The sequence below is a fragment of the Hahella sp. NBU794 genome (genome assembly GCF_050749805.1).
Taxonomy (GTDB): Bacteria; Pseudomonadota; Gammaproteobacteria; order Pseudomonadales; family Oleiphilaceae; genus Hahella.
On record NZ_CP192738.1, the window covers coordinates 5,634,746 to 5,692,416 of the forward strand.

General features: G+C 54.4%; 52 protein-coding genes (2 of these 52 running past the window's edge). 25 read left to right on the forward strand and 27 right to left on the reverse strand.

Annotated features, from left to right (window positions below; translation table 11 throughout):
- The 3 genes from ACQYWX_RS24615 to trxA all read left to right on the forward strand — a co-directional run.
- A protein-coding gene (locus ACQYWX_RS24615; protein ID WP_431686695.1) for an EamA family transporter crosses the window boundary here: on the forward strand, nt 1-607 show its 3' portion. The gene continues 284 nt to the left of window position 1, outside the view; the window shows 607 of its 891 coding nt (coding positions 285-891); its start codon lies off the left edge, out of view; its stop codon occupies nt 605-607.
- An 85-nt stretch (nt 608-692) separates the two neighbouring features.
- Nucleotides 693-2,336 carry a methyl-accepting chemotaxis protein gene (locus ACQYWX_RS24620; RefSeq protein ID WP_431686696.1) on the forward strand — a complete coding sequence of 548 codons (1,644 nt, stop codon included), beginning with the start codon at nt 693-695 and terminating at the stop codon, nt 2,334-2,336.
- Between the two features lie 132 nt (nt 2,337-2,468).
- Complete coding sequence (trxA, locus tag ACQYWX_RS24625; protein ID WP_216736977.1) at nt 2,469-2,795, forward strand: thioredoxin; 327 nt, start codon at nt 2,469-2,471, stop codon at nt 2,793-2,795.
- A 193-nt stretch (nt 2,796-2,988) separates the two neighbouring features.
- Here the strand turns inward: trxA and ACQYWX_RS24630 are convergent, their stop codons facing one another.
- The gene (locus tag ACQYWX_RS24630) at nt 2,989-3,276 is read right to left on the reverse strand and encodes a DUF2218 domain-containing protein (RefSeq protein ID WP_216736976.1); all 288 of its coding nucleotides are present in this window, start codon (nt 3,274-3,276) and stop codon (nt 2,989-2,991) included.
- 124 nt (nt 3,277-3,400) lie between these two features.
- Nucleotides 3,401-5,440, reverse strand: a complete 2,040-nt coding sequence (locus ACQYWX_RS24635; RefSeq protein ID WP_431686697.1) for a TonB-dependent receptor domain-containing protein — start codon at nt 5,438-5,440, stop codon at nt 3,401-3,403.
- A 196-nt stretch (nt 5,441-5,636) separates the two neighbouring features.
- On the opposite strand from ACQYWX_RS24635, the gene ACQYWX_RS24640 reads away from it, so the two are divergent.
- Together ACQYWX_RS24640 and ACQYWX_RS24645 are read left to right on the forward strand one after the other, a co-directional pair.
- Nucleotides 5,637-6,623, forward strand: coding sequence for a helix-turn-helix transcriptional regulator (locus ACQYWX_RS24640; protein WP_431686698.1), 987 nt, complete (start codon nt 5,637-5,639; stop codon nt 6,621-6,623).
- 110 nt (nt 6,624-6,733) lie between these two features.
- Nucleotides 6,734-7,744 (forward strand): CobW family GTP-binding protein, encoded by a 1,011-nt coding sequence (locus ACQYWX_RS24645; RefSeq protein WP_431686699.1) that lies wholly within the window; start codon nt 6,734-6,736, stop codon nt 7,742-7,744.
- On the opposite strand, the gene ACQYWX_RS24650 is transcribed toward ACQYWX_RS24645, so the two are convergent.
- On the reverse strand, nt 7,745-8,692 hold the full coding sequence (locus ACQYWX_RS24650; RefSeq protein WP_431686700.1) for a sialidase family protein: 948 nt from the start codon (nt 8,690-8,692) through the stop codon (nt 7,745-7,747). It lies immediately after the preceding gene.
- A gap of 26 nt (nt 8,693-8,718) precedes the next feature.
- A complete protein-coding gene (locus tag ACQYWX_RS24655; RefSeq protein WP_216736971.1) occupies nt 8,719-9,012 on the reverse strand; it encodes a hypothetical protein in 294 nt (97 codons plus the stop codon).
- 186 nt (nt 9,013-9,198) lie between these two features.
- On the opposite strand from ACQYWX_RS24655, the gene ACQYWX_RS24660 reads away from it, so the two are divergent.
- Entirely contained in the window at nt 9,199-9,669 is a 471-nt protein-coding gene (locus ACQYWX_RS24660; RefSeq protein WP_431686701.1) for a hypothetical protein, read from the forward strand.
- Here the strand turns inward: ACQYWX_RS24660 and ACQYWX_RS24665 are convergent.
- Nucleotides 9,634-9,837, reverse strand: a complete 204-nt coding sequence (locus tag ACQYWX_RS24665; RefSeq protein ID WP_279505850.1) for an RSP_7527 family protein — start codon at nt 9,835-9,837, stop codon at nt 9,634-9,636. The genes ACQYWX_RS24660 and ACQYWX_RS24665 overlap by 36 nt on opposite strands.
- 106 nt (nt 9,838-9,943) lie before the next feature.
- On the opposite strand from ACQYWX_RS24665, the gene ACQYWX_RS24670 reads away from it, so the two are divergent.
- Nucleotides 9,944-10,801: a LysR substrate-binding domain-containing protein gene (locus ACQYWX_RS24670; RefSeq protein WP_279505848.1), complete on the forward strand. Its 858-nt coding sequence runs from the start codon at nt 9,944-9,946 to the stop codon at nt 10,799-10,801.
- On the opposite strand, the gene ACQYWX_RS24675 is transcribed toward ACQYWX_RS24670, so the two are convergent.
- Complete coding sequence (locus ACQYWX_RS24675) at nt 10,761-11,750, reverse strand: LysR family transcriptional regulator (protein WP_279505847.1); 990 nt, start codon at nt 11,748-11,750, stop codon at nt 10,761-10,763. The two genes, ACQYWX_RS24670 and ACQYWX_RS24675, sit on opposite strands and share 41 nt — an antisense overlap.
- Before the next feature lie 138 nt (nt 11,751-11,888).
- Here ACQYWX_RS24675 and ACQYWX_RS24680 point away from each other — a divergent pair, with 138 nt between their 5' ends.
- Complete coding sequence (locus tag ACQYWX_RS24680) at nt 11,889-12,503, forward strand: FMN-dependent NADH-azoreductase (RefSeq protein WP_431686702.1); 615 nt, start codon at nt 11,889-11,891, stop codon at nt 12,501-12,503.
- Nucleotides 12,504-12,510: 7 nt separating this feature from the next.
- Here ACQYWX_RS24680 and ACQYWX_RS24685 read toward each other — a convergent pair whose 3' ends face one another.
- Nucleotides 12,511-13,647: a glycerate kinase gene (locus tag ACQYWX_RS24685; RefSeq protein ID WP_431686703.1), complete on the reverse strand. Its 1,137-nt coding sequence runs from the start codon at nt 13,645-13,647 to the stop codon at nt 12,511-12,513.
- A gap of 66 nt (nt 13,648-13,713) precedes the next feature.
- Complete coding sequence (locus ACQYWX_RS24690; RefSeq protein ID WP_431686704.1) at nt 13,714-14,271, reverse strand: MarR family winged helix-turn-helix transcriptional regulator; 558 nt, start codon at nt 14,269-14,271, stop codon at nt 13,714-13,716.
- Nucleotides 14,272-14,468: 197 nt separating this feature from the next.
- Here ACQYWX_RS24690 and ACQYWX_RS24695 point away from each other — a divergent pair, with 197 nt between their 5' ends.
- Together ACQYWX_RS24695 and ACQYWX_RS24700 are read left to right on the forward strand one after the other, a co-directional pair.
- Complete coding sequence (locus tag ACQYWX_RS24695; RefSeq protein WP_431686705.1) at nt 14,469-15,212, forward strand: hypothetical protein; 744 nt, start codon at nt 14,469-14,471, stop codon at nt 15,210-15,212.
- 378 nt (nt 15,213-15,590) lie between these two features.
- Nucleotides 15,591-15,770 carry a hypothetical protein gene (locus tag ACQYWX_RS24700; RefSeq protein ID WP_431686706.1) on the forward strand — a complete coding sequence of 60 codons (180 nt, stop codon included), beginning with the start codon at nt 15,591-15,593 and terminating at the stop codon, nt 15,768-15,770.
- A 15-nt stretch (nt 15,771-15,785) separates the two neighbouring features.
- Here the strand turns inward: ACQYWX_RS24700 and ACQYWX_RS24705 are convergent, their stop codons facing one another.
- The 6 genes from ACQYWX_RS24705 to ACQYWX_RS24730 form a co-directional block, all read right to left on the reverse strand.
- On the reverse strand, nt 15,786-16,664 hold the full coding sequence (locus ACQYWX_RS24705; protein ID WP_431686707.1) for a helix-turn-helix domain-containing protein: 879 nt from the start codon (nt 16,662-16,664) through the stop codon (nt 15,786-15,788).
- Nucleotides 16,665-16,680: 16 nt separating this feature from the next.
- Nucleotides 16,681-18,942: an L-iditol 2-dehydrogenase gene (locus ACQYWX_RS24710; RefSeq protein WP_431686708.1), complete on the reverse strand. Its 2,262-nt coding sequence runs from the start codon at nt 18,940-18,942 to the stop codon at nt 16,681-16,683.
- On the reverse strand, nt 18,935-20,041 hold the full coding sequence (locus ACQYWX_RS24715; protein ID WP_431686709.1) for an ABC transporter ATP-binding protein: 1,107 nt from the start codon (nt 20,039-20,041) through the stop codon (nt 18,935-18,937). Before ACQYWX_RS24715 ends, ACQYWX_RS24710 begins: the two co-directional genes overlap by 8 nt.
- A gap of 18 nt (nt 20,042-20,059) precedes the next feature.
- Nucleotides 20,060-20,890 carry a carbohydrate ABC transporter permease gene (locus ACQYWX_RS24720; protein WP_431686710.1) on the reverse strand — a complete coding sequence of 277 codons (831 nt, stop codon included), beginning with the start codon at nt 20,888-20,890 and terminating at the stop codon, nt 20,060-20,062.
- Between the two features lie 7 nt (nt 20,891-20,897).
- The gene (locus ACQYWX_RS24725; RefSeq protein ID WP_216736960.1) at nt 20,898-21,758 is read right to left on the reverse strand and encodes a carbohydrate ABC transporter permease; all 861 of its coding nucleotides are present in this window, start codon (nt 21,756-21,758) and stop codon (nt 20,898-20,900) included.
- A gap of 133 nt (nt 21,759-21,891) precedes the next feature.
- Nucleotides 21,892-23,208, reverse strand: a complete 1,317-nt coding sequence (locus ACQYWX_RS24730; RefSeq protein ID WP_431686711.1) for an ABC transporter substrate-binding protein — start codon at nt 23,206-23,208, stop codon at nt 21,892-21,894.
- Between the two features lie 362 nt (nt 23,209-23,570).
- On the opposite strand from ACQYWX_RS24730, the gene ACQYWX_RS24735 reads away from it, so the two are divergent.
- From ACQYWX_RS24735 to pbpG, 4 genes are all read left to right on the forward strand, one after another.
- Entirely contained in the window at nt 23,571-24,101 is a 531-nt protein-coding gene (locus ACQYWX_RS24735; protein WP_431686712.1) for a hypothetical protein, read from the forward strand.
- Nucleotides 24,094-27,492 carry a hypothetical protein gene (locus ACQYWX_RS24740; RefSeq protein ID WP_431686713.1) on the forward strand — a complete coding sequence of 1,133 codons (3,399 nt, stop codon included), beginning with the start codon at nt 24,094-24,096 and terminating at the stop codon, nt 27,490-27,492. Before ACQYWX_RS24735 ends, ACQYWX_RS24740 begins: the two co-directional genes overlap by 8 nt.
- A gap of 99 nt (nt 27,493-27,591) precedes the next feature.
- On the forward strand, nt 27,592-30,894 hold the full coding sequence (locus tag ACQYWX_RS24745) for a hypothetical protein (protein WP_431686714.1): 3,303 nt from the start codon (nt 27,592-27,594) through the stop codon (nt 30,892-30,894).
- A 513-nt stretch (nt 30,895-31,407) separates the two neighbouring features.
- Nucleotides 31,408-32,349 (forward strand): D-alanyl-D-alanine endopeptidase, encoded by a 942-nt coding sequence (gene pbpG, locus ACQYWX_RS24750; protein WP_431686715.1) that lies wholly within the window; start codon nt 31,408-31,410, stop codon nt 32,347-32,349.
- A 43-nt stretch (nt 32,350-32,392) separates the two neighbouring features.
- Here the strand turns inward: pbpG and ACQYWX_RS24755 are convergent, their stop codons facing one another.
- Nucleotides 32,393-32,896, reverse strand: coding sequence for a hypothetical protein (locus tag ACQYWX_RS24755; protein WP_127973222.1), 504 nt, complete (start codon nt 32,894-32,896; stop codon nt 32,393-32,395).
- Nucleotides 32,897-33,000: 104 nt separating this feature from the next.
- Entirely contained in the window at nt 33,001-33,786 is a 786-nt protein-coding gene (locus tag ACQYWX_RS24760; protein WP_216736953.1) for a PhzF family phenazine biosynthesis protein, read from the reverse strand.
- Nucleotides 33,787-33,969: 183 nt separating this feature from the next.
- On the opposite strand from ACQYWX_RS24760, the gene ACQYWX_RS24765 reads away from it, so the two are divergent.
- Nucleotides 33,970-34,437: a GNAT family N-acetyltransferase gene (locus ACQYWX_RS24765; RefSeq protein ID WP_431686716.1), complete on the forward strand. Its 468-nt coding sequence runs from the start codon at nt 33,970-33,972 to the stop codon at nt 34,435-34,437.
- Here ACQYWX_RS24765 and ACQYWX_RS24770 read toward each other — a convergent pair.
- Nucleotides 34,394-35,200, reverse strand: a complete 807-nt coding sequence (locus ACQYWX_RS24770; RefSeq protein ID WP_431686717.1) for a hypothetical protein — start codon at nt 35,198-35,200, stop codon at nt 34,394-34,396. The genes ACQYWX_RS24765 and ACQYWX_RS24770 overlap by 44 nt on opposite strands.
- 64 nt (nt 35,201-35,264) lie before the next feature.
- Nucleotides 35,265-35,804, reverse strand: a complete 540-nt coding sequence (locus ACQYWX_RS24775) for a hypothetical protein (protein WP_431686718.1) — start codon at nt 35,802-35,804, stop codon at nt 35,265-35,267.
- Between the two features lie 603 nt (nt 35,805-36,407).
- Between ACQYWX_RS24775 and ACQYWX_RS24780 the strand changes: the two genes are divergently transcribed.
- Nucleotides 36,408-37,337 (forward strand): DUF4124 domain-containing protein, encoded by a 930-nt coding sequence (locus tag ACQYWX_RS24780; protein WP_431686719.1) that lies wholly within the window; start codon nt 36,408-36,410, stop codon nt 37,335-37,337.
- Here the strand turns inward: ACQYWX_RS24780 and ACQYWX_RS24785 are convergent.
- On the reverse strand, nt 37,334-38,251 hold the full coding sequence (locus ACQYWX_RS24785; protein ID WP_279505814.1) for a LysR family transcriptional regulator: 918 nt from the start codon (nt 38,249-38,251) through the stop codon (nt 37,334-37,336). The two genes, ACQYWX_RS24780 and ACQYWX_RS24785, sit on opposite strands and share 4 nt — an antisense overlap.
- A gap of 166 nt (nt 38,252-38,417) precedes the next feature.
- Here ACQYWX_RS24785 and ACQYWX_RS24790 point away from each other — a divergent pair, with 166 nt between their 5' ends.
- On the forward strand, nt 38,418-39,302 hold the full coding sequence (locus tag ACQYWX_RS24790) for an SDR family oxidoreductase (protein WP_431686720.1): 885 nt from the start codon (nt 38,418-38,420) through the stop codon (nt 39,300-39,302).
- Between the two features lie 8 nt (nt 39,303-39,310).
- Here ACQYWX_RS24790 and ACQYWX_RS24795 read toward each other — a convergent pair whose 3' ends face one another.
- Nucleotides 39,311-40,189 carry a helix-turn-helix domain-containing protein gene (locus tag ACQYWX_RS24795; protein WP_431686721.1) on the reverse strand — a complete coding sequence of 293 codons (879 nt, stop codon included), beginning with the start codon at nt 40,187-40,189 and terminating at the stop codon, nt 39,311-39,313.
- A gap of 174 nt (nt 40,190-40,363) precedes the next feature.
- Here ACQYWX_RS24795 and ACQYWX_RS24800 point away from each other — a divergent pair, with 174 nt between their 5' ends.
- Entirely contained in the window at nt 40,364-41,290 is a 927-nt protein-coding gene (locus ACQYWX_RS24800; protein WP_431686722.1) for a DMT family transporter, read from the forward strand.
- A gap of 142 nt (nt 41,291-41,432) precedes the next feature.
- The gene (locus tag ACQYWX_RS24805) at nt 41,433-42,245 is read left to right on the forward strand and encodes a hypothetical protein (protein WP_279505808.1); all 813 of its coding nucleotides are present in this window, start codon (nt 41,433-41,435) and stop codon (nt 42,243-42,245) included.
- Between the two features lie 92 nt (nt 42,246-42,337).
- Here the strand turns inward: ACQYWX_RS24805 and ACQYWX_RS24810 are convergent, their stop codons facing one another.
- On the reverse strand, nt 42,338-42,592 hold the full coding sequence (locus tag ACQYWX_RS24810; RefSeq protein ID WP_431686723.1) for a zinc ribbon domain-containing protein: 255 nt from the start codon (nt 42,590-42,592) through the stop codon (nt 42,338-42,340).
- Between the two features lie 41 nt (nt 42,593-42,633).
- Nucleotides 42,634-42,963 carry a hypothetical protein gene (locus tag ACQYWX_RS24815; RefSeq protein WP_431686724.1) on the reverse strand — a complete coding sequence of 110 codons (330 nt, stop codon included), beginning with the start codon at nt 42,961-42,963 and terminating at the stop codon, nt 42,634-42,636.
- A gap of 282 nt (nt 42,964-43,245) precedes the next feature.
- On the opposite strand from ACQYWX_RS24815, the gene ACQYWX_RS24820 reads away from it, so the two are divergent.
- Entirely contained in the window at nt 43,246-44,157 is a 912-nt protein-coding gene (locus ACQYWX_RS24820) for a substrate-binding periplasmic protein (RefSeq protein WP_431686725.1), read from the forward strand.
- Nucleotides 44,158-44,160: 3 nt separating this feature from the next.
- Here ACQYWX_RS24820 and ACQYWX_RS24825 read toward each other — a convergent pair whose 3' ends face one another.
- From ACQYWX_RS24825 to pdhR, 4 genes are all read right to left on the reverse strand, one after another.
- A complete protein-coding gene (locus tag ACQYWX_RS24825; RefSeq protein WP_216736940.1) occupies nt 44,161-44,874 on the reverse strand; it encodes a tetratricopeptide repeat protein in 714 nt (237 codons plus the stop codon).
- 320 nt (nt 44,875-45,194) lie between these two features.
- A complete protein-coding gene (aceF, locus tag ACQYWX_RS24830; protein WP_431686726.1) occupies nt 45,195-46,829 on the reverse strand; it encodes a dihydrolipoyllysine-residue acetyltransferase in 1,635 nt (544 codons plus the stop codon).
- 15 nt (nt 46,830-46,844) lie between these two features.
- Complete coding sequence (gene aceE / locus ACQYWX_RS24835) at nt 46,845-49,499, reverse strand: pyruvate dehydrogenase (acetyl-transferring), homodimeric type (RefSeq protein WP_216736938.1); 2,655 nt, start codon at nt 49,497-49,499, stop codon at nt 46,845-46,847.
- Between the two features lie 152 nt (nt 49,500-49,651).
- Entirely contained in the window at nt 49,652-50,419 is a 768-nt protein-coding gene (pdhR, locus tag ACQYWX_RS24840; RefSeq protein WP_011395212.1) for a pyruvate dehydrogenase complex transcriptional repressor PdhR, read from the reverse strand.
- Nucleotides 50,420-50,999: 580 nt separating this feature from the next.
- Between pdhR and ACQYWX_RS24845 the strand changes: the two genes are divergently transcribed.
- The 4 genes from ACQYWX_RS24845 to ACQYWX_RS24860 are packed head-to-tail and all read left to right on the forward strand — an operon-like array spanning nt 51,000 to nt 56,721.
- Nucleotides 51,000-51,749, forward strand: a complete 750-nt coding sequence (locus tag ACQYWX_RS24845; protein WP_431686727.1) for a (Fe-S)-binding protein — start codon at nt 51,000-51,002, stop codon at nt 51,747-51,749.
- Nucleotides 51,746-53,215, forward strand: a complete 1,470-nt coding sequence (locus tag ACQYWX_RS24850; RefSeq protein ID WP_431686728.1) for a LutB/LldF family L-lactate oxidation iron-sulfur protein — start codon at nt 51,746-51,748, stop codon at nt 53,213-53,215. The genes ACQYWX_RS24845 and ACQYWX_RS24850 overlap by 4 nt, the downstream gene beginning before the upstream one ends.
- Nucleotides 53,208-53,888, forward strand: coding sequence for a LutC/YkgG family protein (locus ACQYWX_RS24855; protein ID WP_431686729.1), 681 nt, complete (start codon nt 53,208-53,210; stop codon nt 53,886-53,888). The genes ACQYWX_RS24850 and ACQYWX_RS24855 overlap by 8 nt, the downstream gene beginning before the upstream one ends.
- The gene (locus tag ACQYWX_RS24860) at nt 53,881-56,721 is read left to right on the forward strand and encodes an FAD-binding and (Fe-S)-binding domain-containing protein (protein ID WP_431686730.1); all 2,841 of its coding nucleotides are present in this window, start codon (nt 53,881-53,883) and stop codon (nt 56,719-56,721) included. The genes ACQYWX_RS24855 and ACQYWX_RS24860 overlap by 8 nt, the downstream gene beginning before the upstream one ends.
- 2 nt (nt 56,722-56,723) lie before the next feature.
- Here ACQYWX_RS24860 and ACQYWX_RS24865 read toward each other — a convergent pair whose 3' ends face one another.
- Nucleotides 56,724-57,065: a PilZ domain-containing protein gene (locus ACQYWX_RS24865; RefSeq protein ID WP_431686731.1), complete on the reverse strand. Its 342-nt coding sequence runs from the start codon at nt 57,063-57,065 to the stop codon at nt 56,724-56,726.
- Between the two features lie 260 nt (nt 57,066-57,325).
- Here ACQYWX_RS24865 and ACQYWX_RS24870 point away from each other — a divergent pair, with 260 nt between their 5' ends.
- Nucleotides 57,326-57,671, forward strand: partial view of an efflux RND transporter periplasmic adaptor subunit gene (locus ACQYWX_RS24870; RefSeq protein WP_431686732.1) — the start only. It continues 788 nt past the right edge of the window; the window shows 346 of its 1,134 coding nt (coding positions 1-346); the start codon lies at nt 57,326-57,328; the stop codon falls past the right edge of the window.

Below are 57,671 nucleotides of genomic sequence, written 5' to 3' on the forward strand. Positions count from 1 at the left end.
GCCGTTGTTTACTTTTCTTCTGCGTTTGTTCCTGCAGAGTGAATTCAATCAGAATGAACTCACCGGGTTTCTTATCGCCTTTGCCGGCCTGGCGTTCTATTTCTACGGCAAAGACTATGCTGCGGAAGGTTACGCCATCAGCGATATACTCCTTGGCTCTGCGCTTGGTTTGGGCGCCGCATTTTTGCGAGCTGTGTTTTCTTTTTCTCTGTGGCGCAGAGTTAATCAGGGAATGGTCGTTAACGCCGCCAACATCAATAATCTAACCCTCATTCTGGGCGTCGCGCTTTTACTACCTTTCCTGTTTCTTCAGCCAGGAGAAGCGAAAGTCACTCAGCACAATTTATTATTGATTGTCGGTTTGGGACTGCTCGCCACCTTTTTGCCCAATTTGCTGAACAATCTGTCTTCCATGAAATTGAGCCCTACCCTGCACAATATCATTGGCATGACGACGCCCATCTCAGCCAGTCTGATGGCCTGGGCGTTCCTGGATGAGGCTCAGGACCTGCAAGCGTTGCTAGCCATCATCATCACGGTATCAGGCATTTTCCTGTCCATGCGCCCAAGCAAAAAGCCGGTTCGCATTGGCGCCACAAAAAGCTAATCCAATATCACGTATATGCCAACGACTCCCGCAAAACTTGTCTATTCTTGCTTAGAGGAAAGGAATAGTCGCTGGGAATATGCGTATGAAGAACACTCTATGGGAGCAGTTCAAAGCGGGCCTGTTTCGTGGCAAAGCGGAGCGGGAGACATTGCACAATGTAGTGGAGTACGCCCCCAACGCCATCATACTGATCGACCAGGACGGTCTCATTCAAATGGTGAATGCGCAGACCGAGCTCGGCTTTGGTTATTCACGCCGAGAACTGATTGGCCAGCCGGTTGAGATACTGGTTCCTCATCGTTTCCGTAACGCTCACCCCGCACAACGCAACAGCTTTTTTGCACATCCTGAGCGTCGCGCAATGGGCTCCGGACGCGACCTGTTCGGCATGCGCAAAGACGGCGCGGAGTTCCCTATTGAAATCGGCCTGACGCCGATTCCCTCAGGAGGCAAGATGATGGCGATGGCCAGCATTATCGACCTCACTGAGCGCAAACGCGCGGAGGAGCGCTTTCGCCAGGTCATCGAGTCCGCCCCTAATGCCATTGTGGTCGTCAACAGACAGGGCGAGGTGACGTTGGTGAATGCGCAAATGGAAAAGATATTCGGCTACTCCAGGAATGAAGTGATTGGTAAGCCTGTCGACTTTCTCATTCCAGAGCGTTTTCGCAGTCGCCACGCCAGCTTTATCGACTCCTTTTTCGCCTATCCCAGCACCCGCAGCATGGGGGCCGGTAGAGAGCTGTACGGACGCAAGCGAGACGGATCTGAGTTCCCCGTCGAGATTGGCTTGAACCCCATGGCGTCAGAAGAAGGCCCCATGGTGCTGGCGAGCATTTTTGACATCTCTGAGCGCAAGCTGGCGGACGAAAAGGCCACCCGACTGCGCAAAGAACTGCATGACGTCATTTCCGTGCTTGCAACCGCCAATGATGAAATCATGTGCTCCGTCAATCAGGCGGTGACTAGCAGCCAAGATACCGCCACCGCCATCAGCGAAATCGCCGCCACGGTTGAAGAAGTCAAACAGACGGCATTGATGGCGGGCAGCAAAGCCAAGACGGTCGTCGAAAGCGCCGAGCAGACCCGTAAAGTCGCCAAAGAAGGGCACGCCGCGGTGAATGACGCGCTGCAGGGAATGCAGCAAATCCGCACCCAAATGGAAGGTATTGGCGAAAGCATTACACAGCTGTGCGATCAAACCCAGACCATCGGCGATGTGGTCGCGGCGGTGAACGATCTGGCGGAGCAGTCGAACCTGTTGGGCGTGAACGCCTCCATCGAAGCGGTTAAAGCCGGGGAAATCGGGCGCGGCTTCTCCGTTGTGGCGCAGGAGGTTAAATCCCTGGCGGAACAGTCCAAAGTCGCGACCAAACAGGTGCGCGCCATTCTGACGGATATTCAGAAGGCGATGAACAAAACTGTATTAGTTGCGGAGCAAGGCCACAAAGCGGTCGCGATTGGAACCCAGCGGGCGCAGTTCAGTGGTGAAGCGATCAAGGCGCTCATGGACAACGCCACAACCTCAAGCCAGATGGCGATTCAGATCGCCGCCACCAGTCAGCAACAAATCAGCGGCATGGATCAAATCGCCCAGGCGATAGAGAGCATCAGAGAAGCGAGTCAGGGCAATGTCAGCGGTATCCGACAGGTGGAGGAAACCGTGCGCAACCTGCATCAATTGGGCGCAAGACTAAAAGAGCTGGCGGCGCACTTTAAACCTTAAGCAAGCGCCCTGCCCCCAACCCAAGCCATCATCACCTTTACTAATCAGCGCCATATAAAAGGTCAATTAGTCCTGTTTGCGTTTCATCCCCATTATTGCCTCAGTTACACAATTTCAGATTCGAGGTGAGCCATGAGCGCATTCGTAAAGCACATTTCAGATGCAGATTTTAAAGACGCCGTCATCAATTCAGATAAGCCTGTACTAGTGGATTTTTGGGCTGAATGGTGCGGGCCATGCCGGGCGATTGCGCCAGTGCTGGACGAGTTAGCGGAAGAGATGGCGGACGATATTCAGGTCGTCAAAGTCAATGTGGATGACAATCAGGCGATAGCCAGCGCGATGGGCATTCGCAGCATTCCGACTCTGATTGTCTTCAAGGATGGCAAGGCCGTAGCCAACCACAGCGGCGCCGTGGGTATGGCGCAGTTAAAGAACTTTGTTGCGCAAGCGATTTAGTACCCCCTCTTGGAGCAACGCTCTGTTGCTCCTTTTTTATCTATTCACCACTTTATTTATTCGCCACGCTTTTCCGCCATCACGTCTTGGCGACTTCTTGCGCCTGCGCTAAAAACACGTCGCCACAAACGAAAAAAAGCGCCGCCCGGAAGACGTCGGACGAACGCGTAATACAGCTAAAACCGTTGACGGTTTAATCGACGCGACGCCAGTTAATCTGGATCTCTTCCTTGCGTGCGAAGCGAACCAGGTGATCATCCAGAATATATTGAACCACGCCAAGCGCTTCCTCGTTCTCCGCCTCGCAAACCATTTCCAGCGTCGCCTGATCGGCTTTCATCACGCAAGTACCGGGCTTGAACTGCACCCGACCTTCATGATCATCCCATTCCGCAGGCACTTTATGGCGAAAGTGTTTGCACAGTTTGTTGAGGTACAGGCTCGCAGAGTCTGTAGGTACTGTCGCGACAGATTTAAGCATTGGTGTTTCCTTTTTATGTTAAGGCCTCTATGCAGAGAGCCAACGGCCCCGGGCTTAGTTTCCAAAATTCATCGCAAACTATCCGAGGCCGGAATCACTGACAAGCGTCCTTGTTACACAAGCATTAGAACGAATACGCCAGCGTCAATTTGTAGTTACGGCCTGGCTCGTAGTCGTTCAACAGCAATTCGCCAAAGACAGGGTGATTGGTTCTGCCAGTGCGTGAAGCGTGAGCGGTGTATAGCTCATCAAACAGGTTTTCAATACCAAAGGTCACCGCCACACCATCAAGCTGTCCTTTCGGCAGCCATTGCATGGACACATTATGTACTTGGTAGCCGTCTTTATTTTCTGAGCCTTCAGCTACGTTGTCTTCCTCGGATACGAATTGCGCGTTCCAGTCAAACGTCAAATCAGCACGAGGTACATAGTAAGTTACGATAACGCCTATTGTGTCTCCAATTTCTCGATCCAGCGGCGTAGTTGAACCATCATGACGACGCACTTCCGAGTCCATGGAGGCATAGGTCAGCATCAAGGAGAGGTCCGTCAATGAATACTTAAAGCTGGCTTCATAACCATCGATAACGGCGGTTCCCACATTTTCATCCATGTCGACAGTTTCAGACGCCTGAATCACATCATGGATCTTAGTGCGGTATAAAGTCACGCCACCGGCGATAGACTTAGCCCCCCATACGTCAGGCTTGAAATAGTTAACGCCAAACTCTTCGTTATGACCGTCTTCAGGTCTGATGTCTGGATTAGGCGTTTTTACTCCACCTGCGTTATTGAAGATCTCAGACAACTCAGGCCCTTTAAACGTCTGAGTCGTGGAGGCGCGAATACTTAACGCATCCGTTACAGGCATTTCTACAGCCAGCGCGCCAGACACTTCCGTGTAAGTTTTATCCGCATTCACGGAATCAAGGTTATAACGATCTACTCTGACGCCAGGCGTAATAGCAAGGCCGCTATCGAAAGTGGCGCGATCTTCCGCAAACACAGCAATGTTCAGCGCCTTCTCTTTAGTCAACTGTTCCCCATCTTTATTGGAAATACCCTGTTGACGCAGGATATCGGAGCCATAGGTGAACAAGTGCTCCAGACCGAACGCTTCGGTCAACGTCTGCGCTGTAGCGTTCGCCCCTGAGTTGATCGCCTCGCCTTCAATGATGCCGCCGGATACGATGGATTCATCCCGCCTTAAGTCCAGTACATTGCGAGACAGACTCAGACGCAAATTCAGCATATCGCCGCGATCCATGTCGTAGTTCAGAGTGTAGGTGTCACGGTTATATTCCGTTGGATAGGGCAATGAGCTACCAGGAATATTTGTGTTTGTCGCCGGTCCCATATCCGGACGGTAGGTGTAATCGCCCTCGTCCCGATATGCGCCATAGCCGAACTCCAGACGATCATACTCTCCGATGTCATAACCCAGCTTGATCAGGTGGTCTTTGATTTTGCCGTCATTGCCGACGTTTTCCACGCCATCGCCGTCTTTCGGGTTGTCCCTGTCATTCACCAGCATATAGGCCAGGAAGTCAAAGCTGTCGCCCAATTTGCCATAACCGGTCAGAGATCCCTGTGTGGCGTCATTGGTGAAATGTGAAAAAGAGACTCTGCCGCCGAAGTCGCGGCCTGGCTTCAGCAGGTCTTTCGCATCTTTGGTTTCAAATTTGACGCCGCCGCCCAATCCTCCGTGAACGATGGAGTTAGCCCCCACCTGAATATCCACCGCTTTCAAAATATCCGCGTTGATCAGCAGATTTCCCATGTGGTGGTACATGAAATTGCTTTGGCTGGCCCCGTCGATACGGATGTCCAGATCAGTATCGTCCAGACCGCGAATGTTGATGCGCTGGTTGACGGAGTGAGTGCCGCCTACTTCTACGCCGGGCTGGTCCCGTAACAGATCGCTGAGGTGGTCCGCCTGTTTGATGGAAATGTCTTCTTCACCCAGATACACGGACGAGCTGGATACCTCCGTCCCCCAAACTGTCACCGGCGCCAGATTGGTGCTCTCCTCCGCCTGAGCGACGCCAGCCACTGGCGCCAGAGCGACAGCCAAAGACGCACAGCGCAATGCAAGCGGCAGCTTGGCGGGAGGGAAAGGAACTTGGGCGGAACGCGCTAACCTTCGGACAACATGAAAGGACATTTCAATACCTCTAATTAAGAACCAGCCGGATCGACGCGCAATAACGCCCCAGACAACAAAAAGCCGTCCGGATGCGATCATTAGACGCCGGAATATATTAATGAGAATTATTATCAATTATATTATCGTTAACATGAGCTGCGATTAAGGCTCAATGCTTATGCAAAATCGTCGAAACGTTATGAGGTATCGCCAAATGGCAAACGCGGCTCAGTCAACCGCCCCGCGCATTAACGCGGATGAGCTGATCAGACTGGCAAACGACGCCGGCTACCGGCAGCAGGTCGAGTATTCAGAGTCCCATCGTAAAGACGCCATCATGGAAGGACGCTTCGCGCTGACCAGTTATCCGTCAGGTCTTTCCGTGCACCTTAGCGACCTCAAAGAGCTGCAAACGCTGTCCACCAGCATGGAGCTACCGCCTAAACTGACCTTATCGGTCATACTCAGGGGCAAGCTGGATTTCGCTTTGGGCGACGCCAGCTTTGAAGCCGGGGGCGCAGGTCCGGAATGTTTCGCCTTATGCATTCCCAACCAGCAAACCTTCCACCGCAGACTGCGCGCCAATCGCTGCCTCACCAAGGTGAATATCTCCGTCAGTCGCGAATGGCTGGAATGTCGCAGTCTGGAGGAAGGCGGCGCGGCTCTTGATCTGGAGGAACTTTTTGGAGAGGAGGTGACGTTCGCAAAATGGCCAGCGTCCGCCCGCTTGATTGGACTGGCGGAGCAGATTCTCAATCCCCCTCCCCTGAATCGTCTACTCTTGAGCCTTTATATTGAAAGCCGCGCTATGGAACTACTCAGCGACGGCATGTTGATGCTGCCGAAGCATATCAGCAAGCCCCGCGCAGAAACCGCTGACGCCCCAAAGCCACAGGAAAGCCGCCGCATCGCAACCGCCAGAGAGTTTATTGAAGCGCATCTGGAGACTATTGATTCACTGGAAGAAACCGCCGCCGCTGTGGGCATGAGCGTCAGCACCTTACAGCGCCGCTTCAAGCTCGCCTACGGACGCACCGTCTTCGAATACGTGCGCCAACGAAAACTGGAGGCGGCCCGCGATGCATTGTTGAAAAAAGAACTCAGCATTGGCGAAGCCGCTTACAGAGCCGGTTATCGCCATCCTTCCAATTTCGTCACCGCGTTTAAGCGCGCCTTCGGCGCCACTCCCGGAGAGCTGTAGAGCTTCCTCGAACGGAGCCATTGTAAGTTCATTGCGTCTGGTCCAAGGGAAAGACTTGTTATAACATAACACCCGTTTCCACGGACCGACGACGCAAAGGGACTCGCATAATGCCAACCAAAGAACAGAACGCAGTGCCTAACAGAATCCCCACCAGTATTATCACCGGCTTTCTGGGAGCCGGAAAAACCACCGCCATTCTTCACCTTCTGGACCAAAAACCCGCCAACGAGACCTGGGCGGTTTTAGTAAATGAGTTCGGTGAAGTCGGCATAGACGGCGCCATTCTTTCCAACAAGGGCGCATTGGTGAAAGAAGTCCCTGGCGGCTGTATGTGTTGCGTGAACGGGCTGCCAATGCAAATTGGCCTGAACATGCTGCTGGCGCGCAAGCCGGACCGCTTGCTGATCGAACCGACCGGACTTGGGCATCCCGATGAAATTATCGCGACGCTTAACGGCGAGCACTACCGGGATATCGTCAGTATTCAAGCGACCCTGACCCTGCTGGACCCAAGAAAGATCACAGACCCACGTTATAACGAGAATGAGAATTTCAGGAAGCAGGTTCAGGTCGCCGACATCCTGGTCGCCAACAAAACCGACTTATGCTCAGACGAAGATAAGCGGGTGTTTTATGAATGGGTTAAGGCCACCAGACCCGACTTGCATGAGGACGCCATTGGCTGGGTCAATCACGGTCGCGTGAACCCGGATTGGCTGGAACACTCCGCCGCCCCCAGCGACTACAGCATTCCAGCGTCGCCGGAGAGCAAACTGCCATTTATCGACATTGCTCTCGCCCCTCAACAGGATATCGTACGCAAAGAAAATCGCGGCGATGGTTATTTCAGTTGCGGCTGGGTTTTCTCACCCAAATACCGTTTCGATATGAAAGAAGTGCTGAATCTCGTCTACTCCCTGAATGTAGAGCGCTGCAAAGGCGTATTTCGCACATCGGAAGGCGCAGCGGTGATCAATGCGGAGAACGGAGGCGTTACCGTTTATACCGTCACCGAAGCGCCGGACAGCCGCATCGAGGTGATCGACAGCCAGCCTCTGCAGGTAGAAAGTCTGGAAAAGCTTCTAAAGGAGATTCTTGTCAGCGAGACGACGACTTAATCAAACCGCGTCCAACAGGTCCTGCAGTTCATCTGAGGTGAAGGACACATGCTTGATCGTCTCGCGCCGCCATGTATAAGCGATATGGAGATCGCCGCAGCGAGTCACGCAGGCTGACGGGTATGAGAATTCTCCCTCGCCGTTTTCGAGCACATGAACAGGTCGCCATTGCTCGCCGTCCGCCGAGGCGGACATGCTCAGCACAGCGCGACCAGCCGCGCCGGAGTTCTGCAACAAGAGAAACTGACCGTCGTTGGCGCGCACCACATCAATGGCGGCGTCCGGCGCAGGTATTTGCGTCAGGCGCAAATCAGTCCAGCTTAGACCTTCATCAAACGACCAGCATTCACCCAGAAAGCCTTCCGTCGTACGGCAAAGGCTCTGAATGGCCTGCCCATGAATCAGCAATACGGGCTGAATCGCGGACAAAGACGAGGCCCTCGGCCCATGCGCGCTCCAGGTTTCTCCCCTGTCTTCACTGCGCTCAAAGCAGATTCGCCACGCCTCATTTTCTGTGCTGGTTGGGATAAGCATGACACCGGAGGGTAAAACGACTGGACGCCCGCGCACCGGCCCAATTCTACCGCTATCAAGCAATCGCGGCTGCGACCAGGTAGCGCCTTCATCCACAGATTCTATATAGGCGCCCCACCAGCGGGAAGGACTCGGACCCACTTGATAGTACAACAGTATGCGACCGTCGCCAGACCTTGAGAAAACAGGATTCCATAGGGGGTAGCGGCGTCCGCTTGGCTGCAGGGGATCAACCAGGAGGCGCTGATTGCGCCAGCGTCCGTCACGGTACTCAGCTCCCCAAATCCCCGTTTTCTGCGATCCTTCCCTAGGGCCCGCAAAGCAAGCGAGCAATAAGCCGTCTTCTACGTCCTGAATGGTCGCAGCATGATATTGCTTCCCATCGTTAACATCGAAAACAAAGGCTTCCTGCATGGTCGACCACCTCTTGTGAAGCTTTCCTACAAATCGATGCCGGCATCGCCATCGCGAAACAGCATGCGAATGAGACGGAAGGGCAGAATGACCAGTTCAAAACCGATGTCGATGATGAACTCCAGCCAATCCAGTGCGTCCAGCCAGCCGCTATCGCTGTGGCGATGCTTTTTACTTGGCCAGACATAATGAGCGAGGATAAATCCCGCGATGGATGCCGCCAGTATCCACCCATTAAAACCCTGGGTGAACTGACTTACAACGCCGATCACCGCGCCGACGAATAACGCCAGCGACAATAACACTCTCAATAAATCCATAACGCCAGGTCAAACCTCTACAGAATATACGCCAGCAGTAAGGCGCCATAGGAGCGGCCATCAGGCCGAAAGCTCATGCTCAATACTACGTCAAAGGTTAACCCAGTTTAATGCGGAGGAAACGCCTCATCCTAATTCTTTCTGCTAACATACGAGCGCTAGTCGGTGAAGGCGCATGATGAAGGCATGGGGATTTCGAACTATTCAAAATTAATTGCTGCGCTGGCGATAATATTGCCGGCGATGGGACTCGCTTTGTATTTCAAAGCTAACAGTCGCGGTAACGCGGCTTCGCAGGAGTGTCTGTTCGGCAATATTTACGAATTACTGGAAAGCCAGAAAGTCGGCGATAACGTCTACGAGCTGTATCTTCATGTAAGCGGCTGGCCGGACAGGATAGAAAGCATTTCTCTGTTCAGTCCCCCTGCGTCCTTTGACGCCTGCGGACAACCTTTGCAAAAAGCGCTGGCTTCATCGCCAGTGGAGTACGGTCAGGAAGGAAAAATCGTTAAGTGGCCGATCCGCTTTGTCGTGGAAGGCGGCGCTGTCAAAATCCGCTATTCCAGCGACAAAGACGGCAGACTGGCGATGGAAGACGTTCCCGTAGACTGGAAACTCAGCTCAACCACGCAGCTTCCTCCACAGCTTACGCACTAAAGAATTCGCATACTCCGCTCGCATCTCGTGAGCCCGATTGATGTAGTAGCGATAATCGATGCTTCCATCCTCTTCTATTCGATAGTCCACTGTACGGGCTTTCTTCGCGGGATCTTCCCGAGCAGTTTCCGTCATCAGGAACACTTCCGCCATTGTCAGTGCTTTCATACTCATACCCTCTTGGATCTGTACTGAACTTTCATTTCATCTTAGTTCGTTCTATGATTCATAAAAATCAATATTTCATGATCATATAGTTCAATATATTTGATATATGAAGCTACCTGATATTTCCACGGAATTACTGCAAACCTTCGTCACCGTTGTGGACAGCGGCGGCGTACTGCGCGCCAGCGAACGCCTGTTCAAGACCCAATCCACCGTCAGCATGCAACTCAGCCGTCTGGAGGAGCGCCTCGGCGTCGCCTTGTTCCGAACGGTGGGACGGCGTAAAGAGCTGACGCCAGAAGGCGAAACCATGCTGATCTACGCCCGCAAAATTCTGGATCTGCAGAACGAAGCATTGAAAGCCATTCAGGGCGTGCAGTTTGAAGGCGAGCTGACCATCGGCATTTCCCGCTCTTTAGTGGACGGAGACCTGACCAATGAGCTGTCCAAATTCGCCATGCAGTATCCGCTGATAAAACTTAACGTGCGCTCCGCATCCAGCATGCATTTGCATAACGCATTCGAGCAGGAGGAGTTTGACTGCATTATTCGCCTGACTCAGGACCCTTCTGCAGACGAGTTAGTCCTCAGCAAAGCGAAGATGGTCTGGGTGGCGTCGGACAAGTATCAGTTCGATCCCAGCGTCCCTTTGCGCATGGCCAACTTCACCACGCCCTGCCAGTTCCGCTCAATCAGTGAAAAGGCGCTAAAGGCCGCCGGCATTGTGTGGCAGGAAGCGTATACCACCAACAACCTCAACGCGTTGATGTCGGCGGTGCGGGGCAATCTGGCGGTCAGCGCCCGCACCCAGCATGCATTGCAACCGGGAACCCGGGTGGTGGGACCAGAGGAAGGACTCCCCGAGCTGCCGGAAATTTTCGTCGTGGCGCAAACCCGCGGCAGCTCAAGGCTGGCCGAGTTCTTTATTTCATGGCTGGCGCCCCGTCCTCCGGTCGCGGCTTGAAGTCGGAGGGCGACGGACAGCCCGCGTTTTCGCAAAATTCATTCAGGGGCTGATCCCAATAAGGCGTCCCCTTGAAGCGCTCCAGAACATAATCCACAAAAGTGCGCACCCGGTGCGAAAGATGTCGGGTATGGGGATAAATCAGATACGCGTTCGATTCCACCAGTTGGTATTCCGTCAGTATGGGCTTCAGGGCGCCGCTGGCGATTTCCTTGTACAAAATGAAATTAGGCTGGGTCACGATCCCGTAGCCGTTGACCGCCGCCTGCCGTAAATAATCGCCAGCGTTCGCCTGCAGCCAGGGATTCACACTCACCTCGATGCATTCGCCCTTGCTGTTCCAGAAGCGCCAGATGCTGTTGGGCAGATTGGAGTAATGAATCACACGATGCTGCGTTAATTCTTCCGGGGTTTTGGGCTCGCCGAACTTCTCCAGATAAGCGGGACTGGCGCAGATCACCGTGTGTATTTTGCAGATCGGGCGGGCGATCAAAGTGGAATCCACCAGGCGCCCGATACGAATCGCCAGGTCATACCCTTCCTGCACGATGTCGACCTGACGGTCATTAAAATTGATGTCGAAATTCAGGTTCGGGTGCATTTGCATAAAGTCATTGAACACGCAGCCCAAGTGCATCATCCCAAACGTGAACGGCGCGGCGATCTTCAGCTTGCCGCTAAGGGACTTGTGCTCGCTGGTCACCGCCTCTTCCAGTTCCGCCAGATCCTCTAACAGTCGCAAACAGCGCTCGTAATAACTGCGCCCAGTTTCGGTCAGGGTCAACTTGCGGGTCGTTCGCACCAGCAACTGCACGCCCAGACGGGATTCCAGTTCCGCCAGACGGCGACTCACCGCTGACTTGGCGATGTCCAGAACCTGCGCTGCGCGGGTGATGCTGCCAGTCTCCACCACTTTGGCGAAGATCTGCATTTCCTCAAAGCGACTCATGCGTTCCCTCCAACTATGTTTCGCTTAATTGTTCTTATTTTAGCAACAGAATTTTCCCTTCAGCCATGTTTATCCCTTTTATCTCAACAAATATAGTGAGCCCATCTAAACGACAGCCAAACTTTCAGGAGATAATCCATGAACCATTCAAACACTCGCATTCTGAAAATCGACAGCAGCGCCCGTGCGGAAAGTTCAATGAGCCGCAAGCTTGCGCAACAACTTACTGAACAACTGGTGGCGGCCAACCCTGGCGCGGAAGTGGTTTCCCGCGATGTATCCGGCGGATTGCCTTTCGTCACGGAAGAGTGGATCGGCGCCAGTTACACCCCGGCGGATCAGCGCACTGAAGCGCAAAACCAGGCGCTGGCGCTGTCAGACAGCCTGATCGAAGAATTACAGGCGGCCGACACGCTGATTATCGCCGCCCCTATGTATAACTTCAGCGTCCCCGCCACGTTGAAAGCCTATATCGACCAGATCTGCCGGGCGCAGGTGACTTTCCGTTATACCGAGCAGGGCCCTGTTGGACTGCTGGAAAATAAAAAGGCGTATGTAGTGGCTGTCACCGGCGGCACGCCCGTCAACAGCGCGGCAGACTTTGTGTCCGCCTATATGCGTCAGGTGCTGGGCTTCATCGGCATCAAGGATGTGACCTTTATCAACGCCGACCGCATCATGGTTAATCCGGAGTCCATTTTGGCCGACGCGCAACAGCAAATCGCCGCAGCCACGGAAGTGGCCGCCGCTTAAGAGTTCGTCAGCCTCGTCCAGCAAGGAAGCAGGCTGTCGCATTTTCCGCGCTGCGACGCAGGTTGACGGCGGCATCCGCCAGGGCCTGGTCCAGAGTGACCACTCCCGGCGCAATGGGAAAGACAGCGGTCAATCCCATTGTTCGCGCCGCCGTGGCATCGCCCAAAAGCGCGCCAACCAGCGCAATGGTGGGCGCGCCTGCTCTTTGAGCTCTCTGCGCCACGCCCAGTGGCGCTTTGCCTCGCAGACTTTGACTGTCCATACAGCCTTCTCCGGTAAACACCAGATCCGCTCCCTTTAGCTTTTCATCAAATCCACTGAGCTCCAGCACCAAATCAATGCCCTTGCGTCCTTGAGCGCCAAGCACGCCAACAAACGCCATCCCTAATCCTCCCGCCGCGCCGCCACCGGGTATCGCCCCCAACTCCCGTCCCAGCATCTGCTCATTCAACGCCAGCCAATGGGACAACAAGCGATCGAGTTCCTGCACGTCAGCGGACGTAGCGCCTTTTTGCGGACCAAAAACCGCCGACGCGCCCTGTTCCCCGCACAGGGGATTGTCCACATCCAGAGCGATGGTGATGTCACATTCGCGCAAGCGCGGGTCCAGCCCACTGTAGTCCAGCGTGACCAGATCCCTTAAACCCTGCGCGCAGGGAGCGATTAATTCACCCTCAGCATTGAGGGCGCGCAGCCCCAACGCCATCAACATCCCGACTCCGCCGTCATTGCTGGCGCTGCCGCCGAGTCCGATCATGAAACGCCTCGCGCCGGCGTCCAGCGCATCGCGAATGACTTCACCGCTGCCCCAGCTGCCCGCCAGAAAAGGATTGCGCTGCTCTCGCGCCAATAAATGCAGACCTGTGGCTGCGGCGACTTCTATCACCGCTGTGGAGCCATCCTCCAACAGCCCCCACATGGCGGTTATCGTATCTCCCAAGGGGTTACGCACCGTCACGTAGCGCTCATGCCCGCCCTTATTGGCGAGAATCGCCGCGACAAAACCTTCGCCGCCATCGGAGATTTGTATCGCTTCGCAATGAGCGTGAGGCGCGGCGCGAAGTACGCCCTCCATGATAGCGGCGCCGACTTCCCGGGAAGACAGGCATTCTTTGAACGAGTCTGGAGTAATCAGAACTTTCATTATTTGTTTCCGCATAAGAAAAGGTGACCGACTAAGCCTAGCCATTCCCATGCCAGGGCTAAAGGATCAGGTGAACTCACGGCAGATTTTTTGCGAGTCTTCCGCAGACAGCCCTTCCCCCGTCAACCCACATTGTCCCGTGCCTGCGCCGCCGGGCTGATAGTGTCGACAGGTATGACAAACGCCAAAGCGCTGCCGTTTACGCGCTATCTGCCATTGCGCCAGGATATCGCGCAGATTCCCGAGCAAGACGGCTTCCTCTTGTCCGGAGAAGTTGCGCATGGCGGCGTCGAACCCAGGCGGTGGCGTCAGTTTATCCAGCAGCGCTTGCGCCTTTTCCGTCAAATGCAGGTGCACCATGCGCCGATCCGAGGCGTCCGCCTGCTTTTCTACAAAGCCTTTGGTCTCAAGCTGCTTGATGCTCTGGGAGATCGTGCCTTTGGTGATTTCCAGATATTCCGCAACGCCTTGCGGCGTATCCGAATAGCGGTTGCAGGCCGCCAAATAACGCAGCACATCCAGATGCACCGGCTGCAGATCGTACTCCAATAACGCCTTGCGCCACTCTGTGCGGATGACGTAACCGATACGTTCGATGAATTCAAAAATAAGATTATCAGGCATCCGCAAATACTATCGACACAACACTGTAATCACAACCGTCCCGATGATGCGAACTTTCTGATCAGCCATCTGATATGTAATCTCTATCAAGGTGATAAGAACAATTAGGCGCCATAGACGCCTACATAGTATTGACTCAAAACTTTGCAAAAAGATAAATTAATTATGTTTCGATTCGATACCAAAAAGAGGTTTCTATGTTTACGTCCCGATTACTTGCTTGCAGCGCTCTGGCGCTCTCCGTTGGCGCCTGCGCCCATACGCCTTCCGACACGAAAATCGAGTCCGCCACTAATAACGCGTTGAAGGCGCAGTTCGACCTGATTCAAACCCGCGTTTATCGCGAGGGCCCCTACGCTGTCTTTGAACACAGCGTTCGCGATGGCGCAGGCGCGCTGAAGCCCAACGCTATCGGACAGTTGGCCGGCAGCGACGTGTTCAGCTATGTCTGGCCGACCTCTCTGAACAGCAGCGCAGTGGGGTTTGCAGCAGACCAGGGCATTCTCGCCTTCGTGCTAACCGCGCATCCCGACTTTGACGACACGCCGAAATTCGACGAGAACGCCGACGGCAAGTTCGATAATGACGGCGATCTCTGGCATAGCCACTGGGTGGTGCTGACGCCTGATGAACAGTGCGGCCCTGGCGCGTTAAAGGTGAAGGACATTCCCGCAGGCGCGCACCCCGACCTGCCTGCGACCTGGCCTGGACTGCCGTTGTTTATCGATAGCCCAGGTTATGAGCCGGAGCTGAAGGGAGAGCAGGTTCGTGCACGGGTTCCACTCAAAGACATGGGTTTCCCGGAAGCATTTCAGTATGACGGCGTCACCGCCGCCCTACGGGTCAACGTCAACGTACACAGTCCATTATTGTGCGTGACCAATGTATGGGATGTAGCCTCCGGCGATTTAAGCCTGCCGGCGACTTACGCTCCGAAGTAGCCAGGGCACGCTAAACGTACAGACATGTTAAATGTACAGGCATGTTAAATGTACAGGCATGTTAAACATGCGGGTGGGTGAATAACGCCGGTATGAGCATTATGAAAATAGTGAGAATAGTGAGAATAGTGAAAGTAAGTTAATCCGGCCGACAGCCCCCCTTCAATGGTCCAACAAACGACAAGGTCTTGGCGCGCCAGGCCTTGTCCCTGCGGACTTTCGCCGTGCTAACGCCCGCCTGTATGCATAAACACAGCGTTCCTTGCGTGATGGCGCATAGTCGCGTCAAGCTGGCGAAAGCGGGGTTCTGCTTCTATAAAATTAGTATTGGGTACGAAACTGTATCAGGTGTCTATTCAGAATGTAGGAGGACACGCCATGGCTGAGGAGTTCGAAAAGCTGCATCCGATTCTCAATGAAATCACCCGCACCTTCACGCAACTGTATGAACGGCAAAAAGACGTCGACACGCTTGAAAAGCTCATCAAGCTGGAGGCCATACTGAAAGTCAAACTGGATGAAATCCAGGCCGTCAGAGCGAAAGTGGAGAACGATTAACGCTCTCCAGCCTGACTAAAAACGCTGAGTCGCCTGCTGTCGGTACTCTCTGGGCGTAAGCCCTTTCAACTCCTGAAAGCGCCGATTGAAGTTGGCGACATTATTGAAGCCCACCTGAAAACAGATGCTGGCCACCTGCTCATCGGTTTCCGCCAGCAGACAACATGCGCGGCTGACGCGGATGCGATTGAGAAACTCCACAAAACGATTGCCGGTGGCTTTGCGGAAAAAGCGTGAGAAATGACTGTCCGTCATGCCCACCAGTTCCGACACCTCCTGCAAGCTGATCGGCGATTCAATATTGTTGATCACATACTCTACTACCGTATTGATCTTGCGTTGCATGGTCTCGTTGGCTTTGGAGTTGATCTGCATGGTGGAGAGCATACGGTAGTTCGGCCAGACCGCCAGCTCATTCATGAAATCAAAAAACAGCACGATGCGGGCCAGACCGGAGGCGTCGCGGATCTCTGCGAAACGGTTGCGCACCTCATCAAGATCGACGCCGATGAATTCGATGCCGGAGCGCGCACGCTCCAGCATCGGCAGCAACTGGCTCAATTCAGGAATGACCTTGATGCCCTGCTCGATCGTATCGTGATTGAAGTGGAGCAACATGTCCCTCAGCTCCACTTCAGACTCCGGGTCATTCTTGCTGATCCAGTTATGCGGCAACCTGGGGCCGGTCAGAATCAACTGCCCCGGCCCGAACAGCCCCACGTAATCGCCGATAAAGACTTTGCCGGTGGTGGCGACGATGAAGTGCAACTCGTACTCCTCGTGCACGTGCCAGCGAATCAAATCGCTGGGGAATCCATGCTCGATATAACGCACGGTGCCCGCGCTGCGGTCCGTCAACTCGATTTCCGGCACGCCTTTATTCATCTTCCGCATCGACTTAACCTACTGCTCAGCTCATGACGTTGCCGCCATCCACGTTGAATGTCTGCGCCGTAATGTAGTTTGAGGCCGGCGACGCCAGAAACAGCGCCATCCCACAGATATCCTCCGGCGCGCCCATGCGTCCAAGCGGCACATCCAATCCCACCCGCCTTTTCTTCTCGCCCAAAGGCAGGTTTTCATATTTGGCGAACAAGGCGTCCACCTGCTCCCACATGGGAGTATCCACCACCCCGGGGGAGATCCCATTGACGGTGATATTATGCTTGGCCAACGCCAGCGCCGCCGACTGCGTATAGCTGATGATCGCCGCTTTGCTCGCGCAATAGTGCGACACTAACGCCTCACCTCTGCGCCCGGCCTGGGACGCCAGATTGATGATTTTGCCCTGTCTTTGCGAGTCTACCATGTGTTGCGCCACTTTCTGCATCGTGAAAAAGGCCCCTTTCACGTTTACGGAAAATATCCGTTCATACATGGCTTCATTGGATTCCAGCAGCGGCGCCAGATCAAATACCGCCGCGTTATTGAACAGGATATCCACGCCGCCGAAACGTTCCACTGACTGCGCCAACAGGCGATCCACGGAGGCCATATCCGTCACATCCGCCTGCACATAACAGGCTGTTTCGGGATACTGCTCCAACACGGCCGCAGCCTCTTTCGACGGGGTTGCGGGCAAATCGCAGAGCACGCAGGAAGCGCCCGCCGCCAGATACGCCTCCGCCACGGCCGCGCCAATACCGCCGCCAGCGCCGGTCACCAGAGCGGTTTTGCCCTGCAGGTTGGTCAGGTTTTCAATGGGATAACTCACAGTGTCTTTCCTTTCAAAAGAGGGGATGTCGTTAAAAGCGCGAGAAGCCGACTCAATATGACTTCGCAGCAATTCGCCGAATGCAGGATAGCGCTGCGGCAGATCTCCCCAGAGCTTGGCGTCGGAGACAAAGCGCTCCACGGCATCCGGGGCGGATAACAGTTTTTGCAGCCGCGGCCATTCCGGTTCGTAATAAGGAACCGGAGCCTGCCCGGCGCGCACTCGCTGCATAAAGACATACCAGTACGCAATGGCCTGCAGTGTTCGCTCCGGCGTGCGACCGGCCGTGAAGCCGCCTTGCAAGGTCGGCAGGATGAATATCGGGAACTTGCTGCCGCCGTCCGCACATATACGCTCAATGCGATCGCCGATATTGCGGTTGCCAAAGCGGGCCAGCACTTTGCGCCAGTAGGCGTGTAAATCCAGAGGCGAATCGCCTAACGCAGGAATCGCCTCCTGCTCTTCAAAGGCTTCGACAAACGCTCTCAACTCAGGATCATGCACTGCCGCGTCGTACGTAGGGAATCCGCGCAAAGCGGCGTAGTAGGACAAGGCGGTATGACCGCCATTGAGGATACGGATTTTCGCTTCCTCATAAGGCTGCACATGCTCCACCAGCGTCACGCCGACGCGCTCCAGCGGCGGACGCCGCCCGGCGAAATCATCCTCGACCACCCATTGCACAAAGTCTTCCGCCATCACCGTCAACGCGTCGGCGACGCCAAATCGCGCTCTTACATCACGGGAATGTTCGGGAGACAGGCGCGGCGTAATACGATCCACCATGGCGTTGGGGAAACTGGCGTTATCCTGCAACCAGGACAACAGGTCGACATCGCCGACCTGCTGCAGGTACTGGGTAAAGCCGGACTTCAGGGTATCGCCGTTATGGCGCAGGTTGTCGCAGCTCAGCAAGGTGATGGGCCCCTGCCTGGACTGCATTCTCGTTCTTAAACCCGCATGCAGAAACGCATATAACGTATTACGTCCACTGCCCTGCAGATCCGCGGCGATTTCAGGATGGGCGACATCCAGCAGACCGTCTTCCTTCAGATAGTAGCCGCCCTCCGTCACCGTGATGGTGACCAATTGCGTTTGCGCATCCGCGAGGCATTGATCCACGCTGTGCGGAGACGCCGCGCCGTCCAACAAACGAATCAGCGCGCCAATTTCTTCATAGCGCGCTTCACCTTCAGGCGAAACGGTTTTCAGCACATAGCTTCCAGACTGCGCCTGCAGCGCAGCGAACGCAGGGCTGTCGGCGGGCCGCAGATTCACGCCGGTAATGCCCCAGTCCAGACAATCCTCATGGGCCAGCAGCGCATTGAAATAATAGGCCTGATGCGCCCGATGGAAAGCGCCGACCCCGAGGTGGACCACCGACGAGCTTACTTGCGAACGATCATAGGACAGCTTGAGCAACCTTGCGTCGTTCGCCCCAGAACGCGTATCAGACATGAGCCGTCTCCCCGCCATTCACATACACCGCCTGATTTTGCGGATTGAATAAACGCATTTCTTCCGCATCAAAGTTAAGGCTCACTTGCTGGCCTTCCATCAAACCGCTGCGCGCGGCGGACTTCACCACCAGATTGCCGCAGCCGTTCACTTGTACATGGCAGTAGGCTTCCGAACCCAGGTTTTCAATCAGTTCAATACGCCCCTGCACCGGTCCATCGCCTATTGGAGCGATATGGATATGTTCAGGCCGCACTCCCAGACTCCATCCGGCGCTAACATTGTCCGCCAACACCCGCGCAGGAAGACGCAGATGGGCGTCAGCCGCGCGCACTTCGACACTTTCGCCGCCGTGTATCACTTGATCGATCGCCAACATATTCATCTTCGGCGTGCCGATAAATTCCGCGACAAAGCGATTCACCGGCTGTTGGTATAGGTCAATGGGAGAGCCGCATTGTTCGATCTGGCCCTGGTTGAGAATGACCACCCGGTCCGCCAGAGTCATCGCCTCCACTTGATCGTGAGTTACGTAAATCATCGTCGTGCCAAGCTGTTTATGCAGACGCGCCAGTTCAAGACGCATCTGCACCCGCAGAGCCGCGTCCAGGTTCGATAAGGGTTCATCAAACAGGAAGACTTTAGGCTGACGCACAATGGCGCGCCCAATGGCGACCCGCTGCCGTTGTCCGCCTGACAACTCACGCGGCTTGCGCGCCAGCAGTTTATCCAGTTGCAACGAGGCGGCGACGGAACGCACTTTCTGATCGATTTCCGCCTGCGGCCGTTTCGCCAGACGCAAGGCGAAGGAAAGGTTCTCCGCCACGGTCATATGCGGATACAGCGCATAGGACTGGAACACCATGGCCAGATCCCGTTTGGAAGACGGCGCTTCGGTGATATCCCGTCCGTCCAGATGGATAGAGCCTTCGGAAACCAGCTCAAGCCCCGCGATCAAACGCAGCAGCGTGGATTTACCGCAGCCGGACGGACCGACGAAAACGATAAACTCCCCTTCCTGGATTTCCAGATTGACGCCGCGAATAGCATGGTACTGATCGTAATGTTTATGCAGATCTTTAATATTCAGATAACTCATCGGATAAATCCTCGAAAACTATTTCACGGCGCCGAACGTCAGGCCCTGCACCAACTGCTTCTGACACAACCAGCCGAACGCAACGATGGGGGCGCAGGCCAGTGTGGAAGCCGCTGAAAGCTTGGCCCAGAACAGGCCTTCCGGGCTGGAGTATGAGGCGATCATGGAAGTCAGCGTGCCGGCGTCCGCCGCAGTCAGGTTGAGAGACCAGAACGCCTCGTTCCAGCACAGCACGATGGATAACAGGCCGGTGGAGGCGATGCCGCCCCAGGCCAGCGGCATGACGATTTTCACCACCTCGCCCATGGGACTGGCCCCGTCCATTCTGCAGGCTTCCAGGATTTCTCTGGGAATGTCTTTGAAGTAGGAAAACAGCATCCACACCACGATGGGCAGGTTCATCATGGTGAAAATGATGATCAGACCAATACGCGTATCGAGCAGCCCGTAATCACGGAACAGAATGTAAATCGGCACCAGTACGCCCACCGCCGGCAGCATCTTGGTGGATAGCATCCACAGCAGCAGATCCTTGGTGCGCTTTCCGGGATAAAACGCCATGGCGTATGCGCCGGGAATGGCGATCAGCAGCGCCAGAATAGTCGCGCCGAAGGACGTCACAATCGAGTTGATGGCGTGCTTCAGATAATCGCTGCGCTCCTGCACCAGAGAGAAGTTTTCCAGTGTCGGTTCGAACACGAATGTAGGCGGCGTGGAAATCGCCTGCAGTTCGGTTTTGAATGAGGTCAGGAACATCCACAGAATGGGGAAAAACAGCAGCAACGCGATTCCCCAGGCGGAAGCGCCTACAACCCAGGTTCGCACTTTAAGTTTTTGCTTCAGATTCATAGCCGCCTCACACCGTTAAGTTCTTGCCGATGGCGCGAATCAGGAAAAACGCCACGATATTGGCCAACACCACCGCAAACAGGCCGCCTGCGGACGCAATGCCCACGTCAAATTGCAGCAGCGCCTGGGAATAAATCAGATACGCCAGGTTGGTGCTGTCATAGCCGGGACCGCCGCCGGTGGAAACATAAATCTCGGCGAACACCACCAGCAGAAAAATGGTTTCGATCATGATCACCACAGCAACCGGACGCGCGAGGTGAGGAATGGTGAGATAGCGGAAAATATGCCAGCTGGTGGCGCCGTCCATACGCGCCGCTTCTTTTTGCTCGGTATCCTGAGACTGCAACGCGGTGACGAACACCAGAATTGCAAACGGCAGCCACTGCCAGCTCACCATGATGATAATGGACAGCAGGGGCGCATCCGCCAGCCAGTCCATCGGCTCCATCCCGACCATTTGCGAGAGCCAGGCGAAAACCCCATACACAGGGTTCATCATCATGTTTTTCCAGATCAATGCGCTGACCGTCGGCATGACGAAAAACGGCGAGATCAACAATACGCGCACGGCGCCGCGCCCAAAGAAAGGCTGATCAATCAAAGCGGACAACGCCACGCCAAGCACCACAGTGATAGCCAGCACCGATCCCAGCAGAATCAGTGTATTGTTCACCGCTGGCCAGAAGCCGGGGTCGGTGACGAAAAATTCGTAGTTCAGCAAGCCAGTGAAGTTATGCTCACCGGGGTACAGCAGGTTATAACGGATGGTGGAGAAATATATCGTCATCGCCAGGGGCACGATCATCCACAACAACAGTGAGATGACGGACGGAGCGAGTAACGTTCGCGTTACAGCACGTTGCATCGAAACACTCTCTGGTAACTGGGTTCTTAAGATCCGAAGACGGCTTCGCAGTTTGAGTCGCCGCCCGCAGCCCGCCGTGAATGCCCATAAACACGGCGGCGCAGGCGGTTTATCTCATGTCGCGAAGTGCGGATCAGTAATAGCCGGACTGACGCATCTGACGATCCGCCGATACATTGGCTGACTGCAGCGCTTTTTCAACGGACACGCTGCCCGTCAACGCCCCGGTCAACATCTGCCCGGTCGCCATGCCAATCGCCTGAAACTCGGGAATAGCGGCGAACTGCACGCCGATATAGGGCGACGGCTCCAGAGTGTTGTCTTCCGGATTAGCGGAGTTAATGGCCTTGAGTTCCGCTGATGCGAATACCGCCGCTTTCAGGAACTCAGGATTTTCGTAGGTGCTGGTGCGTGTTCCAGTGGGAACCGAGCCCCATCCCTGCGTATCCGCCACCAGTTGGATATAGTCCTTGGAAGTAGCCCAGGTGACGAACTTCTGCGCTGCTTCAGCATGCTTGGTCGCGGCGGGAATAGCGAGCGACCATGCCCACAGCCAGTTGGCGCCTTTATCGGTCACAGCGACGGGTGATTGAGCGAAGGCGACTTTATCGGCAACCTTGCTCTGTTTGGGATCGCTGACGAATGACGCAGCAATAGTGGCGTCGATCCAGATGCCGCACTTGCCTTCATTGAACAACGCCAGGATCTCGTTGAAGCTGTTAGAGCTGGAGCCCGGCGGGCCGTAGTTCTTCAACAGATCGACATAGAAGCTGACCGCGTGAGTCCAGGCGGGCGTCGTCAGCTGCGGCTTCCACTTTTCATCAAACCAGCGCGCGCCAAATGAGTTGGCCATGGTGGAGATGAACGCCATGTTGTCGCCCCATCCGGATTTGCCGCGCAGGCAGATGCCGTAGACGCCATCCTTGGGCTTATGCAGCGCAGCCGCAACGTCTCTGATATGGCCCCAGGTGGGTCGGTCTTCGATGGTCATGCCCGCTTTTTCAACCAGATCCTTGCGGTACATGATCATGGAGCTTTCGCCGTAAAAAGGCGCAGCATAGAGTTTGCCGTCGACGGACAGTCCTTTACGAACCGCCGGTAGAATATCGTCCACATCATAGGACCCGTCGGTTTTGATTTCCTTCAACCAACCGCGTTTGCCCCAGATCGGCGTTTCGTACATGCCGATGGTCATCACATCGTACAAGCCGCTCTTATTGGCGATGTCCTGCGTGACGTTCTGGCGCAACACGCCTTCTTCCAGCGTCACCCATTTCAATTTGATGTCTGGATTGGCCTTTTCGAAATGGCTGCTCAGCTTCTGCATTTCGATCATGTGGCCGTTGTTGACGGTAGCGATTGTGATTTCCTCAACCGCCGACGCGAGAGATGAGAACCCCAGGGAAATGGTCGCCGCCGAAACCAGCGCAGCGCGGGATAGAAACTTCATAGGTTACCTCCGAAGAAGTGTTATTTTTATATTCAAAGGGGGCCTTAATGACTTAAAGCAGAATTACTATGCGTCAATCCAGTTTCCAACTCTAATACCTACCATCGAAAAAATTATACTTTTTTGACAAAATTTCCATGAAATCGGGATAATTTTGTAAATTCAGTACATATATAACGTAGTTCTTCAGGGAATCGGCAAAGTCAGCCAGCGTTGCATAGCGTTTCTTTACCGCAGCCTAGGGTACACCCCAGGTGGCGTGCGGTTATGAGCGTCTATTATGTTTCTGCATCCGGAGCCGACCGGATGCGATAGCGACGCTCAACGCTGACCGAGCCGATTGAGGGAGTTGGAAGAAGACAATGACAAAAGTGGCGGGAAAAATCTGTGGCGTTGGTTGGGAGCTCACTCTGTATTCAGTGAGCGAGTTTGAGGAACGCGCCACCTATCAGGATATCGCCCGGCTCACCCGCTTCAAGCTGGTGTACGCCAACGATAATATCGAAGAAGAAGTCTGCGACATTGCGGACCTGAACAATCTGCTGATCCAAAATGGCGTATTCGTCAGCCATTTTTCGCCATCACAAGCCAGAGGCATGGCGGAAATACTCTGCAAGCTAAATCATATGGGAGAGCTGGTATGCTCTAGCTCGCCTTACTGGGCCGGCGTCGAAGCTTACACCGGCCAGGGCTCTGACGATATCGCCCCGCAAGTCGCCTCGGAGTCGATCAGTTTCGTCGTATTCCGCTCCTACCTGATGTTCAAGCGCCATGGTTTTTTCCTGGCCCGGGTGTCGGTTCGGGATATGTCGAAATATGAGTTATGCTGTTTGTCAGAACAAACACGCCATTCATTTATGAGACCTGCATTTCCTGGAAGTAAAAATGAATAACCCCATACTGACGCGAGACGATCTGCTGGGCGGCAAGCTGGCGGAGATCATGAGCTACTACATGCTGCAGCAGGACGCGGACAGAAAGGACTTCTTAAACATCGCCCGCAAGCAAAAAGGTAAATTCGAGGACAAAGCCAAACGCGTAGAGTCGCTTTTCGGCTACCCCGTCCCCGCTGAAGTTATCGAAGCGGAAGAGTGCATGACCGCTTATGACAGGTACAGTGGCGTCGCCCAAGACGTCTGGATGCTTGCTGGCGAAATGATGAGCCTGCCAAACAAAGTCAGCGCCAAAGACATCGCTACCTCTCTCCGTGACTTCGAACTGATTATGCGCCTGCTCACCGGGCTCGAAATTATCGGCCGGGACCCCAGCGGCGACACCTGCTTTCTCAACATGCTCCCCTCTCCTCTCGGTACGGCCCGAGTGATCGTTTATGATCACGAAACCGGGGAGCCGTCCTCCGAAGAGTACTTCTCCATCGCCGACTTCGTCGCAGACCGTTGGGAGGAGGACTGCCTTAGAGAGCCGGACGACGATGACATGGATGATGAGGACGAAGGTGATGATGAAGAGGATGAAGATGAGTACGAGGAAGACTTCCAGGAAGAAGAATGGTTCAGCAAACACTCCGACGCCGCCAAACAAGCCATTGAAGACTTCAACGCCTTCGCCGAAGCGGAAATAGAACAACGCCCTTACTACCACGACCCCAAACAATTATTCAACCGCACAGACTGGCTGCATGGCCACCCCTCCGGCCGCCCCACTTACGCCTTCGCCTCAAAAATGGATCAAGCCCCAACATTTGAGGTGTACGAGCAGGAGAAACCATTACTCGATAAAGAGCCAGCGCTGGCGAACTACTGGATGCTCGCGCATTTCTTTCTGGGCAATCATGCCGCCTGTCGCGACACGATTAATCTGGTCAAACAGGCCAACGCCCTCGGAAGCATTACGCAAGCGCTGGCGGAAGCCCTGGATGAAACACTGACCGCCTTGGAAACCAAGCCGGACTCCGCACAATTCGGACGTCTTGATCATCAGAAAATAACTGACCTGATAAGCCAGACTCAAGCCAATTGCTCACCTGAGCATCTGGAGCCTGCGCGCCGCGCAGCCCTGTTGGAAGCCAGAGGCGAGACCCAGCTTAAACGGCTAAACCCCAAAGAGTGCAAACAGCGTCTCGCCAGCGGCGTCGATCCGCTAACGCTGATAGCGGAATATCCCGATGACGTGGCCACCCATGACTTGGCGCTGGCCGCCCTGGGAGAACAAGACAGTGAATTCAATAAAATAGTCACCGCCTATTTCAAGGAGCGAACTGAAGACGCGTTTAATCAGTGGCCTCACAGACGACGACCAGAGCTTATAGACAAACGCTTATCATTGCCTTTGGCCACTGCGTTTAAATCAGGGCTGAAGTATGACGCTGAGCATAAAAAAGCTTACGCCGGCATCACGCGAACTCTCGGCAAATATGACGATGACAACGCCATGGATGCGTTGGAGGCGGCTGTTTCACTACTACCTCCTGACGATGACCGTTTGAAATATGTCGTCCAGTGCCTGCGGGACAGCCAGCATCCCCGTCGCAACCAAATTATGGAGAAAACCGCTATGCGGCTGTTCCAGACTCTGGAGGTCGCCATGAAAAACCAGCAGGAGCAAGCCCAGCAGCGCCGGGAGGAAGGTCCTTCTCTGGAAAATATGATTAGAGTGGAAAACCACTACCTACAGGCGGCGCATATATTTCTAAAAGAAGATTCTAAAGCCGCGCTACCAATCGCCGAAAAGCTGCTTCGTAACCGTGAACACTTTAACTTGTTCAGACATACATTGGGAGACGCCTTCAGACTCGCCGGAAACCATGGCCTGCAAGAGCATGAGGAGTTCGCAGAATATTACGTAACACGCGTCGCGACTATCAACGTCAACGCCCCCAAAATGACTATCAAAAATGTCACCCTGTTGAACTATATTGAGGCCGCCATCGCCTGGAGCAAGTTAAATCCTGAAGCCGCCAAGGCCACCGCTAAAAAGCTGTTCAACCGTGAGACGGAGAGCCAGTATTTCGACTTAGAGATCAAATCAGGGTTGCTCTACGCCCTGCTGAAGGATGATAAGGGTAATGCCGAACTACTTGACTGGGCTCGCCGGCTACTGGGGAATCGCAGTAACGCCACACGCATTTGCGGCCCACTACGCGCAGCGGAGGAGCTGAAGCTGACGTCGCTTATGGAAGACGTCCGGTATCACCTTTACTCCGACTATAACGACTTATTTCCTGCACAGGTCTTGCTCAAAGAAATCGCCTGGGACAGTTATCGCGCACTCAATAAAGATAGCGTCGAAGCCCCAACACGAAGTAAAAAAGACCAGTTCGCCATGGAAGTTCCGGCAGATCAACTTGCAGATGCGTTAGCCCACCCGGAAAAGCATGATCTGGAGCATGTTTGCAAACGCATCTATAAAGAAAACCACATCTATCCAGAGGCGATACCGGCCCTCTCAAAGTATCTGACGGACCTGTTGCAATATAGTGGAGACGACTCCGATAGAGTTGAGTCAAGAGAGGGACTGCGCGCCTTACGCATTCAGGGAGTTGAGGCACAGCCTGCATTCGCGCATCTCCTGCAGCTGCAGCACATGGCGATGGATCACTACAACAAGATTCTCTACACCATGCGTTTCGTGGAGACTGAAGCCAGCTTACGAGAGTGGCTCTACAGCGCAGACTTAACCGAGCTATTGGCGCAACTGGCCAATCCAGCTCCCCGTTTTCTACCCTGGCTGGATCTGATCGCCGCACGCGCCATCGCCCTTAATCAAAATCAGGATTCGGAACCGTTGATCAATCCGCTCACTCAAGCGATGAATCACCGCTTGTCATTTCCGTTGGAAGACTGGAGCGATGAAGAACCGACACTGATCAGATTGCCGCAAGTCTTATCGCTGTTCACAGGCGATAAGCGCATCGACGATAGCTTGGTAAAACTGCAACACTGCGTACAGAAAGCAGAGCGGTATGCCTTCGATATCAGCCGCCTGATCCAACCTCGCAACCTACCTGACGCAGGCGCTATCAACCCCACACTTGGCGAGTCGATTCGACTTAGGCAACACCTGAAAGGGCCTAACGTCGATGAAGCAATCTACACGCTGGCCATCACCCCCACCCAGGACAGCGTCATGTTTGAATGCGGCGTACACAATCTCTACTTCCGCATCAGTGTGGAGGACAAGGAGGTAAACAGCGCCGGTAAAACGCCCGCACAAGATGCAGACTCAGCACTCTCTCTGGCGAAAAGCATGGCGTTTGAGGCGATGATCCTTGGCTATGAACAAGATAAACCAGCGCCTAGAAAAGCGAAGAAACGCAACAAGTAGATTGTTTCAACAATAAGGCGCGTCCCACCGCGCCTTTCAAATCGATATCAGCAAACAGCAAAAGCCAGTCCCACAGAAAAACAGCAATCTGGATAAGACATGAATAATCCCATACTGACGCGCAACGACCTGCTGGGCGGCAGGCTCGCAGAAATCATGAGTTACTACATGCTGCATCAGGACGCGGATAGAAAGGACTTCTTAGACATCGTCCAGAGACAAAAAGGCCACTTCCACGACAATGCGAAGGAAACGACAGCCTTGTTTGGTCACCCCGTCCCCGACGAAGTCATTGAGTTGACGGAGTGCCTGGAAGCCTACCATCGCCATAGCGACGCCATTTCTGATACCTGGGCGCTGGAGGGTGAGCCGTTAGGTCACCCCCAAATTATCACCCCTAAGGTTATCGCAGCCTCGCTGTCCGATTTTGAGATGATTCTGCGCCTGCTAACCGGTATGGCGATGTTGGGTGAAGACCCCAGCGGAGACGCCTGCTTCGTCAATATGCTGCCGTCTCCCTTGGGAACAGCCCGCGTGATTATCTTTGATCACGAGTGTGGCGAGCCCTCCGAGGAGGAGTATTACTCAATCGCAGACTTCATCGTCAACCGCTGGCCGGAAGGCCCGCACATCTCAGAATCCGGTGAAGAGGAGGAATGGGTCTGTAAACATTCCGACGCCGCCTTGCATGCGATTGATGACTTTAACGCCTTCGCCGAAGCGGAGATCAAGCAGCGCCCCTATTACCACGATCCCAGGCAACTATTCATCCGCACGGAGTGGATGCATGGCCACCCTTCCGGCGACCCCACCTATGCCTTCGCCGCCAAAATGGACAAGGCGCCGGCCTTTGATGTTTACGAACAAGAGAAGCCATTGCTTGCTCAGGAACCCGTACTGGCGACCTACTGGATGCTCGCGCATTTCTTTCTTGGCAATCACAGCGCTTGCCGCGAAACCATCGATCTGGTCAAGCATGCCAGCGCCTTGGGCGCCATCACGCAGGCCATCGCAGCGGCGTTGTCCGAGACACTCGCAGCCTTGGAGCAAAAAACCGGCTCGGTAAGATTCGGAAGCTTGAATCGTAAAAAAATAAACCACCTGATAGCCCAAACTCAGGCCAATTGCGCGCCGGAGCAGCTTGAACCCAGCTTACGCGCAACGCTGTTCAAGGCTAAGGGCGAAACCCAGACCAAACGGCTAACTCCGAAGGCTTTCCAAGAGCAAATAGAAAAAGGCGCAGATCCGTTGGCGTTAATAGCGGAGTACCCCGACGACGTCGCCATGCATGACCTGGCGTTGAAAGCGATCGCCGCCAAGGACGAAAGTTTCGCCAAAATTGTCAAAGCCTACTTCAGCGAAAGAACTGACTACGCCCATAACGAATGGCCATACAGTTGGCGTCCAGATATGCTGGATTCACGCCTGTCGCTGCCCATCGCCGCCGCCTTCCGCTCAGGACTGAAGTTCGATGTTGAGAACAAGAAAGCCTATCCCGGCATTACCCTGACGCTCGGCAAATACGACGATGACAACGCCCTTTCCGCATTGGAAGCCGCCGTACTGCAACTGCGTCCAGAGGATGATCGTCTGGAGTATGTCGTTCAATGTCTGCACAGCAGCAAGCATCCTCGCCGTAATGAGGTTCTGCAAAAAGCCGCCTGGCGGCTGTTCGATATACTGGAAGTCGCCCGCAAGAACGAAGAAGCCCTTTCACAGAAACGCAAAAAGGAAGGGCTGACCTTGAGCAACATGTCAGACATAGAGAACCACTATCTGGCGGCGGTGCATTGGGTATTGAAAGAACGTATGCCGGCCGCCGAGCAGATTGCAGAAAAAATCCTCGGCTTTCGCGACCTCCCTACATTATTCAAGCGCGCCTTCGGCGACGCTCTACAAGTAGTCGGCGATCTAGGATTACAGCAGCACACCGGGTTTATCGCCGACTACGTGACTCGCATTATCCACCTTGACGTTGATGATGCAAACAGCTTCTTAAGAGAGTTCACGCTGGTGAGGTACACCGAGGCCGTCATCGCCTGGACCAAGCTGGACCCGAATGCGGCGATTCAAGCAGCGAAGTCACTGTTTGAGAGAAAAACCATCGCCCCCTACTACGACCTGGATATCAAATCCGGGCTGCTCTATCCCTTGCTGAAAGATGATCCACAGAACGCATATTGGCGGGAGTGGACACGCCGATTGCTGGGAAATCGTAACAATAACCCCAGAATCTACGGCCCTCTAAGAGCTATCGCCGAACTCAAGCTGACAGGTTTTGAAACAGACATCCGCTATCACATATATTCAGAAGCCAGTATTTTCGAAATTGCACACGCCATCATCAAAGAAACCACCAGAGACGCACTAGACTCTCTCGGCGTCGCTCCTGAAGCGTTGCCTGAATTTGATGATGAAGACGAGTATGCAACGGATGTGGTACCGGAAGATCTCCCTGATGCCTTCAAGCACCCTGAAAAATACCTTCCTGAAAGTGTCTGTGAGCGGATTATAAAAGAAGAGTATCGCCACCCTGAGGCCATTGCAGCGCTATCCTCCTACCTCAAAGAGATGCTGCAGTACAGCATTGATGAGAAAAGCTCCCCCGATGCGTGGAAGGGACTATTAGCATTGCGAATACAGGGAGTTGGGGCTTTGCCTGTATTCGCAGCGCTGATGGAGTTACCCCATATAAAACCTTCGCAGATATCCAAGATCCTCTACCTTATGCGCACCATAGAGCCTGAGGCTGATATCAGGCATTGGCTATATCAAGCAACGGAAGTGGAAATTCTCACCCAGCTACATAACGTAGAGCCGCGCTTTATGCCCTGGTTAGATCTGCTAGCGGCGCGGGCCTGGACGCTTAGCGGCGACAAGCCCGCCACCATTTCCGCACTCTGCGCCGCAACTGCGTTCCGGACCCGGGGTTTACCGGGGGGAAAACAGTGCAACGAAGAGCCTATTTTGCGACGCTTACCGCGCATTCTCGCTATTGCAAACACGTCTCAAAGCCTGGACTGCCTACAGCGTCTGGACCAGATTGCCCGTTCAGGCCACGAATACAGCGACTACAAGCCCCAGGATCTGGAGGCTTTAGCCACAAGCAGAGAGCAGTTACCGCCTTTGGACGCCATTTCAGCATCCCAAGAGGAAGCCATATGCCTGCTGCAGAGCATGCGTGACGAGGTTAATGGGCCTTTTCATCATCTTAACCTCAAGATAAGCCATACCAGCGTCTTATTCGAATGCTCACTCACAGGCCTCCACTTACATGGCGTTCCTCAAGAAAGTGAAAGCCGGGCTCAAATTGACTGCGCCTCCGAAGCTGAAGCAATCCATCTGGCGAAGTCCATCATTCTGGAATCTTTGATCCTTGGCTATCACATCAAAACCAAGTAACGCCGACACCACGTCAATGGTGACTTCAAATAAAGAAAAGGCGCGCTCTAATGCGCCTTCTCTTTAGACTTATCCTAAATCTCCCATTATTCACATAGAGGAAAATATCTTTGAGGCATCCTCGCGTTCCATTAGGAGCGAAACAGAGCGGAGCGCTTCTGAAGCCCTGCGAGCGGACTTCGTCATTCATTACATTCAGGTTTTCAGCTGGGAAAACTTAACCCTACCAGCGTCTAAGCTGCCCATTAAACAACTCTGCCCGGCGTGACCTAATCCACGCTAAACCTTTGCTTTATACCGGATTTCCCATTGACCTAAACCACATTAAAAGAAGACCATAATCTTTTGATTAAAAAGGTATAGAATTGTGTAATTTTGTCGCACCATGGGTGCAAAATCACACAATTGGTCTATGCTAGGACAATAGACCCTGTTTAACGCCTTACACCCGTTTACGGTCGGGGTTCGTGCGGCACGATACTTTTCAGACCTGACTACCACGTTGCGCCATTTATGAAAAACATCCTGATCGCTCTGTCTCTTTTATTCTATTCCTCGGTTGTACTCGCTGATTCTGAAACCATTCTCCCTGAAAACCTGCAAAGCCTGGATACGGCCAACATCAGCCTGGGTTCCGTAAACGCCAAGGTGGTGGATGTGGAGAGCGGCGTCACCTTATTCGCCAAAAATCCGGAAACGGTGGCTCCCATCGCATCCATCAGCAAGCTGATGACCGCCATGGTCGTGCTGGATGCGGAGTTGCCCCTTGATGAAATGGTGACGATTACGGAAGAAGACGTCGACACCTGGAAAAATACATATTCGCGGATGCGTATCGGCGCCGTATTGCCCCGCAGCGAGCTTCTCCTGCTGGCGCTGATGTCTTCGGAAAACCGCGCTGCGCTGGCGTTGGGACGTTCATATCCTGGCGGCATGAGCGCCTTCGTCAATGCTATGAATGACAAGGCGAGAGCGCTGAACATGCGCGACACGCGCTTTGTCGAGCCCAGCGGATTGTCCATGGAGAATGTGTCCACCGCCTCGGACTTGGTCAGAATGGTCTCCGCTGCGTCACGCTATAAACTCATCCGTGATTACACCACAACTCCCAGTCACCTGATCAAGCTTGGCGAAACGGAAAACGAAATGGAGTACCGCAACACCAACCTTTTGGTGCGCCAGGGTGAGTGGGGCATCAGGCTCAGTAAAACCGGATTTATCAATGAAGCCGGTCGTTGTCTGGTGATGCTGGCGGACGTGGGCGAACGCCCTGTAGCGATCGTGCTGTTGGATTCCTATGGCAGACGCACGCCTATCGGCGACGCCAACCGCATCAAACAATGGATGGTCACTGGAAAAAGCGCGCCCGTCGCGGGTGCGGCGCTCAAATACGAACAGGAGAAAAACTCCGGCGTATTCCAGACCGCTGCAATGGATGACGACACACAAAGCTAAGGGTCTTTGACTGCGGCGACTCCATCGCGCCGCAGTCTCCGTCTCAGGGAAACAGCTGTACGATACCGCTCTCCGCCTTCATATCCGCCACCATCCAAATCTGCTCAAAAGGGTGACTGTCCGGCACCTGAATACAATGCTGCAACCCTCGAATCTCATCGGCGCGCCATGCCGGATGAGCGTTGCGGATGACCAGCCATACGCGCTCACTTTTGTATGTCTTCAAGGCTTTGTTAGCGAGTATGCGGTTCAGCGCTCGCAACAAACGTCCGTCGGCGTCCGACTCCTCCAGCATCTGCAGCTCATGAAGCGTATTACGGTCCAGGTCGCGCCCCAGTAGTTGCATGGCTTCCTTTTCTGAGCCATACAAATGCGCGATTTCCATATCCAGACGCTCACCGTTCAGAAAACAGGAAACATCCGGCTTGATCGGCTGGTTGTGCCAGATATGCCGGATTGGCGTTCCCGTCAGCCGCTCATAACACCGCATGAACAAACGGGCTGCATCATGTTCAAGCACCAGTTTTTCCGATTCGCCAGGAGTCATCCGCTATCGCCGCTATCTCAACAAAAATCAAAAATCTGTGTCGGATAATGGCATAACCGGCGCAAAAGAAAAACGCTTCTTGGAGCAGACGAAAACGCACTTGATCAGATCGAGATAACGCCTCTCAGATAGGTCACTGCCGATCCGGACATCAGCACTCTGTCGCCGGCCACTTCACAGTCCAAACGACCTCCACGCTGGGACAACTGCGCCGCGGTCAACGAAGTCTTGCCAAGCCGGGCCGCCCAGTACGGAGCCAGAGTGCAATGCGCGGACCCAGTGACCGGGTCTTCGAAAATGTGCGCCTGGGGCGTAAAAAACCGGGAGACAAAATCAACCTCTTTGCCCGGCGCTGTCGCCACCACGCCACCGGGGTCCAGGTTAATGCGGTCCATCAACATTCGATCTGGCTGCAGCGCCCGAATCGCGTCCTCATCGGCGTACACCAGCACGATGTCCCGTGCGCGCAAGACTTCCAGCGGCTGGATATTAAGCGATTCCAGCACCTCAACCGGCGCTGTCGCCACACTCGGCGGGCGGGCGGGAAAGTCCAGGGTCAACCGTCCATCTCTCCTGGTCACTCGCAATTCTCCGCTAAGGGAACGGAATACCATGGCGTCACGCTCATAACCGAGATGCGTCGTCAAAACATGAGCGGATGCGAGGGTTGCATGGCCGCATAAGTCCATCTCTATTTCCGGCGTAAACCAACGCAGATGAAAGGCATCCCCTTCCCGCACAAAAAAGGCCGTTTCCGCCAAGGCGTTTTCCTGTGCGATCTTCAACAGCACAGAGTCAGGCAACCAGGCCTCCAATGGACACACCGCCGCGGAATTACCGCCAAAGACTTCATCGGTAAAGGCGTCAACCTGAAAAAGCTTTATATCCATCATTCTCCTCGCTGAGTGACTTCTTTCAAAAAGCGGACAACAAGATCCCTAACGTCTTTTTCGACAGACGTGGAACCCAATCCGACGGACTCCAATAATCATTTGCAGAACAGCAGCTTGCAACTTAATCTTGCGATCTGTATAGCCAACAGGCAGGACGGGACAAAATCAGGGGCGCACACCATGGAAATCAAACTTTATTCCGCTATCCACAAACAGGATTGCCTTCGTGTTTTCGACAGCAATCTCGACAAATATTTCGCGCCTCATGAAAGAGAACAATTCGTTGAGTTCCTAGATAGCGTGGCCCAGGCTGACGATAATCAGTATTACGTCGCCCTGCAGGATGGCCAGCTCGTAGGATGCGGCGGACTGCGCCTGTATCAGGATACGGTCTATTTATCCTGGGGCATGCTCGCCAGAACAAAACATAAAACGGGGTTGGGCGAACAACTGCTACGGCATCGGCTGGAGCAGGCAACTCGCCTGCATCCTGGAAAAGAGATTGTGATTGAAACCTCACAACACACCCAAGGCTTCTTCGCCCGCTATGGCTTTGCAATAGAAAAGTCAGAGACCAACGGATTTGGCGAGGGTATCGATAAAGTCACGATGCGTCTGAACGATCAGATGCATTCACCCCCGAAGTAGAGCCTCCCGGGTCGGACATTTCCTCCAGTTTCGCTCGAAGCTCCTCCGGCCCATACTTCCTGACCTGTTCTTGCAAGCCGCCAGGTCGCGTCTGCCCTATCACCAGCCCACATGACAAACATGCGCATACTCGGCGATCCATCAGAGCCGGCGAATTACTTAGCCTTTGACGTATACCTTTCGCTTTGGCGTCGTCGAGTTCAAGCGGAACAGCATTCGCATACAGCAACCCTCCCGCTAATATCAACTCATCCGCACATCGGGGACAAACAGAGAAAGAAAGTTCTGGAAGCGCTTTATAACCTCGATACTCATGAATATTTCCGCCATGAACATGAGGCTCAGCTTCTTCACTTGGCGTAAAGTACTCCTGCTGGCGTTCAAGCGCCTCCGCCTCTGTTTTCTCGTTAATGACCTCTCCCACCAATTCCGCCTGCGCACCCGCCGGCAAAGCTTGAAAAATGTCATACAAACGAGATTTATCCAGGCTCTGATAGTGCGCTTTATTCAGCAGGAAAACATTTTGTAAGTCACTTAGAAACTCATTCCCGGCGGCGGAAGCGCCCAGCTCAATACGCCCCTCAGAGGTAACTAGCGCGAGATTGAAGCCTCGCCTACCAATGTAATAAATATCTTTGGTCTCTAGCGTTCTTTCAGTAATAGGCTCATCAGAAAAGTAACCGCTATAAGTCAGCCGAACCGCATTATCTTGCAACGCAATGCCGGAAATAGCGCCTCGACGTATAAAACGGAGCAGCTGCACAGACCAGATAAATAGGAAAACGACGAAAAGCTCCGTCCCATGCTTCTCCAGATAGGGCAACCACTCAAAAACCCTGTTTCGCCATGGCCCAAAAAACACCATCCACACCGCAACTAAAACAAAGGCGTGAAGAAGACCGCGCTTTAACAGCTGATTGACTTGATTGGACAGGCGGTACTCTTTTGTCACGGATACTCCAAGAATGTTTTCGGAATATAAGTAAAGTAAAACTTATTATTAAAAGATGAATCGTCCCCGGCTCAGGAATAACGATTAAGTTCGCTGCGTTAATAGAACTTTTTCTTTTCGAAGCGGAGTAATAAAGCTCTTTCGATGAGTCCGATGTAAGGAAGGAGAAATTATCACCAGCTTGCCCACCCTTGATTAAAGCAAAAAGATCCCCCCAAGCAACTGGGCTGTGTGAAACTATATCTACGTCTGGCGGCGCATATCGCCATGTATCTGTAACTACACTGTCCTCTTCCTGCGCGGCATAGCCTGCATCCATAGAGAACAATGCGGGGGCGCTGACAGTGTGGGGCAAAGCATAGGCGGGGGTCAGTGCGGGTAATAGCGCCAAGGCGATTGTCGCGATGTATCTCATATCCTTCTCCGTGTTTCCCTTGATTCCTGGTTTGCGTCATCGCTCTTTCCGCAACGTACTTTATTTTCAAAGAGCCTTGGCAATACCGGGCTCTTTATAGCGCAAGCGGGCGTCAGTTTTTATGATGGACATCAAGCTGACGCGTTAGGTCCGTTGACGCAAACCTCTTCTCAATCCAACTAGCATGTCTGGTTTGAGACTTCTCAGGCGGTGAAGGAAAGTCCGACGACCCCATGTCTTGGATGGGGTCTATATTTATTAGGGAGCCTCTGAAAAACGTTGGCGGCCGCAGGTAGTTTTTCATAGGTTCCTTAGTGATTGAATCTCCAATTTAGAGAATATACCGGTTACCTTCAAGCACGGGTTAGATTATGTTTTCACAGCGCAGAGCCCGCATATAGCGGATATTTATGACCAAACAAAACGTGACACTTACTATTATTTTGTCATCAAAGATAAGCTTATAATTCCGTAACTTAATAGCCGTTAGTTGTCAGCCTCAAGATTGCTGAGTCAGTGTCGCACAGGACTGTTTATATGCGCCGTTCACTTCAAACTACGATGGGATTCTCCAGACGCCAACATAGCACTCCCGGTTCATCAATGACGCGTGTTTTGATGATGCTGATTCCCGTCGTCTTATTCACATTTTCAATAAACAGCAGGGCTGAAATCTACAAATGGACCGACGCCAAAGGCACTGTGCACTATTCCGACGCCGCTCCCGCTGACAGCGACGCGCAGGTTATTACTCCCACATCCGCCATTGACGGCGTCAGGCTGCTGTCCGATGAGGCCAAAGCGCGTTTTAAAAATCTCCCTTCAGAGCCAGAGCAAACCAATGCGCCCAGCTCAACCCCTGTCGTTAAAGTGTCTGAGTCAGTCAAAACTGAAGATATCCTTTGCGACGACGTCAATGGCGACTGTTTTTCCGAAGAGGACACCCGCGTCTGTAAGCTGAGATTCGGCAAGCCCTGCGAAGAGGTTTATCTCTGGAAAGTCTGCGCCTTACAGAAAGTTTGTACGACTGACCGTTGCGACAACGCGCGTTTTGTTATCGATTGGCGTCCCCCTGTCGTGGGTGTTCGAGATCTCGGGCGTTCACTCCCCCTGCGCGCCAATGTCTCCGACAAAGACTGGAGCTGCCTGCAACACAGCGGCTTCTATTGCAATGAGCTGGCTCTGGAGTCGCAATGCCAGAAGGATTATCGGGAAAGCTGCGGCGCCGTTCGCGACTGGCTGCTCAACGCACCCGAAAAGTGTGAGGCGGATAAAAACGTGGATTGCGGCGAGCTCGACACTCTGATCAAGTATCGCCCGGTTTCTGAGGAGGAACGCCTCAAACTCGGCGCCACCAACGCCAGTGGCGGCCATTTCGCACGCGACCTGCTTATGGAGAAAGTCGAGCAGAAGAAAAATGAACTCTCTGACGAAGCCTTACAGGCCGTATTGGACAAACTTCCGGGTATTGGCCGCCATAGCTTTCGCAGAGACATCAGTTGCTCTCTGAAGTCCTGGCGACGCTACCGCTAGCCCAATATGTCATCGTTCCAAGGCGGCGTATCGCCAAAGCGCTCCACCAAAAAGTCCAGCAGCGTGCGCAAGGTTGCGGGCATGTGCTTGCGGGACTGATAGACGCCGAACATACCCAAACGTAAAGCCTCCCAATCGGTCAATAACGCAGTTAACTCCCCACGCTTTACATAATCCGTCACCATATAAGTCGGCAACATGGCGATCCCCGCGCCCGCAGCACAGGCGTTGGTCAACGCCAGTACTTCGTTGGCGCTAAGGTTACCTGTCACTTCAGCAGCGTCGACAGCGCCGGTCTTCTTATGGGTAAAGCGCCACTGACTTTTGCCAAAGTGCGAGTATGTCAGACAGTTATGCTCCGTTAACTCTCTTGGCGTTTTGGGCGCGCCCCGCTCTTTGAGATATTGCGGGGAAGCGCAGATGACAGAACGGCAGTCCGTCAGTTTGCGGGCGATCAGGTTGGGATCGAGGTCGTTCGTGGTGCGTATGGCCAGATCAATACGCTCTTCTATCAGATTAACGCTACGATCAAGCAGTTGCATGTCCACACGGGTTTTCGGGTAACGCTTGAGATATTCCGCCACCACCGGCGCCAAATGCACTTGTCCAAAGGCCACACTTGTCGTGATTCGAATCAGCCCATAGGGCTCAGTCTCCCGTTTACCCGCGACGGCTTCCACGTCATCGGTCAAGTCCAGGATCTGCCGGCAGCGCAACAGACAGGCTTCTCCCGCCTCAGTCAAAGAGATGCGCCGGGTCGAGCGGTTTAGCAGGCGCGCGCCCAGCCAGCTTTCGAGTTCATTCACATAACGGGTGGTCATCGCCCGCGACATGTCCAGATTATCCGCCGCCGCAGTAAAACTTTTGCGGGCGGCGACCTCGGCGAACACTTGCATAGCGGTCAGTCTATCCATCTTCAGCGTCTCCCCGGTATGTGAACGGAAATTTTATTTGTTCAATTCAAGCAACAAAGAAGGTCATTTTACTGCATTTATTGGGCGCATAAAGAAAATTATAGTGTGTCCATCTTTTAGCCATACCGGCTTTCGCTTAGTAACAAGACTATATGAGGAGCAGACTATGAACACATCGATTCCTTCTACCCGCAAAATCGTTATCACTGGCGCCAGCGGACGCTTGGGCTCACTGGTCGCAAAAGCGTTGATAGCGCGCGCAGGCGACGCAGATCAATTGACCTTCTCCGCACGCGCTCCTGAAAAAATCGCCGCGCTGGCTGCGCCGGGCAATGAAATAGTCAAAGCGGACTTCGACCAGCCAGAGACCTTGCTAACCGCGTTCACCGGCGCCGACACCGTGCTGATCATTTCCGGCGACGCCCCAGTAGATGTGCGCATTCGCCAACACCGCAACGCTATCGACGCCGCCAGGAAAGTGGGAGTCAAGCGCGTGGTTTACACCAGCTTCGTCAACCCAACCGCAGAAAGTCCGTTCACTTTCGCTCGCATTCATGAGGACACAGAACAGTACCTGAAGGAATCCGGGTTGCAGTACAGCATCCTGCGCAACAACCAATATATCGCCAACCTGAGCTCAGGTCTGGCGCACTCGAAAGAAACCAACCAATTGGCGCAGCCTGGCGCCGCGGGCAAAGTGGCGTTTATTACTCATGAAGATATCGCTGACGCCATCGCCGCTGTATTGCTGGAGTCAGGACATGAAGGCCGCACCTACGAGCTGACCGGTCCAGAGGCGTTGAGTCTGTATGACGTCGCAGACATCCTGGGCGAAGCTCGGGGCGCACAGGTAACGGTTATTGAGGCGGAGCCGGCGGGATTTGGTGAAATACTGCAGTCAGTTGGCTTGCCGCCATTCATGGTGGAGGCGTTGCTGGGCATTTTCGCCGCCACCAAACAGAACGAATATGCGGCGGTGTCCGGCGATATCGAACGCATCCTGGGGCGCAAACCACAGTCTGTGCGCGACTATATCAAGTCTTTCGCATAAGCCGTGACTCAAGGGAGCCTCGTCTGGCGACGATAGCTCCCCGGCGTGACGCCCGACATTTGCTTGAACGCCCGCGTAAAGTGGCTTTGATTGGCGAATCCGCATATCAAAGCCGCTTCCGCCAGATCCACGCCTTGCGCAAGAAGCTCTCTCGCCGCGTTAATGCGCAGCCGGCGCAGGTACTGATGCGGCGCCTCCGCCATGGTGACTTTAAACATGCGGGCGAAGTGGAAAGGGCTGAGCCCCGCCACCAACGCGAGGCGCTCCAGAGACAGGTCTTCGCCAAAATGCGCCTGCATATACTCCAGCACTTTTCTTTTGGTCGCTGGCGCCAGTCCGCCTTTGTAAGCCGCGTCAGGTTTGCGAAAAACCGCATAACGACGCAGCACGTGCGCCATCATCTCATAACTGATCTGCTGCAACGCCAGATTATCCGCGCCTATCAGCCCTTCCGGCTGCAGCGCCGCGATATGCCCCAGTCTCGTCAGCTCCGGATCGTCCGCATAAGCCAGGTCCGGCAGTTCTACGCGACGAGGGTCCATATCCCATAAGCTCAACGCCATCTGCTTGAAGCTGGCCTCAGAAAAATAGAGATGCGCGAACTCGAGGGGACCGCTGACCTGCCATGTAGAGTCATGCTCCGCCGGCATCAGACAGATTTTACCCGGACCGCCACAACGCTCGGGCGCGTCGATACGGCAGGTTTCCGTCCCGCCGCGCAGATAGATGCTCAGCGTGTGGTGTCCCACCATCTGATAGCGCACCCGGTCCTGCCGGTTCGCCCAACGCGCCAGCGCCAGATCTTCATTCAGGCGCAAATAATCCAGTCGTGTTGCGGACGAACGACTCAAGGTGAGATCAACGCTATTGGTGAAGGATTTACGCATAACATGACAACAAATGGGGTTAACTCAGAAATTAACCGGTCGATGATTGACTGGCAAGCCAGCGACGGTCAGAAATGCGCAAGATTATGCAAAAAGAGCAATTTCAGAAAAGACGCAATCTCTCGGGCTTATTAACCTTTCACACATCAATGTCATGCATGATGGGAAGCATCTATGAACGCCCTGCTCTATCTGACCACCATCCTCATTTGGGGAACCACCTGGATCGCCATCCATTTGCAACTGGGTTCAACGCCGGTTTTGACGTCAGTGTTCTTCCGCTTTGCGTTGGCGGGGAGCCTGTTATTGCCAATCCTGCTGCTATGCCGCCGCCTACAGCCTACGCGGACGGTGGACCACCTGTTTTTTCTGCTTCAGGGCGCCTGCCTGTTTTCCCTGAACTTCATCTGCTTTTACAACGCCGCCCAGTATGTGGCGAGCGGCGTCATTTCGGTTGTCTTTTCCGCCGCCACCCTCTACAACGCCTTTAATAGCTGGATGATATGGAAAGAAAAGCCCGCCGGACGGGTTTATGTGGCCGGCGCCGTCGGCGTACTGGGACTGACTTTGCTGTTCTGGCGCGAACTGGGCGTCAATACGCTGTCTACTGAGGCGCTGACCGGCCTGGGGCTGGCGGCAGTAGGCGCTTACTTCTTCTCTCTGGGCAATATGATCAGCGTGCGGCACAGCCGTCAGGGTCTGACGCCTCTGACCAGCAACGCCTTCGCCATGCTGTACGGCGCCGCGATTCTTTTGACGCTTATCTGCGTTTCCGATACGCCCATCGTTTGGGATGAGCGACCAGCGTACCTTTACAGCCTGCTCTATCTGGCTATCCCTGGAAGCATTGTAGGGTTCACCGCTTACCTGATGCTGGTGTCACGCATCGGCGCCAACAACGCCGCCTACGCGACGGTGTTATTCCCGGTAGTCGCCTTGAGCCTGTCGTCTATTTATGAAGGATACGAATGGGATGGGTGGAATATCGCAGGACTGATCCTGGTGCTGTCGGGCAATCTCATTCTGCAAGGCTCTGTCGATAAAATCCGCAAGTTTTTGCGCGCCCGCAGTGAAGTCGCCGCCAACCCGCACAGCCCCTGATGGCGAGGGCTGGCGGCGTTCACAGAATTGCGCGCCGCTCGTTAAAAATGATTCGAATTTAAATAAGTTCATTGTATGATCTGCGGTCCAACATTTACTGACAAAATAATAACAATTCGGAACAATTCGCAGGATCGCCGCAATGAATACAACCCGTACGCCGCCAACGGCGGTGGACCCTTTTCGGGTCGAAGAAAAGCTGACGCTGTCAGTCGTCATCGATAACCCTGACGCTGATTGGCGTAAAGGACAAGCCGTCATATTTAAACGCGCGCTGGAAGCCAGCGCAGGCTCCGATGTACTGGAAGCGCGCCTGGACACCGGGACGCGCCTGGGACAGATCTGCAATACGCTGATCGCCAAATACCTGCAGGCCGGCGGAAAGGCCCGCGCCAAGATCATCAACCGTCCTGGTTTGTCCTTTCTGCCCGCCAAGAAAGGCCAGTTGAAAACCGCCCTGATAGAGGTGCGCCCGGATGGGCTGGACTGGAGCCTGATCGACCCGATCATCCAGCGTGATAATGAGATCGCCTACAAAATTACAGAGGCGGCTCATTTCAGCAAGCGCCAGCCCAGCATCGCGCTGGCTTTCTATCAGGACGCCATCAACGACATTATTGATCTGCATTTTGAAAACCCGTTGGCGGATCACTGGCGCCGCGTGATTTTCCCGGTCAACGAACTCTCTGCGTTACTGGAAAGCCAAAAGGAATATAAGCGCGCCTATGAGACCATTCGGGCCTATGAAGCGTTTGACGATAAGCTGGGGTTGCCGCCGGAAGAAATGGCGCAATTACAAAAACGCAAACGCCGCCTGAAAAATGAATTACGTCTGAATGATGGAGAACTCAAACAAGGCTCTCCTCTTTACTCCAAACAAATGGAGGAAGTGCGACGCCTGGCGGTGGACAACACCGTGACTAATTTGCATTACTTCTCCAAGAACGAGGGATAGCGCTTTCGCTTCCCTCTACTTTGACTGAGCCGCTCCGCTCACCACATCCTGTTGGCGCTATCGCCGCCCTCTTACTTATCCTGTCTATCCGACTACTTTGACCAACGCTCTAACTTGGGAATCCCGCGCGTAAACAGCCAACCGATGATTCTGGGATACCCCATCTCTTTCATTTTCTCAATGCAGAAGGCCTGCATATCCTGTGCGGAAAAGCTGGGCTGGGTGAAGGCGCCATCGACGAAACAATAGCTACAGTATTTCTCGCTAAGGCCGCCATCGGATTCCGTTCCACCGCCTTTGGGGTCCTGCTTCATCGGCATACCGCAGCTTTGACACTGATTTTTCATAACCTGTTTTCTCCGTGCAACACAATAATCAATGCGCCGGACTATCGAGACATTTCAGACATGATGTGAACTCTGACGTGCTCACGGTCGGCATAGCTGTATCGCAGCACATACTCGCGCCAATAGGTGGGTTCTTCCGATGAAAGCTCAATGAGTTCGCGTTCAGCGTTGTGGATGATATGCAGCCCAATCAAATACTCCGAGACGCGCTTATCCGCTCTCAACGTATCGATAATATAGGCGACCTCAAACTCCATGCCTTCGTAGCGAAGGGTTTCGCCGTAGCGCAAAGACAACTCCATCGCACCCTGCCCCCATGCCCTGTGCGTAGCGAATAAAAGCATGATCATCGCAATGATTAATGGCTTCACGATTTGCGTTCGCACCTTGAACATCGCTCCAGGCCCTGGCGTAGCACAGCCGTATGACCAACCCCCTAAATGCGGCCAGATGGCTCATACACCCTGTTACGTCAGCGAGTGGGCGCCTCTGCGCCATTGTCCGCAGCGACCAATGTGAGAAGTGTAATACGCCAACTAGAATCAGGAAATCACATTGGCGTTGCAGGACGCCTCTAATTAACGACAAAGACCCAGTATTAACTACACTTTTTGTTTAGGTATGACGGTTTCCATTGCGAGGTCTGCGGAGTGATGGCACAGAGGGTTGTATTGTTTGGCGTTCTACTCTGGATGCTGACGCAGAACTGGTCGTCTGCGCAGGAGATTGCTATTTACGCCCGCTCCCATACCCAGTTCGATGAACGCAATGAATACCCGGTCCAACTTCTGGAGCTGGCGCTTCAAACCAGCGGCGCAGACATCAAACTCAAATCCAGCCAGGATATTATTCTGCAGGGCCGCGCCATCAACCTGATCCGCAACAACCAGGGTGTTCACGTTCTCTGGGCTATGACCAGCAAAGAGCGGGAAACTGAACTCTCCCCCATACGCATCCCGATTTATAAAGGCCTGATCGGTTGGCGACTTTGTATTGTTCATCCCAACAATATCAAGAAGTTTTCCCGCATCCGCTCACTAGACGACTTACGCGCAATCACCTTCGTGCAAGGCCATGATTGGCCGGATCTGGACATTTTTCAGCACAACGGTTTGCAGGTCGAGAGCAACGCCAACTATCACTCCATGTTTAAAATGATCGAAATGGAGCGGGTTGACGCCTTCCCCCGAGCGCTGATCGAGATCTGGCCGGAATTGGAAACTTACTCCAGTTTGCGCGCAGAGCCGCACTTATTGATCCGCTATCCTGCGGCTGTGTATTACTTTGTCAGCCGCAGTAATCCCAATCTGTACCGGGCGATCAAAGACGGGCTGGAGAAAATGATGACGAACGGCGAGTTCACCCGCCTGTTCAATGAATTTTATTTGCAGGCGATTGAGCGCGCCCGCTTGCAGGAACGTACGGTCATCGATCTGGAGAATCCATTATTACCTGCCAATACGCCGCTGAATAATCCACGACTGTGGTACGCCGATCCCTTACAGCACAGCAACGCGGACAATGCCGCAAGCGCCAACAAAGCCAGTGCTTACGACGGAAGCTGACCTTTATTGAGCGCCAATTCCTTTGTCTTTACGCCATTCGTTGGCGAGTTTTTCCGCTTTGGAGATTTCTTCCTGTGACATCTTGGAGCCCAGGAAAGAGACGAACTGAATGGCGCGAGGAAACTTCTTCTCAGCGCTCAACATAGCCCAGCGTAGCGCTTCCACCATGTTTTTATCAGTGCCTTCGCCAGTGGCGTAGGAGTACGCCAGATTAAACTGGCCGAATACATTGTTCTGTTCGGCGGAGTTGCGATAAAGCTCAAACGCCTTGCCCAAATCTTTCTCCACACCCTCGCCTTTGGCATAACGCAGCGCGAGATTGTATTGCGCAGTGGCGTTGCCGGCGTCAGCGGCCTTGGAGAACCACTTTACCGCTTCTTTATAGTCCTGGGGCACGCCGCGTCCCTGATTATAGAGCTGCGCCAGATTATTCTGCGCTGAAGGGTGTCCCTGTTCCGCCGCGGCTTTATACCATTCCGCCGCCTTTTCCTGATTCGCTTCCGTGCCGCGACCTTTCTCGTACATCATCGCCAGCAGAAATTGAGCGTCAGGATGTTTTTGATTCGCCAACACCTGCAGGCCATCGAACGCTTTATCCATGTCGTTCTTCTTAATGGCCTCAGCCACTTCCGTCATAGTAACGGCGAACACCGCCTGAGTAGAAAGCAGCACGACAGCGATTGCGGTGGTGATGAGCTTGAAGATTCGTCTGACCATGTCTTGTCCCCGAGAAACGACCTTGTCACCTTCGCCTAGTCGATAGCAATGCAAGGTGACGCAATTTTATACTTCTTGTTCGATAACGCCTAAGGATGCGCCCGCGCTTCTCCGCCTTGAGATCATCGCGCGCAGCCGACGATCAGAAAAAACTAGCAAAGCCGTTTGACCAGAACAAGCGAAATTCCGCGCAGACATTAAAGCTGTGATGGATTGCTCAATGAAGACTAAAGAGAAAAGTCTCGCGCTGGAAAGGCGACGCCAGAACGCAAAAAGGCCGGGTAAACCCGGCCTTTTTCATATTGTTGGCGCTATAAGAACTACAGCAGCAACTTACGGATATCGCCCAGCAATTCGCCCAGCAAAGAGGTGAAACGCGCAGCGTCAGCGCCGTTAATGGCGCGGTGGTCATAGGACAAGCTCAGCGGCAGCATCAAACGGGGCACGAAACCGCCGTTTTCATACACAGGCTTCATCTGCGCTTTGGACACGCCCAGAATCGCCACTTCAGGCGTATTCACGATAGGCGTGAACGCAGTGCCGCCCAAGCTGCCCAGACTGGAGATAGTGAAGCAGCCGCCCTGCATTTCGTTCGGCTTGAGCTTACGATCTTTGGCTTTGGCCGCCATTTCCGCACACTCTTGCGCCAGTTCCCACAGACTCTTCTTGTTGACGTCGCGGATAACCGGCACCACCAGGCCTGCGGGGGTGTCCACCGCCACGCCGATGTTGATGTAATGCTTCTGAATAACTTCTTTCTTATCCATATCCAACGACACGTTGAACTGCGGATAAGTTTCCAGCGCATAGGCGCACGCCTTCAGCAGGAAGGGCAGCGGAGTCAGCTTGACGCCTTTCTTCTCTCCAGCCGTCTTCTGCGCTTTGCGGAAGTCTTCCAAATCGGTGATGTCCGCATCGTCAAATTGCGTGACATGAGGAACCACCAGCCAATTGCGCGCCATATTATCAGCGGTCACCTGATGGATCTTGCTCATCGGCAGACGATCGATCTGTCCGAATTGCGAGAAGTCAGGCAGTTTCACCGTCGGCAAGCCAGCGCCAGAGCTGACTGCGCCGCCGGCGGCGCCAGCCTTGAGCTGCTGCATTCCGTTCTTGACGAAGGTTTGCAGGTCCTGCTTCAGGATACGGCCTTTCGGCCCCGTGCCTTTGACCAAGGCCAAGTCAACGCCGAACTCACGCGCCAACCGGCGCACAGCAGGGCCAGCGTGCACTTTACCGGACGTCGCAGGAGCGGACTCTTGCTGCGCCGGCGCACTAACAGGCGCTGAAGCTGGAGCCGCTTTAGCAGGCTCCGCGGACGCTTTAGACGGCGCGGGGGCTTGCTCAGCAGGAGCCGCCGCAGGTGCGGCGCCCTCTACTTCGATTTCCGCCATGGCGTCGCCTTCGTTGACGGAATCGTTGGCTTTGATCAGCAATTTCTTGATAACGCCAGCGACAGGGGATGGCACTTCCATCGTCGCCTTATCTGATTCCAGCACCAGAATAGGATCGTCAACCTTAACGGTATCGCCTTCTTTTACGGAAATTTCGATAACCGTCACGCCTTCAGCGCCGCCGATATCCGGTACAGGAATCGTCTGTACGCCGCCTGAGGCTGCGGGAGCCGCTGCAGGCGCAGCGGGTTCCGGCTCTTGCGCTGGGGCCGGGGCTGGCTTCTCTTCCTGCGCCGGCGCAGGTTCAGACGCTTCCGCAGCGCCTTCGCCCGCCATCAATAAAATCAGGTCTCCTTCGGATACTTTATCCCCTACCTTGATTTTCAACTCGGCGATTTTACCCGCCTGAGGAGAAGGGATATCCATAGTGGCCTTATCAGACTCCAGAACAATCAGAGAGTCTTCCGCGTTCACCTCATCACCAGGTTTCACGCAGACTTCAATAACCTCAACATCGGACGCTCCGCCGATGTCAGGAACTTTGACTTCGATATTACTCACGTCAGTCTCCTTCTATCAGGCGTAGATTGGGTTCGGTTTGTTAGGATCGATGCCGTACTTGCGGATCGCTTCAGTCACCACTGAACGTTCGATCTTGTCTTCCCGAGCCAGGCAATCCAGCGCTGCGACAGCTACGTAGTAACGGTCGACTTCGAAGTGCTGTCTCAGCTTCTCGCGAGTGTCGCTGCGGCCAAATCCGTCCGTGCCCAGTACGTGAACTGTCTGCTGCGGAATGAACTGACGCACCTGATCAGCGAACAAACGCATGTAATCGGTAGATGCGATCACCGGGCCTTCGCGATCTTTCAGACACTGCTTCACGTAGCTCTCGCGACGTGGCTCTTCCGGATGCAACATGTTCCAGCGACGTACGTGATGGCCTTCGCGAGCCAGCTCGGTGAAGCTGGTGACGGACCAGATATCGCTATCGATGCTGAAGTCGTCTTTCAGCAGTTTCGCCGCTTCGCGCACTTCGTTGAAGATAGCGCCGCAACCCAGCAGCTGAACACGCGCCTTGCCGTCTTTCGCGCCTTCTTCGAACAGGTACATCCCTTTCAGGATGCCTTCTTCGGCGCCTTCTGGCATGGCGGGATGCTCGTAGTTCTCGTTCATCAGCGTCAGGTAGTAGTAGACGTTTTCGTTTTCGCCATACATACGTCGCAGACCGTCGCGAACGATAACCGCAACTTCGTAGCCGTAAGTCGGATCATAGGAAACACAGTTCGGGATGGTCGCCGAAATAATGTGGCTATGGCCATCCTGGTGCTGCAAACCTTCGCCGTTCAGCGTGGTGCGGCCAGCGGTGCCACCCAGCAGGAAGCCGCGCGCGCGCATGTCGCCAGCAGCCCAGGCCAGATCGCCAACGCGCTGGAAGCCGAACATGGAGTAGTAAATGTAGAACGGGATCAACGGGTAATCGTTGGTGCTGTAGGACGTCGCCGCAGCAATCCACGCGGACATGGCGCCCGCCTCGTTAATGCCTTCCTCAAGGATCTGACCTTGCTTGTCTTCCTTGTAGTACATGATCTGGTTACGATCGTTCGGCACATACTTCTGACCTTCGGAAGTATAAATACCCAACTGACGGAACATGCCTTCCATACCGAAGGTACGGGCTTCGTCAGGAACGATCGGAACAACGCGACCACCGATCTGCTTGTCTTTAACCAGTGCGTTAAGTACACGTACGAACGCCATGGTGGAGGAGATTTCGCGACCGTCGCTGCCTTTCAGTACAGCGTCGAATGCATCCAGACCTGGGATCTGCAGCGGCTGACTGTCTTTGCGACGCTTGGGCAGGAAGCCGCCCAGGCTTTCACGCATTTTCTTCATGTACAGCGCTTCAGGAGAATCCGGCGCCGGACGGTAGTAAGGCAGGTTCTCAATCTCATCGTCGGAGATCGGCACGCCGAAACGATCGCGGAATTTCTTGACCGTCTCCATATCCAGCTTCTTCAACTGGTGCGTGGTGTTCTGGGCTTCGCCCTGCTCGCCGAAACCATAACCCTTAACGGTATGCGCCAGAATAACCGTCGGCTGACCTTTGTGATTCACCGCATTATGATAGGCTGCGTACACTTTGTAGGGGTCGTGACCGCCGCGGTTGAGCTTGTAAATGTCCTCGTCGGACATGTTCTCAACCATCTTCTGCAGTTCTGGATACTTACCAAAGAAGTGCTTACGGGTGTAAGCGCCGCCATTGGATTTGAAGTTCTGCATTTCGCCGTCGACCGCTTCGTCCATACGCTTCTGCATAAGGCCGTGGTCGTCTTTTTCGAACAGAGGATCCCACAGGCGTCCCCAAACGACTTTCAATACGTTCCAACCCGCGCCGCGGAAGATACCTTCCAGTTCCTGGATGATCTTGCCGTTGCCGCGCACCGGTCCATCCAGACGCTGCAGGTTACAGTTGATGACGAAGATCAGGTTGTCCAGCTTTTCACGGCCGGCCAAACCGATGGCGCCCAGAGTTTCAGGCTCGTCGCACTCGCCGTCGCCAACGAAACACCACACTTTGCGGCCTTCCATATTGGTCAGCTCACGGCTGTGCAGATATTTCATGACATGCGCCTGGTAGATCGCCTGAAGCGGCCCCAAGCCCATGGATACAGTTGGGAACTGCCAGTAATCAGGCATCAGCCAGGGATGCGGATAAGAGGACAGACCGTTACCGTCAACTTCGCTGCGGTAGTTGTCCATCTGCTCTTCAGAGAAGCGGCCTTCCAGGAAAGAACGCGCGTATACGCCAGGGGAAGTGTGGCCCTGGAAGTAAACCAGATCGCCTTCGCGCTTGTCGTCGCCAGCGTGGAAGAAATAGTTGAAGCCCACATCGTATAGAGTGGCGATGGAGGAGAACGAGGACAAATGTCCGCCCAACTCGCCAGGCTTCTTGTTCGCACGCAACACCATCGCCAGGGCGTTCCAGCGCACCAATGAACGAATGCGGCGCTCCATGAACAGGTCGCCAGGCATACGCGCTTCTTTAGTATGCGGAATAGTGTTGCGATAGGGTGTAGTAATGGAATAAGGCAGTTGCGTCCCGTCGCGCGTCGCCCGCTCCGCCAACCGTGTCAGCAGGTAGGTTGCACGCTCGACGCCTTCAGTATCCAGGACGGATTCCATCGAATCCAACCACTCCTGGGTTTCAATAGGATCGGCATCATCATGCATAGAGGTTACTCCTGTAGAGCTAGATTGATTGTAATTGTGTTACCGGACGCGCCGACGCCTCGTGAGCGCCCACGCACCATAAAAAAATGTTCCGGAGTCCCCATCGACCCACATCAGGATCTTTTAAAAAGTAGTCGCGCGGCAGGATTTTTTTATTCATCCAGATTTTGCAGGCGCCGCAGGGAGCGCATGTTTCTGGAATCGGCCTTGCCTTTTTCCAATACGATTTCTTCCACATATGCGAGATGCTCGTGAGCCGCGGCTCGGGCGGCGTTCGGATCTCTCGCCAGTACGGCTTCTTTCAGGCGAAAGTGTTGCTCTTTTATTTTCAGCCGCATCGCCTCTTCTTCGTAGAGGTAATGTAGGTTGCTAACAATATTCTGTTTCAACAAGGTGAACAATGCGCGCATAGTATGAAGCAGCACGACGTTATGAGCAGCTTCCGCGATGGACAGATGAAACTCCGCATCCGCTTTCGCCTCTAAATCAGATACGCGTTGTTCGTGATAGTTCAGCCAGTCATTGTAGCGTTTTTCAATTATTTTGCGATCCGCCCCCGTGCCGCGAATCGCGGCGTAGTAAGCGGCCACGCCTTCCAGCGCGTGACGGAACTCCAACAGGTCATACTGCGCTTCCGGATGCTGCCCGATCAGGGCGAACAACGGTTCGGTGTAACTGGCGCCCAGTTCCTGGGACACAAAATTGCCCCCGCCCTGACGCCTCACCACCAGCCCTTTGGCCTCCAGTTTCTGGATAGCCTCTCGCACAGAGGGCCTGGATACTTCAAACTGCACCGCCAACGCCCGCTCGGGAGGCAACCGCTGACCTGGTTTCAGGCTGCCTTCCAATATCATTTGCTCCAGGCTATCGACGATCACATCCGACAACTTGGGTTGCTTGAGGGGCTTCATTACAGGCATTAAAATGTCACCGAGACGGTGTTATGGCTCCAGACAGACGCTAAACGTTTCACTTTCCGACACTCCCTACCCCGCAGTCTGTGGAATCAAGTTCCTCGCGGGCGGATGTCAGGACATTTAGCCGCAGGCGCTTGAAAGGCCGAGCATGCGCGCAGCGATGTACGCAAGTAAGCTTAGCACGGGAGGCGTATGCGGCCACTTTCCAATAGCCCCGGCGCCCCGCGCGCCGCCTATAATCCTGGTGTTTCTTTGGAAACTGCGGCGGATTCGCCGCTGACGGTATGACCAACAAACTGGTATGACCAATCCAAACGACGCGCAGGCTAACACAACTGTCCTGCAAACGCATTATTGCTTAGACCAAAGTATTAACACCCTACTAACCAGTACATTTATTAGCCATGCACGAGGTTTATTGCCGCTAATTGACACCAGCGGGAGCACCGCGTTATTTTAGCCCCAACACTTTTGGTAAATTGGTATTACCAATTATTAAAACCACAATCCCTCGCACAAAATCCACGGCAGCCAAGACTGACCGTTAGATTTAGCTCAGGGGAAGACAACACAGAGATCAGACATGCAACGAGCCTATCCGGAAAAGCCCGAGCAGGTGTATTTTTTCGGCACCTGCCTCATTGATCTGTTCTACCCCGAAGCGGGTATGGCGGGCATTCAATTGCTGGAGCGCGAAGGCGTCAAGGTGGTCTATCCGCAACAGCAATCCTGCTGCGGCCAGCCCGCCTATAACTCAGGGTACGACAATGAGGCGCGCAAGGTGGCGGCGGCGCAAATCGCCTGTCTGGGAGAAGAACTGCCAGTTGTAGTCCCTTCTGCTTCTTGCGCGGATATGTTCCGCCATCACTATCCGGACCTGTTCGCCAATACGCCCCTGCATAAACAGGCGCTGGATTTGGCTGCGCGCACCTATGAGCTCACCGAGTTTCTGGTGCATGTCTGTAAAATTCGCCTTGTGGATCATGGACCTGCCGCCACTGTGGCCATCCATAATTCCTGCAGCGCCCAGCGCGGTACGAAGACAGCGCAAGACGCCATCTCCCTGCTGCGCCAGATGAGCAACGTAGCCATCGTACAACAGGAGCGCGCCTCCGAATGTTGCGGATTTGGCGGCACGTTCGCAGTGAAAGCGCCGGACATTTCCAATGCGATGGTGCAGGATAAATGCGACAACCTGCTCGCCACCGGCGCCAATGATCTGGTTTCTGGCGACTGCGGCTGTCTGATGAATATCAGCGGAGCCCTGGAAAAGCGCAAAGATAAGCTCCCGGCGCAACATATCGCTTCCTTTATATGGGAGCGTACACAATGAGCCGTTTCGAGCCCGCCACGGTCAACCTTGAGTTCGACAAACGCGTCAACGACGCCCTGCAGGACCAGGAACTGCGCGCCAACTTCCGCGGCGCCATGGACTTCCTGATGGGCAAACGCGCCGCCATGTTTCCTGACAAAGAGGATCTGGAAGCCCTACGCAGCCAAGGCGAAGCCATCCGCAATCGTTGCCTGAGCCAGCTGCCTGAGCTACTGGAGCAGTTCGAGCAACGCTGTACGGAAAACGGCATACAGGTGCACTGGGCGGAGACTTCACAGGAGGCCAACGCCATCATTTTGGAGATCATGCACAAGCATGACGCCACCCGAATGGTGAAAGGAAAGTCCATGGCGTCGGAGGAGATTGGACTCAATCATTTTCTGGCCGATCATGGCGTCGAGTGCCTGGAAACCGACATGGGCGAATACATTGTCCAACTGGCGGACGAGACGCCCTCGCACATCATCATGCCCGCTATTCACAAGAACAAGCAGCAAATCGCCCGCCTGTTCAATCAGAAGATAGATGGCGTGGAATATAGCGAAGACGTCGACCGCCTGATCGGCATTGGCCGCGACGTATTGAGACAGAAGTTTTTCGAGGCGGAGGTGGGACTTTCCGGCGTGAACTTCGCCGTGGCGGAGACCGGCACGCTCTGTCTGGTGGAAAATGAAGGCAATGGTCGCATGACCACCACTATTCCGCCTGTGCATATCGCGCTCTGCGGCATTGAAAAAGTGGTTGAGTCGCTACGGGATATTCCTCCCTTGCTGCGCCTGCTTACCCGTTCAGCAACCGGACAGGCCATCACTACTTATTTCAATATGATCAGCGGCCCGCGCAAGCCGGATGAAAAAGACGGTCCACAGGAAGTGCATGTTGTACTGCTGGATAACGGACGTTCGCGTATCTATGCGGATAAGCAACTGCAAGAAACTCTGCGCTGCATTCGCTGCGGCGCCTGTATGAATCACTGCCCGGTATACACGCGCATTGGCGGCCACGCATATGGAACCACTTATCCCGGCCCCATTGGCCAGGTGGTGTCGCCGCAGATTTGGGGTCTGCACACGGCAGGCGCCATCACCAAGGCCTGCTCACTCAACGGCGCCTGTGGCGAAGCCTGCCCGGTCAAGATTCCATTGGCGGATCTGATTCGTCGCCTGCGTTATGAGTCCAACAACAACGAGCCAACGCCCGTACCCGCCCCAAGAGGCCAAGGGTCATTACGCAAACGCTCGGAAGCGGTTACCTGGAAGTTATGGGCGCTGTTGTCGCGCAAACCTGGACTGTACAAACTGGCGCTATTGCTCGCTACCCGACTGCGTGCGCTGACGCCAAAACACATCGGTCCCTGGACCCGCTATCGCAGCGCTCCCAAACCCGCCGCGCGCTCGTTACATGAACTGGCGGCGCAGCGCTCTCAATCAAACGCGTCATCACAGGAGCACGCTCGGCATGAGTAGTCGCGAAGCCATCCTCAACCGTTTACGCACTTATCGGCAGCCGAAACCTTCCCAGCCTCCGCAGGAAACGGCTTCTACCGCCGCATCGGCGTCGCTCAGTATGGAGGAGAAAGTGCGCCTGTTTACCGAAAACCTGCATGCGGCGCACGCTGAAATGATCACGGCGACACAAGAGGATTGGATGCAGCGTCTTTTGTCTCTGTGGCGGGAAACAGGCGTCCATAGCGTGATTTACGCTCCGAATACACCCCACGGAGAAAGCCTAAAATCTGCGGCGCATGGATTTCCCGAACTACAGCTACACGATTACGAGAACAGTATCGAGAACTGTAAAGACGCGCTGTTCAATCACATCCAGGGAGGCTTTGGCGCCGCCATAGCGGGAATCGCCGAGACGGGAACCTTGATGGTGAAAACCGGGCCCGATGAACCCCGCGCTCTGTCTTTGGTTCCCCCCACGCACAGCCTGATTATCCATGCCAAAGACTTGTATGCGGACCTGCCCGAAGCGTTTCATCAAACCCAAGTCGAATCCGCTTTGCCGACAAACCTGCTGCTGATCTCCGGTCCTTCCAAAACCGCCGATATTCAGCAGACGCTGGCTTACGGCGCCCATGGTCCCAAACGCCTGATCGTCGTTCTGATAGTTACGGAGGAAAGCGTCCGTGTCTGAGTCTTTCACCCGCTTCTCTCAGGCGGTGCGCCAGTTCATTCCCGCCGCCAGAGTGATTGACGATCCCCTGCGTCGTCTCGCCTATGGAACGGACGCCAGCTTTTATCGGTTGATTCCGCAACTGGTGTTGCGGGTGGAAAACGAAGACGAGGTCATCCGCTTGTTACAACAGGCCGACGCTCACCGCATCGCGCTGACCTTCAGGGCGGCGGGCACCAGCCTGTCCGGTCAGGCGGTGACAGACTCGGTGCTGGTGCAGCTGCAGGGATGGCGAGAGCATCAAATCGAGCAGAATGGAGCCCGTATTCGCCTGCAGCCCGGCGTGATCGGCGCTCACGCCAATCGCTACTTGGCGCCCTTTCAACGCAAAATCGGCCCGGACCCTGCGTCCATCAATGCGGCGAAAATCGGCGGCATCGCAGCGAACAACGCCAGCGGCATGTGCTGCGGAACGCAACAGAACAGCTACCATACTCTGGCGCATATCCGTGCGGTAATGGCGGACGGAACGGTCCTAGATACTGACGACGAGAACTCCCGCAAGGCGTTTGCACAGACACACGCAACACTGTTGCAAGGCATTTCGAGTCTACGTGCGGAGATTCTCGCCAATCCTGAGCTGGCGGCGAAAATTCGACACAAGTATCGCCTGAAAAACACCACCGGCTACGGCATCAATGCGTTTCTGGACTTTACCGACCCAGTGGATATTCTGGCGCACTTGCTAATCGGTTCCGAAGGGACGCTGGGATTCATCTCCTCCATTACTTATAACACCGTGGCGGATCATCCTGACAAAGCCACCGCCCTGGTGTTTTTTCCAGACATCCATGTCGCATGTCAGGCGGTGTCGAAGTTGAAGACATCCCCCGTAGCGGCCGTGGAGCTGATTGATCGACGCGGCCTCACCTCCGTACAAAGCAAGCCCGGCACGCCGGAGTTTGTGAGCGATCTGCCCCCTGGCGCGGCGGCGCTGTTGATTGAAACCCGCGCCGCTGACGCCCTGAAGTTGGACGACCAGATCCAGCAAATACAGCAACTGCTCAATGAGTTTTCATTGCTTAACCAGGTTCCGTTCAGCAAAGACTCCCATCATTGCGCGCAGTTATGGAACCTGCGCAAAGGGTTGTTTCCCGCATTGGGCGCCTCCCGGGACGTTGGCACGACGGTTATCATCGAAGACATTGCCTTCCCGATTGAGCACCTGGCGGAAGGCGTCCTGGAATTGCAGCGCCTGTTCAACGAGTACGATTATCCTGACGCGCTGATTTTTGGCCACGCCCTGGAAGGGAACCTGCACTTTGTGTTTTCCCAGGAGTTTTCCTCCGATCTCGCCATTGAGCGTTATCGCGGACTGATGGACGCCGTGGCGCAATTGGTGGCGGTGCGCTTCGGCGGTTCCCTGAAAGCGGAGCATGGCACAGGCCGTAATATGGCGCCGTTTGTCGAGCTGGAATGGGGTGCGGAAGCTTATGCAGTCATGCGTCGCATCAAAGACCTGTTCGACCCCAAAGGCATTCTGAATCCCGGCGTCATCATCAACGACGACCCGGAGGCGCATTTACGCCACCTCAAGCCGCTCCCCGCAGCGGACCCGCTGGTGGATAAATGTATCGAATGCGGCTTCTGCGAGCCCGCCTGCCCCTCTCGCGAACTAACCCTAACGCCGCGCCAGCGCATCGTCGCCTCCCGGGAAATCGCCCGCCTGCAGGCAAGCGGAGAAGACACCGAACAATTACGGACATTAATGGACGCTTATGACTACGCCGGCGACGACACTTGCGCCGCGTGCGGTCTATGCGCGCTCAGTTGCCCGGTGAGCATTAATACCGGCGACCTCACTCGTCTGCATCGCAAACAGAAAAACGCTGCGCAAGCCGGTAAAGCCCAATGGGCCGCCGAGCACTTTTCCACGCTGACCAAAGCCACACGCTTAGGCCTCGGCGGAGCCGACGCCATGCACCGGGTTTTGGGTCCAGGGGCGATGACCACGCTAAGCCACGCCGCCCGCAAGCTAAGCAAAGAACGGACGCCGCTCTGGCATCCTTATCTTCCCACCGCCGCCCGTTCATGTCGGACAGATGAAAAGACGGCGGACGTGGTGTATTTCAGCAGTTGCGCCTCCCGCACTATGGGGCCCTCCCGGGGCGATTCGGAAACACGCTCTCTCACGGAAGCCTGTTTGCGCTTGTTGGAAAAGGCAGGCTTTCAGGTTCGCTTCCCGTCCAATATCGATCAACTTTGTTGTGGTTTGCCCTTCGCCAGCAAAGGCTTCCCCGACAGCGCGCAGCAAAAGGCCGAAGAGCTGGCGCAAGCGCTGCTGACTTCCAGCGACAACGGACAGCTCCCCGTCTTTTGCGACGCCAGTCCATGCACGCAGAAATTAAAGGAAGCCATTGAACAAACCGAAGCCGGGAGGAAATTGAAGATTTACGACTCCGTCGAGTTTATTCACGACTACATGCTCGATCGCCTGCGTATTCAAAAAGAAGATGCGCCTATCGCCATTCATGTCACCTGCAGCGCACAAAAAATGGGGATTGGCGACAAACTCCTGGCGATCGCCAAACGCTGCTGCCACCAGGTGGTGACGCCGGAACATATCACCTGCTGCGGTTTCGCCGGCGACAAGGGTTTCAGTCACCCAGAATTGAACGCGTCAGCCTTGGCGCCGCTGAAAGCGCAAATACAGGAAAAGGGATGCGGAGAAGGTTTCTCCAATAGCCGTAGCTGCGAAATCGGATTATCGCTGCATTCGGGGGTGCACTATCACAGCATTGTTTATCTGGTGGACAGAGTCAGCGAAAAATTGGCGGGGGCGGCAAGGGTGTAAAGCTACGCATGCCCGTTTGCGTAATCGTTAAGAAAGTGGGCGGTTTCATCGTCGATATCGGTGATCTCCACGCCAACCAGATAGGACGAGGTGCGCACGACGACGTGTCGCACGATAACTGACGCAATGCTTTCCCAACGCTTGGCGTGATGCACGATCTCGACTTTCATGATCAGCGTTGCGCCGACCGGCACCGGAATGGGGAACTCAAACAGATAGCCGTGGGCGGACACGTTATCGATTTTGCCCATGTACATTTTTTTGTCGGGAGTTTTGACTATCGTCCGCCATGACGCGTTCCGCCTGGGACTGCGTCGACCATCATGCTCAGGAGCATCGCTCATCGCATTCTCCGGTTTCGCCAGCTTAGTGGGATATCGCAACACCGGCGCATGAACTCCCTTATCAGGTCTGTCGCTCCAGCCCTCGAGTCGCGCCTTAGCCTTTTCTTATCGAGCCTGCATATACTAAAGATTAGCAGACCCTACGCCAACGCCAATTCAGTGCTAACTTGATTTGTATCGGGTTAGGCGCGCGGGCGATCGGACACAATGTCTTCTACGTCATTGACCGGCGAATCCGCGCCAGCGACACAGGGGGAGTAGTGAAAAAGGCTTTGATAACGCTCATTGCTGCGGCGTTAATACTCGGGCTGGGCTATTGGAAATGGCGTCCGCAACCATTGCCGGTGTCCCTGCACACGCTCAGCAAAGGCTCAGTGGAAAGCACCGTCGCCAACACCCGCGCCGGCGCCGTGCGCGCCTGCCAGCGCTCCAAGCTCTCCATGCCGACTGGCGGCGCGGTATCCGCCCTCCACGTGAAGGCGGGAGACAGAGTCGAATCCGGACAACTGCTTTTGGAGCTTTGGAACAAGGATCTGCGCGCGCTCTATGATCAGGCCCGCGCCGGATTATCCATCGTCGAGCGGAAAAAGGCGGAAGTCTGTTTCG

Bases quoted from the DNA above. Each gene is read 5' to 3' on its own strand.
- ACQYWX_RS24620 (WP_431686696.1), top strand. From the start codon at position 693: ATGAAGAACACTCTATGGGAGCAGTTCAAAGCGGGCCTGTTTCGTGGC.
- trxA (WP_216736977.1), top strand. From the start codon at position 2,469: ATGAGCGCATTCGTAAAGCACATTTCAGATGCAGATTTTAAAGACGCC.
- ACQYWX_RS24630 (WP_216736976.1), bottom strand. From the start codon at position 3,276: ATGCTTAAATCTGTCGCGACAGTACCTACAGACTCTGCGAGCCTGTAC.
- ACQYWX_RS24635 (WP_431686697.1), bottom strand. From the start codon at position 5,440: ATGTCCTTTCATGTTGTCCGAAGGTTAGCGCGTTCCGCCCAAGTTCCT.
- ACQYWX_RS24640 (WP_431686698.1), top strand. From the start codon at position 5,637: ATGGCAAACGCGGCTCAGTCAACCGCCCCGCGCATTAACGCGGATGAG.
- ACQYWX_RS24645 (WP_431686699.1), top strand. From the start codon at position 6,734: ATGCCAACCAAAGAACAGAACGCAGTGCCTAACAGAATCCCCACCAGT.
- ACQYWX_RS24650 (WP_431686700.1), bottom strand. From the start codon at position 8,692: ATGCAGGAAGCCTTTGTTTTCGATGTTAACGATGGGAAGCAATATCAT.
- ACQYWX_RS24655 (WP_216736971.1), bottom strand. From the start codon at position 9,012: ATGGATTTATTGAGAGTGTTATTGTCGCTGGCGTTATTCGTCGGCGCG.
- ACQYWX_RS24660 (WP_431686701.1), top strand. From the start codon at position 9,199: ATGGGGATTTCGAACTATTCAAAATTAATTGCTGCGCTGGCGATAATA.
- ACQYWX_RS24665 (WP_279505850.1), bottom strand. From the start codon at position 9,837: ATGAAAGCACTGACAATGGCGGAAGTGTTCCTGATGACGGAAACTGCT.
- ACQYWX_RS24670 (WP_279505848.1), top strand. From the start codon at position 9,944: ATGAAGCTACCTGATATTTCCACGGAATTACTGCAAACCTTCGTCACC.
- ACQYWX_RS24675 (WP_279505847.1), bottom strand. From the start codon at position 11,750: ATGAGTCGCTTTGAGGAAATGCAGATCTTCGCCAAAGTGGTGGAGACT.
- ACQYWX_RS24680 (WP_431686702.1), top strand. From the start codon at position 11,889: ATGAACCATTCAAACACTCGCATTCTGAAAATCGACAGCAGCGCCCGT.
- ACQYWX_RS24685 (WP_431686703.1), bottom strand. From the start codon at position 13,647: ATGAAAGTTCTGATTACTCCAGACTCGTTCAAAGAATGCCTGTCTTCC.
- ACQYWX_RS24690 (WP_431686704.1), bottom strand. From the start codon at position 14,271: ATGCCTGATAATCTTATTTTTGAATTCATCGAACGTATCGGTTACGTC.
- ACQYWX_RS24695 (WP_431686705.1), top strand. From the start codon at position 14,469: ATGTTTACGTCCCGATTACTTGCTTGCAGCGCTCTGGCGCTCTCCGTT.
- ACQYWX_RS24700 (WP_431686706.1), top strand. From the start codon at position 15,591: ATGGCTGAGGAGTTCGAAAAGCTGCATCCGATTCTCAATGAAATCACC.
- ACQYWX_RS24705 (WP_431686707.1), bottom strand. From the start codon at position 16,664: ATGCGGAAGATGAATAAAGGCGTGCCGGAAATCGAGTTGACGGACCGC.
- ACQYWX_RS24710 (WP_431686708.1), bottom strand. From the start codon at position 18,942: ATGTCTGATACGCGTTCTGGGGCGAACGACGCAAGGTTGCTCAAGCTG.
- ACQYWX_RS24715 (WP_431686709.1), bottom strand. From the start codon at position 20,041: ATGAGTTATCTGAATATTAAAGATCTGCATAAACATTACGATCAGTAC.
- ACQYWX_RS24720 (WP_431686710.1), bottom strand. From the start codon at position 20,890: ATGAATCTGAAGCAAAAACTTAAAGTGCGAACCTGGGTTGTAGGCGCT.
- ACQYWX_RS24725 (WP_216736960.1), bottom strand. From the start codon at position 21,758: ATGCAACGTGCTGTAACGCGAACGTTACTCGCTCCGTCCGTCATCTCA.
- ACQYWX_RS24730 (WP_431686711.1), bottom strand. From the start codon at position 23,208: ATGAAGTTTCTATCCCGCGCTGCGCTGGTTTCGGCGGCGACCATTTCC.
- ACQYWX_RS24735 (WP_431686712.1), top strand. From the start codon at position 23,571: ATGACAAAAGTGGCGGGAAAAATCTGTGGCGTTGGTTGGGAGCTCACT.
- ACQYWX_RS24740 (WP_431686713.1), top strand. From the start codon at position 24,094: ATGAATAACCCCATACTGACGCGAGACGATCTGCTGGGCGGCAAGCTG.
- ACQYWX_RS24745 (WP_431686714.1), top strand. From the start codon at position 27,592: ATGAATAATCCCATACTGACGCGCAACGACCTGCTGGGCGGCAGGCTC.
- pbpG (WP_431686715.1), top strand. From the start codon at position 31,408: ATGAAAAACATCCTGATCGCTCTGTCTCTTTTATTCTATTCCTCGGTT.
- ACQYWX_RS24755 (WP_127973222.1), bottom strand. From the start codon at position 32,896: ATGACTCCTGGCGAATCGGAAAAACTGGTGCTTGAACATGATGCAGCC.
- ACQYWX_RS24760 (WP_216736953.1), bottom strand. From the start codon at position 33,786: ATGGATATAAAGCTTTTTCAGGTTGACGCCTTTACCGATGAAGTCTTT.
- ACQYWX_RS24765 (WP_431686716.1), top strand. From the start codon at position 33,970: ATGGAAATCAAACTTTATTCCGCTATCCACAAACAGGATTGCCTTCGT.
- ACQYWX_RS24775 (WP_431686718.1), bottom strand. From the start codon at position 35,804: ATGAGATACATCGCGACAATCGCCTTGGCGCTATTACCCGCACTGACC.
- ACQYWX_RS24780 (WP_431686719.1), top strand. From the start codon at position 36,408: ATGACGCGTGTTTTGATGATGCTGATTCCCGTCGTCTTATTCACATTT.
- ACQYWX_RS24785 (WP_279505814.1), bottom strand. From the start codon at position 38,251: ATGGATAGACTGACCGCTATGCAAGTGTTCGCCGAGGTCGCCGCCCGC.
- ACQYWX_RS24790 (WP_431686720.1), top strand. From the start codon at position 38,418: ATGAACACATCGATTCCTTCTACCCGCAAAATCGTTATCACTGGCGCC.
- ACQYWX_RS24795 (WP_431686721.1), bottom strand. From the start codon at position 40,189: ATGCGTAAATCCTTCACCAATAGCGTTGATCTCACCTTGAGTCGTTCG.
- ACQYWX_RS24800 (WP_431686722.1), top strand. From the start codon at position 40,364: ATGAACGCCCTGCTCTATCTGACCACCATCCTCATTTGGGGAACCACC.
- ACQYWX_RS24805 (WP_279505808.1), top strand. From the start codon at position 41,433: ATGAATACAACCCGTACGCCGCCAACGGCGGTGGACCCTTTTCGGGTC.
- ACQYWX_RS24810 (WP_431686723.1), bottom strand. From the start codon at position 42,592: ATGAAAAATCAGTGTCAAAGCTGCGGTATGCCGATGAAGCAGGACCCC.
- ACQYWX_RS24820 (WP_431686725.1), top strand. From the start codon at position 43,246: ATGGCACAGAGGGTTGTATTGTTTGGCGTTCTACTCTGGATGCTGACG.
- ACQYWX_RS24825 (WP_216736940.1), bottom strand. From the start codon at position 44,874: ATGGTCAGACGAATCTTCAAGCTCATCACCACCGCAATCGCTGTCGTG.
- aceE (WP_216736938.1), bottom strand. From the start codon at position 49,499: ATGCATGATGATGCCGATCCTATTGAAACCCAGGAGTGGTTGGATTCG.
- pdhR (WP_011395212.1), bottom strand. From the start codon at position 50,419: ATGCCTGTAATGAAGCCCCTCAAGCAACCCAAGTTGTCGGATGTGATC.
- ACQYWX_RS24845 (WP_431686727.1), top strand. From the start codon at position 51,000: ATGCAACGAGCCTATCCGGAAAAGCCCGAGCAGGTGTATTTTTTCGGC.
- ACQYWX_RS24850 (WP_431686728.1), top strand. From the start codon at position 51,746: ATGAGCCGTTTCGAGCCCGCCACGGTCAACCTTGAGTTCGACAAACGC.
- ACQYWX_RS24855 (WP_431686729.1), top strand. From the start codon at position 53,208: ATGAGTAGTCGCGAAGCCATCCTCAACCGTTTACGCACTTATCGGCAG.
- ACQYWX_RS24865 (WP_431686731.1), bottom strand. From the start codon at position 57,065: ATGAGCGATGCTCCTGAGCATGATGGTCGACGCAGTCCCAGGCGGAAC.